The organism is Novosphingobium kaempferiae, assembly GCF_021227995.1.
GTDB lineage: Bacteria > Pseudomonadota > Alphaproteobacteria > Sphingomonadales > Sphingomonadaceae > Novosphingobium > Novosphingobium kaempferiae.
The window spans coordinates 1258977-1313999 of the sequence record NZ_CP089301.1 but is presented as its reverse complement, the minus strand read 5'-3'; the positions used below and the strand labels follow the sequence as shown (position 1 = coordinate 1313999).

The 55023-nt window shown below is 65.9% G+C and carries 63 protein-coding genes, 2 tRNA genes and 1 pseudogene (1 of these 66 cut by a window edge); 40 read left to right on the top strand and 26 right to left on the bottom strand.

Annotated elements, in window-relative coordinates; translation table 11 throughout:
- The 3 genes from LO787_RS06150 to LO787_RS06140 form a co-directional block, all read right to left on the bottom strand.
- Positions 1 to 598, bottom strand: the beginning of a protein-coding gene (locus tag LO787_RS06150) for a PQQ-dependent dehydrogenase, methanol/ethanol family (protein WP_232494967.1). It extends 1835 nt beyond the left edge of the window; 598 of the gene's 2433 nt are visible here — the first part of the coding sequence; its start codon is at positions 596 to 598; its stop codon lies beyond the left edge, outside the window.
- A 255-nt stretch (positions 599 to 853) separates the two neighbouring features.
- Positions 854 to 1081, bottom strand: coding sequence for a DUF2171 domain-containing protein (locus tag LO787_RS06145; RefSeq protein WP_232494966.1), 228 nt, complete (start codon positions 1079 to 1081; stop codon positions 854 to 856).
- Between the two features lie 106 nt (positions 1082 to 1187).
- Positions 1188 to 1448, bottom strand: coding sequence for a DUF2171 domain-containing protein (locus tag LO787_RS06140; RefSeq protein WP_232494965.1), 261 nt, complete (start codon positions 1446 to 1448; stop codon positions 1188 to 1190).
- A gap of 99 nt (positions 1449 to 1547) precedes the next feature.
- On the opposite strand from LO787_RS06140, the gene LO787_RS06135 reads away from it, so the two are divergent.
- Positions 1548 to 2009, top strand: coding sequence for a cupin domain-containing protein (locus LO787_RS06135; protein WP_232494964.1), 462 nt, complete (start codon positions 1548 to 1550; stop codon positions 2007 to 2009).
- Between the two features lie 3 nt (positions 2010 to 2012).
- Here LO787_RS06135 and LO787_RS06130 read toward each other — a convergent pair whose 3' ends face one another.
- The gene (locus LO787_RS06130; protein WP_232494963.1) at positions 2013 to 2966 is read right to left on the bottom strand and encodes a complex I NDUFA9 subunit family protein; all 954 of its coding nucleotides are present in this window, start codon (positions 2964 to 2966) and stop codon (positions 2013 to 2015) included.
- Positions 2967 to 3204: 238 nt separating this feature from the next.
- On the opposite strand from LO787_RS06130, the gene LO787_RS06125 reads away from it, so the two are divergent.
- Positions 3205 to 3291: transfer RNA gene (locus tag LO787_RS06125), tRNA-Leu, on the top strand.
- Between the two features lie 95 nt (positions 3292 to 3386).
- Here the strand turns inward: LO787_RS06125 and LO787_RS06120 are convergent.
- From LO787_RS06120 to LO787_RS06105, 4 genes are all read right to left on the bottom strand, one after another.
- Positions 3387 to 4250 carry a CorA family divalent cation transporter gene (locus LO787_RS06120; RefSeq protein ID WP_255700865.1) on the bottom strand — a complete coding sequence of 288 codons (864 nt, stop codon included), beginning with the start codon at positions 4248 to 4250 and terminating at the stop codon, positions 3387 to 3389.
- A gap of 181 nt (positions 4251 to 4431) precedes the next feature.
- Complete coding sequence (locus LO787_RS06115) at positions 4432 to 6033, bottom strand: inorganic phosphate transporter (protein ID WP_232494962.1); 1602 nt, start codon at positions 6031 to 6033, stop codon at positions 4432 to 4434.
- A gap of 77 nt (positions 6034 to 6110) precedes the next feature.
- On the bottom strand, positions 6111 to 7250 hold the full coding sequence (locus LO787_RS06110; RefSeq protein WP_232494961.1) for a glycerophosphodiester phosphodiesterase: 1140 nt from the start codon (positions 7248 to 7250) through the stop codon (positions 6111 to 6113).
- The gene (locus LO787_RS06105) at positions 7250 to 9703 is read right to left on the bottom strand and encodes a TonB-dependent receptor (RefSeq protein WP_232494960.1); all 2454 of its coding nucleotides are present in this window, start codon (positions 9701 to 9703) and stop codon (positions 7250 to 7252) included. The genes LO787_RS06110 and LO787_RS06105 overlap by 1 nt, the downstream gene beginning before the upstream one ends.
- 318 nt (positions 9704 to 10021) lie before the next feature.
- Between LO787_RS06105 and LO787_RS06100 the strand changes: the two genes are divergently transcribed.
- The 4 genes from LO787_RS06100 to LO787_RS06085 are packed head-to-tail and all read left to right on the top strand — an operon-like array spanning position 10022 to position 13831.
- Positions 10022 to 10480 (top strand): DUF4126 family protein, encoded by a 459-nt coding sequence (locus LO787_RS06100; RefSeq protein WP_232494959.1) that lies wholly within the window; start codon positions 10022 to 10024, stop codon positions 10478 to 10480.
- Positions 10477 to 11844: an FAD-containing oxidoreductase gene (locus LO787_RS06095; RefSeq protein ID WP_232494958.1), complete on the top strand. Its 1368-nt coding sequence runs from the start codon at positions 10477 to 10479 to the stop codon at positions 11842 to 11844. The genes LO787_RS06100 and LO787_RS06095 overlap by 4 nt, the downstream gene beginning before the upstream one ends.
- A gap of 44 nt (positions 11845 to 11888) precedes the next feature.
- Positions 11889 to 13559 carry an FAD-dependent oxidoreductase gene (locus tag LO787_RS06090; protein WP_232494957.1) on the top strand — a complete coding sequence of 557 codons (1671 nt, stop codon included), beginning with the start codon at positions 11889 to 11891 and terminating at the stop codon, positions 13557 to 13559.
- Positions 13529 to 13831, top strand: a complete 303-nt coding sequence (locus tag LO787_RS06085) for a UBP-type zinc finger domain-containing protein (protein ID WP_232494956.1) — start codon at positions 13529 to 13531, stop codon at positions 13829 to 13831. The genes LO787_RS06090 and LO787_RS06085 overlap by 31 nt, the downstream gene beginning before the upstream one ends.
- 6 nt (positions 13832 to 13837) lie before the next feature.
- On the opposite strand, the gene LO787_RS06080 is transcribed toward LO787_RS06085, so the two are convergent.
- Positions 13838 to 15520 carry a cation:proton antiporter domain-containing protein gene (locus LO787_RS06080; protein ID WP_232494955.1) on the bottom strand — a complete coding sequence of 561 codons (1683 nt, stop codon included), beginning with the start codon at positions 15518 to 15520 and terminating at the stop codon, positions 13838 to 13840.
- Positions 15521 to 16064: 544 nt separating this feature from the next.
- Here LO787_RS06080 and LO787_RS06075 point away from each other — a divergent pair.
- Entirely contained in the window at positions 16065 to 17441 is a 1377-nt protein-coding gene (locus tag LO787_RS06075; protein ID WP_232494954.1) for an aldehyde dehydrogenase family protein, read from the top strand.
- 25 nt (positions 17442 to 17466) lie between these two features.
- Here the strand turns inward: LO787_RS06075 and LO787_RS06070 are convergent.
- From LO787_RS06070 to LO787_RS05990, 17 genes are all read right to left on the bottom strand, one after another.
- Positions 17467 to 17540: transfer RNA gene (locus LO787_RS06070), tRNA-Gly, on the bottom strand.
- Positions 17541 to 17561: 21 nt separating this feature from the next.
- Positions 17562 to 18701 carry a tyrosine-type recombinase/integrase gene (locus LO787_RS06065; RefSeq protein WP_232494953.1) on the bottom strand — a complete coding sequence of 380 codons (1140 nt, stop codon included), beginning with the start codon at positions 18699 to 18701 and terminating at the stop codon, positions 17562 to 17564.
- A gap of 5 nt (positions 18702 to 18706) precedes the next feature.
- On the bottom strand, positions 18707 to 18910 hold the full coding sequence (locus LO787_RS06060) for a hypothetical protein (RefSeq protein ID WP_232494952.1): 204 nt from the start codon (positions 18908 to 18910) through the stop codon (positions 18707 to 18709).
- Between the two features lie 241 nt (positions 18911 to 19151).
- The gene (locus LO787_RS06055) at positions 19152 to 20117 is read right to left on the bottom strand and encodes a hypothetical protein (RefSeq protein ID WP_232494951.1); all 966 of its coding nucleotides are present in this window, start codon (positions 20115 to 20117) and stop codon (positions 19152 to 19154) included.
- Positions 20110 to 20415, bottom strand: coding sequence for a hypothetical protein (locus LO787_RS06050; protein ID WP_232494950.1), 306 nt, complete (start codon positions 20413 to 20415; stop codon positions 20110 to 20112). Before LO787_RS06050 ends, LO787_RS06055 begins: the two co-directional genes overlap by 8 nt.
- Positions 20412 to 21086: a hypothetical protein gene (locus tag LO787_RS06045; RefSeq protein ID WP_232494949.1), complete on the bottom strand. Its 675-nt coding sequence runs from the start codon at positions 21084 to 21086 to the stop codon at positions 20412 to 20414. Before LO787_RS06045 ends, LO787_RS06050 begins: the two co-directional genes overlap by 4 nt.
- A complete protein-coding gene (locus tag LO787_RS06040; protein WP_232494948.1) occupies positions 21083 to 21301 on the bottom strand; it encodes a hypothetical protein in 219 nt (72 codons plus the stop codon). The genes LO787_RS06045 and LO787_RS06040 overlap by 4 nt, the downstream gene beginning before the upstream one ends.
- On the bottom strand, positions 21298 to 23190 hold the full coding sequence (locus tag LO787_RS06035; protein WP_232494947.1) for a DNA cytosine methyltransferase: 1893 nt from the start codon (positions 23188 to 23190) through the stop codon (positions 21298 to 21300). Before LO787_RS06035 ends, LO787_RS06040 begins: the two co-directional genes overlap by 4 nt.
- Positions 23187 to 23606 (bottom strand): hypothetical protein, encoded by a 420-nt coding sequence (locus LO787_RS06030; protein WP_232494946.1) that lies wholly within the window; start codon positions 23604 to 23606, stop codon positions 23187 to 23189. The genes LO787_RS06035 and LO787_RS06030 overlap by 4 nt, the downstream gene beginning before the upstream one ends.
- Positions 23599 to 23796 carry a hypothetical protein gene (locus LO787_RS06025; protein ID WP_232494945.1) on the bottom strand — a complete coding sequence of 66 codons (198 nt, stop codon included), beginning with the start codon at positions 23794 to 23796 and terminating at the stop codon, positions 23599 to 23601. Before LO787_RS06025 ends, LO787_RS06030 begins: the two co-directional genes overlap by 8 nt.
- Positions 23796 to 24008, bottom strand: coding sequence for a hypothetical protein (locus LO787_RS06020; RefSeq protein ID WP_232494944.1), 213 nt, complete (start codon positions 24006 to 24008; stop codon positions 23796 to 23798). Before LO787_RS06020 ends, LO787_RS06025 begins: the two co-directional genes overlap by 1 nt.
- Positions 24005 to 25330, bottom strand: a complete 1326-nt coding sequence (locus LO787_RS06015) for a DUF5131 family protein (RefSeq protein WP_232494943.1) — start codon at positions 25328 to 25330, stop codon at positions 24005 to 24007. Before LO787_RS06015 ends, LO787_RS06020 begins: the two co-directional genes overlap by 4 nt.
- Positions 25323 to 25676, bottom strand: a complete 354-nt coding sequence (locus LO787_RS06010) for a hypothetical protein (protein WP_232494942.1) — start codon at positions 25674 to 25676, stop codon at positions 25323 to 25325. The genes LO787_RS06015 and LO787_RS06010 overlap by 8 nt, the downstream gene beginning before the upstream one ends.
- 124 nt (positions 25677 to 25800) lie before the next feature.
- A complete protein-coding gene (locus tag LO787_RS06005) occupies positions 25801 to 26019 on the bottom strand; it encodes a hypothetical protein (protein ID WP_232494941.1) in 219 nt (72 codons plus the stop codon).
- Complete coding sequence (locus tag LO787_RS06000) at positions 26016 to 26489, bottom strand: hypothetical protein (protein ID WP_232494940.1); 474 nt, start codon at positions 26487 to 26489, stop codon at positions 26016 to 26018. Before LO787_RS06000 ends, LO787_RS06005 begins: the two co-directional genes overlap by 4 nt.
- Positions 26486 to 26761 carry a hypothetical protein gene (locus LO787_RS05995; protein WP_232494939.1) on the bottom strand — a complete coding sequence of 92 codons (276 nt, stop codon included), beginning with the start codon at positions 26759 to 26761 and terminating at the stop codon, positions 26486 to 26488. Before LO787_RS05995 ends, LO787_RS06000 begins: the two co-directional genes overlap by 4 nt.
- Before the next feature lie 344 nt (positions 26762 to 27105).
- Complete coding sequence (locus LO787_RS05990; protein ID WP_232494938.1) at positions 27106 to 28047, bottom strand: LexA family protein; 942 nt, start codon at positions 28045 to 28047, stop codon at positions 27106 to 27108.
- Positions 28048 to 28061: 14 nt separating this feature from the next.
- Between LO787_RS05990 and LO787_RS05985 the strand changes: the two genes are divergently transcribed.
- The 33 genes and pseudogenes from LO787_RS05985 to LO787_RS05830 all read left to right on the top strand — a co-directional run bounded on the left by LO787_RS05985 (position 28062) and on the right by LO787_RS05830 (position 54966).
- Positions 28062 to 28526, top strand: a complete 465-nt coding sequence (locus tag LO787_RS05985; protein ID WP_232494937.1) for a phage regulatory CII family protein — start codon at positions 28062 to 28064, stop codon at positions 28524 to 28526.
- Positions 28527 to 28530: 4 nt separating this feature from the next.
- Complete coding sequence (locus tag LO787_RS05980) at positions 28531 to 29049, top strand: hypothetical protein (RefSeq protein ID WP_232494936.1); 519 nt, start codon at positions 28531 to 28533, stop codon at positions 29047 to 29049.
- Positions 29046 to 29171: a hypothetical protein gene (locus LO787_RS26080; protein WP_255700842.1), complete on the top strand. Its 126-nt coding sequence runs from the start codon at positions 29046 to 29048 to the stop codon at positions 29169 to 29171. The genes LO787_RS05980 and LO787_RS26080 overlap by 4 nt, the downstream gene beginning before the upstream one ends.
- Before the next feature lie 79 nt (positions 29172 to 29250).
- Positions 29251 to 29697 carry a hypothetical protein gene (locus LO787_RS05975; protein ID WP_232494935.1) on the top strand — a complete coding sequence of 149 codons (447 nt, stop codon included), beginning with the start codon at positions 29251 to 29253 and terminating at the stop codon, positions 29695 to 29697.
- Between the two features lie 14 nt (positions 29698 to 29711).
- Positions 29712 to 29897, top strand: coding sequence for a hypothetical protein (locus tag LO787_RS05970; RefSeq protein ID WP_232494934.1), 186 nt, complete (start codon positions 29712 to 29714; stop codon positions 29895 to 29897).
- A 17-nt stretch (positions 29898 to 29914) separates the two neighbouring features.
- The gene (locus LO787_RS05965) at positions 29915 to 31135 is read left to right on the top strand and encodes a CHC2 zinc finger domain-containing protein (protein ID WP_232494933.1); all 1221 of its coding nucleotides are present in this window, start codon (positions 29915 to 29917) and stop codon (positions 31133 to 31135) included.
- Positions 31132 to 31350, top strand: a pseudogene (locus LO787_RS05960) (DUF2312 domain-containing protein); the annotation flags it as partial. The gene LO787_RS05965 and the pseudogene LO787_RS05960, both read left to right, overlap by 4 nt.
- A gap of 489 nt (positions 31351 to 31839) precedes the next feature.
- The gene (locus tag LO787_RS05955; protein ID WP_232494932.1) at positions 31840 to 33354 is read left to right on the top strand and encodes a DNA primase family protein; all 1515 of its coding nucleotides are present in this window, start codon (positions 31840 to 31842) and stop codon (positions 33352 to 33354) included.
- Between the two features lie 319 nt (positions 33355 to 33673).
- The gene (locus LO787_RS05950) at positions 33674 to 34192 is read left to right on the top strand and encodes a hypothetical protein (RefSeq protein WP_232494931.1); all 519 of its coding nucleotides are present in this window, start codon (positions 33674 to 33676) and stop codon (positions 34190 to 34192) included.
- Between the two features lie 226 nt (positions 34193 to 34418).
- Entirely contained in the window at positions 34419 to 34700 is a 282-nt protein-coding gene (locus LO787_RS05945; protein ID WP_232494930.1) for an HNH endonuclease signature motif containing protein, read from the top strand.
- 54 nt (positions 34701 to 34754) lie between these two features.
- Positions 34755 to 35333 (top strand): hypothetical protein, encoded by a 579-nt coding sequence (locus LO787_RS05940; RefSeq protein WP_232494929.1) that lies wholly within the window; start codon positions 34755 to 34757, stop codon positions 35331 to 35333.
- A gap of 3 nt (positions 35334 to 35336) precedes the next feature.
- Complete coding sequence (locus tag LO787_RS05935) at positions 35337 to 37034, top strand: terminase large subunit (RefSeq protein WP_232494928.1); 1698 nt, start codon at positions 35337 to 35339, stop codon at positions 37032 to 37034.
- Positions 37031 to 38320: a phage portal protein gene (locus LO787_RS05930; RefSeq protein ID WP_232494927.1), complete on the top strand. Its 1290-nt coding sequence runs from the start codon at positions 37031 to 37033 to the stop codon at positions 38318 to 38320. Before LO787_RS05935 ends, LO787_RS05930 begins: the two co-directional genes overlap by 4 nt.
- Complete coding sequence (locus LO787_RS05925) at positions 38317 to 39189, top strand: S49 family peptidase (RefSeq protein WP_232494926.1); 873 nt, start codon at positions 38317 to 38319, stop codon at positions 39187 to 39189. The genes LO787_RS05930 and LO787_RS05925 overlap by 4 nt, the downstream gene beginning before the upstream one ends.
- Before the next feature lie 90 nt (positions 39190 to 39279).
- Complete coding sequence (locus LO787_RS05920) at positions 39280 to 40563, top strand: phage major capsid protein (protein WP_232494925.1); 1284 nt, start codon at positions 39280 to 39282, stop codon at positions 40561 to 40563.
- 65 nt (positions 40564 to 40628) lie between these two features.
- A complete protein-coding gene (locus tag LO787_RS05915; protein WP_232494924.1) occupies positions 40629 to 41081 on the top strand; it encodes a hypothetical protein in 453 nt (150 codons plus the stop codon).
- Positions 41082 to 41109: 28 nt separating this feature from the next.
- Positions 41110 to 41691 carry a head-tail connector protein gene (locus LO787_RS05910; protein ID WP_232494923.1) on the top strand — a complete coding sequence of 194 codons (582 nt, stop codon included), beginning with the start codon at positions 41110 to 41112 and terminating at the stop codon, positions 41689 to 41691.
- Complete coding sequence (locus LO787_RS05905) at positions 41661 to 42038, top strand: phage head closure protein (RefSeq protein ID WP_232494922.1); 378 nt, start codon at positions 41661 to 41663, stop codon at positions 42036 to 42038. Before LO787_RS05910 ends, LO787_RS05905 begins: the two co-directional genes overlap by 31 nt.
- Positions 42035 to 42598 carry an HK97-gp10 family putative phage morphogenesis protein gene (locus LO787_RS05900; RefSeq protein ID WP_232494921.1) on the top strand — a complete coding sequence of 188 codons (564 nt, stop codon included), beginning with the start codon at positions 42035 to 42037 and terminating at the stop codon, positions 42596 to 42598. Before LO787_RS05905 ends, LO787_RS05900 begins: the two co-directional genes overlap by 4 nt.
- Entirely contained in the window at positions 42598 to 43044 is a 447-nt protein-coding gene (locus LO787_RS05895; protein ID WP_232494920.1) for a hypothetical protein, read from the top strand. The genes LO787_RS05900 and LO787_RS05895 overlap by 1 nt, the downstream gene beginning before the upstream one ends.
- 1 nt (position 43045) lies before the next feature.
- A complete protein-coding gene (locus tag LO787_RS05890) occupies positions 43046 to 43276 on the top strand; it encodes a hypothetical protein (RefSeq protein WP_232494919.1) in 231 nt (76 codons plus the stop codon).
- Positions 43277 to 43340: 64 nt separating this feature from the next.
- Positions 43341 to 43805: a hypothetical protein gene (locus LO787_RS05885; RefSeq protein WP_232494918.1), complete on the top strand. Its 465-nt coding sequence runs from the start codon at positions 43341 to 43343 to the stop codon at positions 43803 to 43805.
- 105 nt (positions 43806 to 43910) lie between these two features.
- Positions 43911 to 44333 carry a hypothetical protein gene (locus tag LO787_RS05880; RefSeq protein ID WP_232494917.1) on the top strand — a complete coding sequence of 141 codons (423 nt, stop codon included), beginning with the start codon at positions 43911 to 43913 and terminating at the stop codon, positions 44331 to 44333.
- A gap of 257 nt (positions 44334 to 44590) precedes the next feature.
- On the top strand, positions 44591 to 44740 hold the full coding sequence (locus LO787_RS05875; protein ID WP_232494916.1) for a hypothetical protein: 150 nt from the start codon (positions 44591 to 44593) through the stop codon (positions 44738 to 44740).
- A gap of 18 nt (positions 44741 to 44758) precedes the next feature.
- Complete coding sequence (locus LO787_RS05870; RefSeq protein ID WP_232494915.1) at positions 44759 to 47725, top strand: hypothetical protein; 2967 nt, start codon at positions 44759 to 44761, stop codon at positions 47723 to 47725.
- Positions 47722 to 48774, top strand: coding sequence for a hypothetical protein (locus tag LO787_RS05865; protein WP_232494914.1), 1053 nt, complete (start codon positions 47722 to 47724; stop codon positions 48772 to 48774). The genes LO787_RS05870 and LO787_RS05865 overlap by 4 nt, the downstream gene beginning before the upstream one ends.
- Positions 48774 to 49502: a hypothetical protein gene (locus LO787_RS05860; protein ID WP_232494913.1), complete on the top strand. Its 729-nt coding sequence runs from the start codon at positions 48774 to 48776 to the stop codon at positions 49500 to 49502. Before LO787_RS05865 ends, LO787_RS05860 begins: the two co-directional genes overlap by 1 nt.
- Positions 49499 to 49915, top strand: a complete 417-nt coding sequence (locus LO787_RS05855) for a hypothetical protein (RefSeq protein WP_232494912.1) — start codon at positions 49499 to 49501, stop codon at positions 49913 to 49915. The genes LO787_RS05860 and LO787_RS05855 overlap by 4 nt, the downstream gene beginning before the upstream one ends.
- Before the next feature lie 15 nt (positions 49916 to 49930).
- A complete protein-coding gene (locus tag LO787_RS05850; RefSeq protein ID WP_232494911.1) occupies positions 49931 to 53164 on the top strand; it encodes an SGNH/GDSL hydrolase family protein in 3234 nt (1077 codons plus the stop codon).
- A 37-nt stretch (positions 53165 to 53201) separates the two neighbouring features.
- Positions 53202 to 53690: a hypothetical protein gene (locus LO787_RS05845; RefSeq protein ID WP_232494910.1), complete on the top strand. Its 489-nt coding sequence runs from the start codon at positions 53202 to 53204 to the stop codon at positions 53688 to 53690.
- Between the two features lie 55 nt (positions 53691 to 53745).
- Positions 53746 to 53970 (top strand): DUF7940 domain-containing protein, encoded by a 225-nt coding sequence (locus LO787_RS05840; RefSeq protein ID WP_232494909.1) that lies wholly within the window; start codon positions 53746 to 53748, stop codon positions 53968 to 53970.
- Positions 53960 to 54601: a glycoside hydrolase family protein gene (locus LO787_RS05835; RefSeq protein WP_232494908.1), complete on the top strand. Its 642-nt coding sequence runs from the start codon at positions 53960 to 53962 to the stop codon at positions 54599 to 54601. The genes LO787_RS05840 and LO787_RS05835 overlap by 11 nt, the downstream gene beginning before the upstream one ends.
- 74 nt (positions 54602 to 54675) lie before the next feature.
- Positions 54676 to 54966 (top strand): BAR domain-containing protein, encoded by a 291-nt coding sequence (locus LO787_RS05830; protein WP_232494907.1) that lies wholly within the window; start codon positions 54676 to 54678, stop codon positions 54964 to 54966.
- Positions 54967 to 55023: the final 57 nt, after the last annotated feature.

Here is a 55023-nt window from a genome sequence, read left to right as displayed (position 1 = left end):
CGCCGCCGCCGAAGCCGGTGATGACCTTGCCCCCGAACACGCGCGGCGCGCCGTTGGCGTTGCGCGGGGCGTCGTCAGGGAAGTCCATCGTCTTCCACGCTTCCTTGCCGGTCTTCGCATCAAGCGAGACGACGTAGCCGTCCGTGGTGACGAGGAAGACGTGCCCGGCGTCATAGGCGATGCCCTTGCTGCCCCACGACATCTGCAGCGCCGTCTTCGCCCGCTCGCGCGTGCCGCCGTCGTACTCCCACAGCTGCCGGCCGGTCACGGCATCGAGCGCGCGGATATGCGAATGGCCGGTGGTGATGAACACCTTGCCCTCGGCCATCAGCGGCGTCGTCGGCGAATAGCCCGGCTCCAGATCGAAATGCCACGCGAGCTTGAGGCCGGAGACATTGCCGGTGTCGATCTCGTCGAGCGGCGAATAGTGCGTCTCGGTCCCGGTGCGACCCCAGCTCGGCCACTCGTCCGGATCGGCGACGGTCAGTTCCTCGATCGGCTGGGCGGGACGGTTGCACGAAGAGAGCGAAAGCGGCGCCAGCATCAACGCCAGCACGGGCATCAGTCTGATTGTGAACCTGCCGAAGCCGGAAACCATGCCCTCGTCCTCTCATCCCGTCCGTTCTTGCCTGCCGGACTATCAGCGGGGTCGAACCTTGGGAAGAGATGCTGTTCATGGTGTATCATAACTGACGATGCATCGCCTCGGGGATGGCATCGGCTACGCACGCAAAAACCCCGGCCCTGCACGCAGCAAGGCCGGGGTCTCGCGAAGGACAGTGCGCGAGGGGGACGCTCTGTCCTGCTTCGGTGGGCTTCAGGTCACTCTAGGTGCAGTTCAGTGCCGCTGTTTTCAGTTCGCGCCGACGCCCATCGGGATGGGCGTTCCCTGCTTCAGGTACACGCGGTTGTCCTCGATCTTGTCGACGTTCTCGAACGCGATGTAGTGATGGGCGCCGTCGGAACTGTCCGAACGGGTGAGCTTGATCTGGTCGTCCTTCACATCGTCGACGGTGCCGACATGCTGGCCGGTGCTGGTCGTGACTTCCATGTGCTCACGGATGCGCAGCTTCTCGAACATAAGGTCTCTCCAGTGTTTCGGGGGCTTCTGACACTGAAACGGAGAGCCTCGGGAGGACGTTCCGGCGTTCGTCCCGGCCCGGAAACGCCTCGCCGGTTCGGCTCCTTCAGGGCGTCGCGCCGAGCCCGAACGTCGCATCGCCACGGTCGGACAGGAGCACCGAGTCGCCGCTGATCCCGCCGACCTGGGTGATCGCCACGAAGTCATGACTGCCGCCTTCCAGCATCAGTTCCTCGCCATCCAGCGCCGCTACCGTGCCGATGCAGGTGCCGTCGGCGGTGATGACCTTCATGCCCTTGCGGATCGTGCCCTGCTGCGACGTCCAGGCGTTTTCGCCGCTGCTCCATTGCGTCGATGGGGTGGTCACGCGAATACTCCCTCTGCTGCGGGGCATATTGCCTCCGGAGAAGAACAAATCCCGCCGGTGCGGCCGGTTCCGTGGGAGCAGGAACGAGAGGAGAAACACATGGCATCGCGCCAATACCGCCGCGTGATCGCGGGTCTGGGCGAAGACGGTCGCAGCCGCGTCGTCGCTGACGAGAGGGCGGAGGGCCTGTCGCTCGGCCACATCACGATAGCGCAGATGTGGAACGGCGGCATCGAGGCCCGGGCCGACAACGCCGCGCCCGTGGCGGCCTCGACCGCGCCTTTCCGCTTCGAACAGCTGGCCGAGCCGGTCTACGGCTTCATGGTCGCGGAATATGCGCCGGGCCTCGGTCGCGAGGATCCGGGGATGCACTTCACCGACACCGTCGATCACTTCCATGTGATCGAAGGCGAAGTCGTGCTGGTGCTGGAAGAGGAAGAAGTGGTCCTGCGCGCAGGCGATTCAGGCCTGTGTCGCGGCGTCATGCACGGCTGGCGCAACCTGTCGGAAGCGCCCGCGCGGCTGGTCACTTTCGTGCTACCGGCCACGCGGGCGAAATAGGGATCAGGCGCTGGCGGTCTTGGCGCCGAAGCGGCCATGCTTGCGGAAACGCACCATCCAGCGGTCGAGGAACAGGCCGAGCGGGCGCGGCGTCACGCCAAGGTCGGCGATGCCCGGAAGCGCGCCGCCGGCGACGCTGCCTGCCTGGAGCAGCTTGAACTGGTCGCTGGTGATCGGCGCACCCGGCAGCCAGCCGGTCGCCGACGCGATCAGGCCGGACACCGCATCGGGAAGCTCGGCAAATGCGCGCGAGCGGCCCTGCGCATTGGCGATGCGCTCGTTGAGTTCGAGCATGGTCACGACTTCCGGCCCTGCCAGTTCGAAGGTCTTGCCCTGCGCGGAAGCGTCGGAAAGGGCGTTGGCAATCGCCTCCGCCACGTCGTCGACGAAGACCGGCTGCAGCTTTGCCTGCGGTGCGAAGACCGGCATGGCGGGCATGCGGGCGATCAGGTTGGCGAACATGTTCACCAGATTGTCGTCCGGCCCGAACATCAACGAAGGACGCACGATCGTCGCTTCGGGGAAGGCGGCGAGCACGGCCTGCTCGCCCTCGGCCTTGGTGCGCGCATAGGCGACGTCCGAACTGGCGTCCGCGCCGATGGCCGAGACGTGGACGAACGCCGTTGCACCGGCAGCCCTGGCCGCAGCGGCGACTTCGCCTACACCCTTGCCCTGCAGCGCATCGAGATTGCCGGAGAATGCGCCGACGAGGTTCACCACCGCGTCCGACCCGGCCAGCACCGCCGCGAGCGAATCGCTCTTCGTCACGTCCACGCCCGCAAACTGAACCTGCCCCAGATTGCCGAGCGGCTTGATCACGAAGGCCTTCTTCGGATGACGGCTGGCGATCCGCAGGCGGGCGCCGCGCGCCAGAAGCTCCTGCGCGAGATGACGGCCGACGAAGCCGCTGCCGCCCAGGATGGTGACGATCTTGCCGGAGATGGGGTCGGTGGTCATGGTGAATTTCGGTCCTTCGGTCGCTCCGCGCGCGACGTGTCCCGCGCTGCAGCACATGCAGTTTGCCCCTGCCACAAGGCCGGGAATGGGGCAACCGGCCAGTTGCTCCCACCGCCCCAGAGGGCTCAAACGCGCAGAATGAAAATTGTTGCCCTCGATGGTGTTGACAACCCCGCGGCGGCCCCTTAGAGGCGCCCTCCTACCCAGCGGGGACGGCACTTCGCCCCCTCGCTAAAGTGCCCAGATGGCGGAATTGGTAGACGCACCGTCTTCAGGTGGCGGCGCTCGCAAGGGCGTGGAGGTTCGAGTCCTCTTCTGGGCACCATTCACCTCTTTGGAGGTAATCGCAGTAGAAAAAGCCCGGCTTGGTCCGGGCTTTTTGCTGTCCTGCTTCCGCAAATGTGCGCTTTTGGTGCCGACTCAACCCTGCCTGAAGAAACCCTTGCTGCGCAGGAATAGATAAGTTGCGAGCGCCGTGCCTGCGGCGAGGCCGGTGGCGATGAGGGTGCCGTGGGGGCCATTGAAGGGCAGTCCACCGGTGTTCATACCGAAAAGGCCGGTCACCAGCGTGGCGGGCAGCATCAGCGCCGTCATCACTGACAGCAGGTAGAGGTTCTGGTTGGTCCGCTGGTCCTGCTGGAGGTCGAGTTCGTCGCGCAGGAGACGAAGCTGGCCTTGGACCGCCAGCGCGTCTGCGTCGAGGCCTTGCAGGCGCTGGGAGAGCTTCTCCACGGTGGGTTGCAGCGCTTCGGGCAGGTCGTCGTCCTGTTCGAGGCGGCGGAACACGCGCTGGGCGCCGTCGAGCATCCGGTGAATCTGGGCGAGGCGGCGGCGGATGTCGAGGAGTTGGCGGCTGGTGGGTGGATGACGGCCTTCGAGGAAGGCGTCCTCTGCCGCCTGCATGTCGGCGGAAAGGTTGCGGATCACCGTGTCGATGTTCTGCGTCAGGGCGCCGACCAGCAGGTCCAGCGCTCCCGCAGGCCCTTCGACGCGGGCGCCATTGGCGACGCGCTGCATGACGATGTCGGCAGCACCAAGGGGATGGCGGCGGGCGGTGACGATCAGGCTGCCGAGCATCGCCACCCGCAGCGCGCCGACGCGGGCGGTGTCGCGCACGTCGAAATCACGCTCGAAGTCATGGAGGATGCAGCAGACCGCACCCCCCTCGACCAGCGCGCGCTGGTGGGAATCCGAGGATAGTAGCAGTTCGCGCGCCGCCGCCGGAAACAGCGCCGACTGCTCGATCCAAAGACGCGTGCCGTGGTCAGCGAGGTTGAGGTGCAGCCAGCGGAAGCAGCCCTCGGGCGCTGGGCCGCAGGGTGCGCTCTCGTGCGAGCCATCGGGCGTGAAGTCGAGCCCCCAGATCAGGCCGGGTGCAGTCCCGCCGCTCGCCGCGCCGGTCTTGCCGAGCGCGGCGCTGAAATCCAGGGCGGGTGTGGTCGTGCGCTTGTCCGTATGCCGCTCGTCAGAAGATCATCGCGAACAGGGCATATAGCACACCTGACAGCAGGATCGACACAGGCAGCGTCAGAACCCACGCCATCAGCAGGTTGCGCACGGTGCTCATCTGCAGGCCGGAGCGGTTGGCCGCCATCGTCCCCGCCACGCCCGAGGACAGCACGTGCGTCGTCGAGACCGGCAGGCCGAGGCTGTCGGCGGCGAAGATCGTGCCCATTGCCACCAGTTCGGCGGAAGCGCCCTGCGCGTAGGTGAGGTGCGACTTGCCGATCTTCTCGCCCACGGTGACGACGATGCGCTTCCAGCCCACCATCGTGCCGAGGCCGAGTGCGAAGGCAACCGCCACCTTCACCCAGGTGGGGATGAAGCGCGTGCCCGCGTCGAGGGACTTCTTGAAGTCACCGAGAGCCGCCTTCTGGCCGTCGTCGAGGTTCGCAGCCTCGTCCTTCGAGATGCGCTTGATGGCTTCGGAGGCGAGATACATGTCGTTGCGCACGTTCTCGGTCGCGGCGGCGGGCACTTTGGCGAGCGAGCCGTATTCGCCGACCTGACGGTCGATGTCGCCGATCAACGCAGCGAGAGCGGGGACGGTGGCGGGCTGGAAAGTCTTGTCGGCGATGTAAGACGTCACCGCGATCCGGGCGGCGGCGGGCTGCAGGAGGGGCGCGGGCCCGCCGTCGAGCGCGGCATAGGCGGCGTCCGCGCGCTGGTTGAATTCCTGCGTGTAGCTGGCGGGAACGGCGCGGTTGAGCGCGTAAGCGGTAGGCACGGTGCCGATCAGGATCAGCATGATGAGGCCCATGCCCTTCTGGCCGTCATTGGAACCGTGGGCGAAGCTGACGCCCGTGCAGGTGAAGATCAGAAGTGCGCGGATCCAAAGCGGGGGCGGCGTGTTGCCCTTGGGCTCCTGATAGAGCGCCTTGTTGCGGATCAGTACCTTCATCGCGAGGAAGAGCAGCGCGGCCACGCCGAAACCGATCAGCGGCGAGACGAGCAGCGCCTGCCCGATCTCGGTCGCCTTGGTCCAGTCGACCCCGGCGGTGCCGCTCTTGCCATGCATCAGGGCATTGGCGACGCCGACGCCGATGATCGAGCCGATCAGCGTGTGGGAGGATGAGGAGGGGATGCCCAGCCACCAGGTCGCAAGATTCCAGACGATCGCCGCGATCAGCAGCGCGAAGACCATCGCGAAACCGGCGTTCGATCCGACCTGCAGGATCAGTTCCACCGGCAGCAGCGAGACGATGCCGAACGCGACTGCGCCGGTCGAGAGCAGCACGCCGAGGAAGTTGAAGAATCCGGACCACACGACAGCCACGTTGGCGGGCATCGCATTGGTGTAGATCACCGTGGCGACGGCGTTGGCGGTATCGTGGAAGCCGTTCACGAACTCGAAGCCGAGCGCGATCAGCAGGGCCACGAAGAGCAGGATGAAGGGCAGTATCGCCAGAGCCGGAACGCCCGCTGCGCTGGCGTCCGCGTTCACGCTGTAAGCCACGTAGGCGATGGCGGCCAGAATCGCCGCGCCGAAGCCGATCTTGCCTGCGAGGCCCAGCCCCTTGTCGAGCTGCGGACGCTCGAACTGACCGGCGGCGATACTGGCACTCATGAAAAACCTCGGGCAACTTGCGGATGCCCGAGGTTAGGTCGGTTAAGTGACAGTGGTGTGGCGCGGAACGTTTGGCCTTAGCGCGCCATGAAGGCGTCTATGGCCTGCTTGCCGAGGCCTGGATCGTCGGTGAAGAAGCCGTCGAGACCGGCCTCCAGATAGCGCTGCATCTCGGCCACGCTGCCCGCCGCGTTGCGGGCGGCATCGCCCTTGCCGTCGCGGAAATCGGCGGCGAGGAAATGGTTCTCCGGGCGGAAGGTCCAGACGCCGACCTTGAGGCCCGCCTTGTGCGCCGCCTCGACGATGCCAGAGGGCGGCGCGAGCCTGCCGTCCTTGCCGAGCGGAATGACCATGCGCGTTGGCGGGGCCAGCCAGTCGGCGTACGTCGCCATGTCCTTGAGTCCGGCAGGGGTGAGCAGGCTGCCGTAAGTACGCTTGATGCCCTCTGCCGCGAAGTCCGGCGGCGGCTGGGTAGGATCGCCGACCAGCTGCATCAGCTGGACGTTTGTCATGCCTGAAACCTTGGGTTTCAACGCCTTGAGGTTACCCACTTCGAACGACTGGATGACCAGCGGTGCATGGGAAAGCTGGTGGCTGCGGCCGATGAGGTCGAGCAGGCGATCTTCCTGCGGTAGGCCGATGCCCGCGAAGTAGGTCGAGTGCTTGATCTCGGGGATGAGGCCGATGGTCCGGCCGCGCGCGGCGGATTCGGCGGCCACGAAGTCCGCGATCTCCTCCAGCGAGACGAGCTGGAACTGGCCGTCGAAGCTCTGGCTCTCGGGCCGCATCGCGCCGAGGCGTTCCTTCGCGCGCAGGGTCTTGAGTTCGGCGAAAGTGAAATCCTCGGTGAACCAGCCGGTCAGCTTCTCGCCGTCGATGGTCTTGGTCGCCTTGCGGGCCGCGAATTCCGGGCGGGAGGCGACGTCGGTGGTCTCGGTGATGTCGTTCTCGTGCCGGGCGACGAGGACGCCGTCTTTCGTGGAGCAGAGGTCAGGCTCGACGAAATCCGCGCCGTCCTGGATCGCCTTGGCATAGGCGGCCAGCGTGTGTTCCGGGCGCAGCGCGGAGCTGCCGCGATGCGCGACGAGCACCGGGCGTTTGCGCGGTTCCGGGGTGGCGGGAGCGGCGATGGCCGCTCCTGCTCCGGTGGTCGCCAGGCTCGCCAGCAGGGCTGCGTCCGCGCCCGAACGCAACAGGCCGCGTCGCGAAAGGCGCATCAGAACTGCACCGAAAAGGTACCGAACCACTGCCGAGGCGGGATCGGGTAGACGTTGTAGTTGTTCGTGTTGGCGCTCGCCTGAACGGTTGAGGCGCCCTTCTCGTCGAACAGGTTGGTCACGTTGAGGCTGATCCGGGCGTTCTGCAGACCGATGATTTCGGCAGGCAGACGATAGCCGATCTGGGCGCTCGCCTGGAAGTAGGACTTGACCCAGGCGTCGTTGGTGAAGGTGGCGTAGCGGCGGCCGACATAGTCGCCGACGAACTGCGCGTCGAAGTCACCCACCGTCAGCGTGGCGACGGTCTTGTTCATCCACTTGGGGCTGACCGGGATCTGCTTGCCGCCGGTGGGGACGACGCCGTCGACGGTGGCGATGCCGCCGATGCGGGTGCCGGTCGCCTGGCCGGTGCGGGTGCTGTAGTCGCTGTCGTAGATCGAGTTGTTGTACGACACCGCGTTGTAGAGCGAGAAGACGCGGCCGAAGCGCAGCGTCAGTGCGGCGTCGACGCCGTCGGTCTTCACGTCGCCGACGTTGAACACCGCAGGCGTGCCGCCCGAGATGCCGCCGCCGCCGATGCCGCCGATCGCCGCCGCCGGGGTGATGCCGATCAGGCGGTCACGGAAGTCGACGTGGTAGTAGTTGATCTGAGCGTCGATGCCGGTGAGGAACGCGGTGTCGATGGTGCGGCTGGTGCGGAAGCCGACCTCGTAGGTCCACGCCGTTTCCGGGCGGCCGTTGTTCTTGAGGTTGTCGAACGCCGACTGGCTGCCGCTGCTCCACGGGGTGACGCCGCCCGCGCCGTAGGGCTGGAACTGGCGCAGGTTCTTCTGGACGTTGACGTAGAGCTGCTCGTGGCCGGTCACGTCCCATTTGGCGCCGAGCGCGGGCAGGAACCAGCGTTTGGTGTTGATCTCGCCCTCGGGCAGCGCGCTGGACGAGCCGGGCAGCGAGCCGATGATCGGCTGGACCGGGAAGGTGCCGCTGGCGAACTGGAGGCTCGACTTGAAGCCGCCCTGGATCAGCAGGCTCGGCATCAGCTGCCAGGCGTCCTGAACGTGGAACTGGAGCACGCTGGTGCGCATCTCGCTGCCGTACTGCGTGAACATCGGGTCTTCGGAGGGCAGCTTGTAGGGGCTGTAGTCACGCGGCCGGTTGACGTCGAGCGCGTACCAGCGGCGATAGGCGGCCGAGGAGTTGTACTCGTACCATGCGCCCGCCTGCAGGGTGTGGTTGCCCAGCGTCGCGTCGACGGTGGAGAGCACGCCGCCGCGATCGATGCGGTATTCGGTGGTGCGGATCGCGTAGCCCGAGCCGCCGGTCGCCTGCTTGAGATTCTGGCCGGGGAAGTAGAGCGCGAAGAGCGTCGGCAGCGAGGCCACGGTGATCGGACCGGCCACCATGCCCGCGCCGTCGTTGTGGTGGTAGTAGGCCTGCGTCGACCAGTCGATGTTGTCGGTCAGGTGGGCCTGGTACTTGACGTAGCCGAGGTAGTCGGTGCGCAGTGCCGCGCTGTAGTAGTTGCGATAGTTCTGCGCCTCGGCGGCGGGCACGTTGCCCTTGGCGTCGAGGTAGGCGACCGCCGCGTCGAAGTCGGGATAGAGGAACGGGCGCACGTAGGGCTGGTAGGCCTGCGCGGCGTTGGCCGGGGTCTTGAAGACGGTGGTCGCGTCCTCGTTCGGTTCCTGCTTGTCCGAGTACGAGAAGTAGGCGGTCAGCTTGCCGACGGCGTCGTCGTGGACGAACTTGGCGTTGACCTGCCAGCCCTTCTGGATGCCGTCGAAATCCCAGGCGCGGGCGCGCTGGCGCAGCACCGAGACGTAGCCCGAGTTGCCGTTGCCGAATTCACCGGTGTCGAGGCGGAGGTACGAGCGGGCGGTGCCGTAGCTGCCGACGGTGTGGTTTACTTGCGCGCCCATTTTCGCGCGCGGGTCGCTGGTGAAGTTCTCGATGCCGCCGCCGAGGTTGCTGGTGGACGCCATGCCGAGTTCGGCCGCGCCGGTCGCCACGACCACGCGGCCGAGGTTCTCCGAGATCACCGCGCGCTGCGGCGACAGGCCGTTGAAGTTGCCGTAGCTCTGGTCGCCGAGCGGCACGCCGTCAAGCGTGTGGCCGAGCTGCTGCGCGCTGAAGCCGTGGATGAAAAGCGAGGCGTTCTGCTCGTTGTTGCCCCAGGGGTCGGCGGTCACGTACATGACGCCGGGCAGGGTCTGGATCGCCTTGAACGACGAGACGCCGGGGAGGATCTTCTGGATTTCCGTCTCGGTGATGGCGGTGGCCGAACGGGTCGCCTTTACGCCGGTCACGACGACTTCGGAACCATCGACGCTGCTGTCATCGGCGAGGGCGGCGTCTGCCGCAGGAGCGGCCTCTGCAAAGGCCGGAGCCGCGGCGAGGAACGACAGCGAGGCGACACCGCAGAGCAGCAGCTTGCGCGACGAATGAGCGGACATTGGAGATCTTCCCTGAGGCGTGGGTGCCGGATGGCACCGATGCGGCGGGCCTATGGCGGGGAAGAATGACGCCATTCTGGCACTACGATGACGCAAAGATTTCATATTGTTGGTTGTTGCCCGATGGCCACTCACGCGGTTCGGGCATGCCGATTTCACCTGGTGAAGGGGAAGGTCCAGCCATCCCCGGTAAAAGATGGTCAATTTCGGTAGTGACGCTCGCGTCCACTGCGATCCCGCTCGACCGGAGCATGGTGCGGCGCTACCATCGCCGCGACGTTTCGTACCCCCGGTAGCCCGTTGCGGAGGATTGAGCGAATGATCGTCCTGTTGTCTTTCCTGATCGGTATCGTTGCAGGCCTGCGCGCCATGATGGCGCCCGTGCTGGTGAGCTGGGCCGCCTATGGTGGCCTGATCGAGCTCAAGAGCGGCTGGTTGGCCTGGCTCGGCTATCGCTTCACGCCGTGGATCCTGACCATCGCGGCGCTGGCCGAGCTGGTAAGTGACAAGCTGCCCAACACGCCCAGCCGCAAGGTGCCACAGCAGTTCGGCACGCGCATCTTCACCGGTGCGCTCTCGGGCGCGGCGGTGGGTGCGGCGGGCGGAGCCTGGGTGCTCGGCCTCGTCGCGGGCGCCATCGGTGCCGTGGTCGGCACGTTCGGCGGCGCCGCTGCGCGCGGCGCGCTGGCGCGGGTGTTCGGGCGCGACATGCCCGCTGCTCTGGTGGAGGATCTGGTGGCGCTCGTCCTCGGCGTCGCCGTCGTGCTGCACGCATGAGGCGATCCTTCGACGCCATCGTCATCGGTGCGGGGCAGGCCGGTCCCTCGCTGGCGGCGCGGCTCGCCGCGTCGGGGCGGACGGTCGCCATCGTCGAGCGGCACCTCGTCGGCGGTACTTGCGTCAATACCGGTTGCATGCCGACCAAGACCCTCGTCGCCTCCGCCCATGCGGCGCACATCGCGCGGCGGGGGGCGGACTTCGGCGTTCATACCGGACCCATCTTCATCGACATGGCGCGCGTCCACGCCCGCACGCAGGCGATCGCGACCAATGCGCGGACACGCAACGAGAAGTGGCTGCAGGGCCTCAAGGGCTGCACGCTCCTCTACGGCCATGCGCGTTTCGAGGACGCGAAGACCGTGCGCGTGGGCGACGAGGTGCTGGAAGCGGGCGAGGTCTTCATCAACGTCGGCGGCCGCGCCCTGATCCCGGACATGCCGGGCGCGCGCGACGTGCCGCTGCTCACGAACAGCTCGATGCTGGAGATGGCGAGCATTCCCGAGCATCTCGTGGTCGTCGGCGGCAGCTACATCGGGCTGGAGTTCGGCCAGGCCTTCGCCCGCCTCGGCGCCCGCGTGACCATCGTGGAAAAGGGCGAGCGGCTCGTCTCGCGCGAGGACGAGAAGGTCTCGCAGGCGATCCGCGCGATGCTGGAGGCGGAAGGGCTGACGATCCGCACGAAAGCCGAATGCATCCGTTTTCACCGCGATAGCGACGGGATAGCAGTGGGTCTGGACTGCACGGAGGATGCCGACAGCGTGCTCGCCAGCCATGTCCTCATGGCAGTGGGTCGCGTGCCCAACACCGACGACCTCGGGCTCGACAAGGCCGGGGTCGGGATGGACGCACGGGGCTACATCACCGTGAACGACCGGCTCGAAACCTCGGTGCCCGGCATCTGGGCGCTCGGCGACTGCAACGGGCGGGGCGCCTTCACCCACACCAGCTACAACGACTTCGAGATCGTCGCCGAGAACCTGCTCGACGGCGCGGACCGCAAGGTGAGCGATCGCATCCCCTGCTACGCGCTGTTCACCGATCCCCCCCTCGGCCGGGTGGGGATGAGCGTGGGACAGGCCCATGCGGCGGGGCGCAAGGTGAGGGTCGGCCATCGCCCGATGACGCGGGTCGGCCGCGCGGTGGAGAAGGACGAGACGACCGGCTTCATGGAAATCGTCGTCGATGCCGAGAGCGACCTGATCCTCGGCGGCACCATCCTCGGCACCGGTGGCGACGAGGCGATCCACACCATCCTCGACATGATGGCGAACGGGGCGACGGCGGACCGGCTGCGGCGGACCGTGCATATTCACCCGACGGTCGCCGAACTCATTCCCACCATCGCGGGAGAACTGGTGTAGGTTCCGGGGAGCGGGCCGACATCGTGCAGGACGAAAGGCGGAACATGACGACGCGGGCGACGCGACAGCACCAGATGTTTCCCGTGCTCGACCCGATGCAGGTCGAGACCGCCCGGCGCTTCGCGAGCGGCCCCGAACGGCGCTTCGAGCCGGGCGAGGTCGTCTACGGCATCGGCGAGCAGGGCGTGCCGACGTGGCTGGTGCTCGAAGGCGGCATCGACGTCTCGCGCCGCCACGGTCTCAGCGAGGACACGGCCTACACGACCTACCACACCGGCCAGTTCAGCGGCGAGATCAACCAGCTTGCCGGGCGGCCTACGATAGCCAGGGCCAGCGCCTCGGCGGAGGGCTGCACTGCGCTGCCGTTCGATCCGGCGCATCTGCGTGCGCTGATGATCGGCTCGGCCGAACTCGGCGAGATCGTCATGCGCGCGCTGATCCTGCGCCGGGTCGAACTGCTGGAGGATTCCGGCGCGGGAACGATCCTGATCGGCAGGACGGGCAGCCCCGAACTCGTCAGGCTGCAGGGCTTCCTTGCCCGCAGCGCTTACCCCAACCTCGTTCTCGATGCGCAGAACGACCCCGAAGGCCGCGCGTTCGTCGAGCGGATGGGCGTGCTTCCCGAGGAACTGCCGCTGGTCGTCTGCCCGGACGGCGACATGCTGCGCAACCCCGGCGAGCTGGAACTTGCGACCTGCCTCGGCATGATGCCAGAGTTCAGGACCGATGCCCCCTATGACGTGGCGATCGTGGGCGCCGGGCCTGCTGGCCTTGCGGCGGCGGTCTATGCAGCATCCGAGGGCCTGTCGGTGGTCGTGCTCGACGAGCGTTCGACCGGCGGACAGGCCGGGGCCTCGGCGCGGATCGAGAACTACCTCGGCTTCCCGACCGGCATCTCGGGCCGCGCACTCGCCGGGCGCGCGTTCAACCAGGCGCTCAAGTTCGGGGCCGAGATCGCCTCGCCGCTCAAGGTAGAGAGCCTCGACTGTTCCGAGGGCAACCTCGCGCTCGAACTCGTCGATGGGCAGCGCATCGGTGCGCGCGCCATCGTCATCGCCTCGGGCGCGCGCTACCGGCGGCCCGCGGTGGAGGGGCTGGCGACGTTCGAGGGCAATGGCGTCTCCTACTGGGCCTCGCCCATCGAGGCGCGCCTCTGCGCGGGTGAGGAGATCGCGCTCGTCGGCGGGGGCAATTCGGCGGGGCAGGCCATCGCCTTCCTCGCCCCGCAGGTGAAGCGGCTACACCTCTTCGTGCGGCGGCCGCTGGCCGAGACGATGTCGCAATACCTGATCGAGCGGATCGCCGCGCTCAAGAACGTCGACATCCATGTCGGTTGCGAGGTGGTCGGGCTGGAGGGCGATGCGCAGTCCGGCCTGCAGGCCGCGACCTTCCGCAAGATCGTGGCGGGCACTACGCATCGCTGCGAACTGCGCCACGTCTTCCTGTTCATCGGCGCGGACCCCAACGGCGACTGGCTGAAGAATTGCGTCGAGACCGATGACAGGGGCTTCGTCGTGACCGGCGGCGGCACCCGGGCGCTGGAGACCAGCCGCCGCGGCGTCTTCGCCATCGGCGACGTGCGCGCGGGTTCCACCAAGCGCGTCGCCGCCGCCGTCGGCGAAGGCGCGGCGGTGGTTGCCCAGATCCATGCCATGCTCGCCGAGCACGCAGGAAAGGAAATGCAATGCCCCGATGCGCCCATAGCTACGAGGTGATCTCGGTCGATCCCGGCACGCCCGGCTGCGAGGAATGCCTGGCGACCGGCGGGCGCTGGGTCCACCTGCGCCTGTGCCGCAGTTGCGGCCACGTCGGCTGCTGCGACCAGTCGCCCGGTCGCCATGCACGCGCGCACTTCAACGAGACGGGCCACCCGATCATCGAGGGTTACGACCCGCCCGAAGGCTGGGGCTGGTGCTACATCGACGACATCATGGTCGACCTGCCCGACCAGACGCCGCAGGTCGGCCCGATCCCAAGGTTCTTTTGACCGCGCCTAGATCGCTGCGAGGCTTGGCGCGGGCGCCATGCTTTCCAGTCGTCGCCGCCTGAGTGCCCATTGATCCGCATCCGACGGCTCGATGCCGAGCCTCGTCAGCACCTCCACCGCCACGTCGAGCCCGGGCATGTCGGCGCTGTCGACAACCGGCGTGACGCCGATGGTCGCGAAGCGCGCCGCCTGTGCGGGATCATCGACCACAGCGATGCGGGTGAGGTTCGGGTAATAGCTGCGCACGACCGGCGAAAGCCCGCTCGACGTCTCGAACGACGGACGCGTCAGAACGCTGATCCGGCGGTCCTGCATCGCGGCAGGCTCCCAGATGCGCGGGTCGGCAAGGTCGCCGAAGACGACGTGATAACCGTCCGCGATCGCCTGCCGCAGCTGCCTGGGGTCGGATTCGATGGCGGCATAGCGGATGTCGAACTCGTTCATCGCATCGGCCACCGCTCGCCCGCGTGGACCCATGCCGACGATGAACACCGGCCCTATCAGGTCGCGCGACTCCAGTTCGGCGTCGGTGTTGCGCTTCCAGTTCCGGCGCAGCCGTCCCGCCAGCGAGCGCCCCCGGTCCGCCAGTTGGGGCGTCGCGCCGAGGCTCAGCACCACCGCCGCGATCAGGATGTCGCACTGAGGTGCGCCGACCATCGTGCGCACCGAAGGTAGCGTGAAGATGACGAGAGCGAACTCCGAACCTTGCGCCAGCAGGAAGCCGAGTTGCACCGATCCGGGCACCGACCAGCGGAATGCAAGGCTCGCCGCTCCGTTCAGCAGCACCTTGGCTGCGGCGATGAGGATGGCGACGCCAATCACCACCAGCCACCACTGGCGCAGCAGGTCGACCTGCAGCGTCAGGCCGACGTGGACGAAGAAGAAACCCAGCAGCAGGCCCCGGAACGGCTTCACTTCGGACTGGATGATCGTGCGGTAGGGCGTGTCGGCCAGCATGATGCCGCCAAGGAACGCGCCCAGCGTCATCGACAGGCCCAGCGTGCCGGTTACCCAGCTTGCCGCCAGCGCGATGAGCAGCGCCATGGCGGTGAAGACTTCCTCGTTGCGGCTGCGGGCGACGAGGTCGAACAGCGGCTGGACGAGAAACCGCGCGCAGAGCATGGCGGCCGCGAGCGAGGCGACCGCGTTGCCGGTCGCCATGCCGAGCGCGGGGAGAAGCGGCGTACCCGTTCCCAGAGCCGTCGCGATCACCAGCAGGAAGATCGCCGCGATATCCTGGAAGACGAGGATGCCGGTCGCGGCCTGCCCCACCGGGCAGCTCTGTTGGTGCCGCTCGGCGATGAGACGGGCGACGACCGCCGTGGACGACAGTGCCAGCGTCGCGCCGACGAAGAACGCCGCGCCCGGCTTCAACCCGAACGCCATCGCGATCACGCCGAGGCCGAGCGTGCCGCACAGGACCTGCAATGGCCCGAGGCCCACGACGTCGACGAGTTGCTGGCGGACGTGCCGCAAGGAGAAGTGCAGTCCGACATCGAAGAGCAGGAAGATGACGCCAAGCTCGGCCAGTAACGCCACCGGCTCGCTCGAACGGGCGAGCCCGGTGGCGCCCAGCACGATGCCAAGCACCAGATAGCCGACGATCGGCCCGAGCCGTACCGCGCGGAAGGCAACCGCCGTGGCGACGCCAAACGCCAGGAGCAGGATGACCGGGGAAAGCGCGGCCAACAGCGAGGCTTCCATTGCTAGATGCCGCCCTCCTTCATGTCCGCCTCATCCGCAGGCGCCTGCGCGCGAAATCCGGCTGGCTCCGAACTCTATCATCCTTGAAATCCCACGTCATCGAGACAGGCTTCGCGGAACCTGCCGCGGCGGCAACGGGCGATAATGCAGCCTGCTTGTGCGGACTGGCACAGACGGCCAAAAGCCGCTTGCCGGAGGCACTCCCACCGTAAATCCGCCCTTTATGCGACTTAACCTGAATTGACGGGCACGGCCGGATTCCGGGGTTATTCTGATGCTCGACGGACGTTCGAGTCGAGGATTTCGGAGCGATCATGCGATGGAGTGAGACCCGTTCCCTGCCGCCGTTCGCATGCAGCAATGCCCTGCGGCCGCGCCTTTCCCCTCCTGCCCCGCCATGCAATACGATTGGCCTGTTCCCAGCCGATCGTTGGTCGGGACGCCGGCGTTTCCTCTCCCCCCGCCTGCCGGCGTCCCGATCACCCCATGGTCAGTCCGGGGCAAGCAAGACGCGCGAATGGAGGATGACATGATCGAAGTCGTGCAGGCCTACGACCGGGCCAGGATCACCGAATTGCCCGCCGACGATGCAGCCGCGCTGGAGGCCAAGATCGAGGCCGCCCGCAAGCTCCACCTCGATCGCGGCGCATGGCTGAAGCCGCATGAACGGATCGAGATCCTCACCCGCCTCGCCGGGCTGATAGCGGGCAAGCGCGAGATGTTCGGCACTCTCATCGCGCGCGAGGGCGGTAAGCCCTATACCGACGCCCTGATCGAGACCGACCGCGCGATCGACGGCGTCCACTGCGCCATCGACGTCATCCGCGGCCATGCGGGTGTCGAGATTCCGATGGGCCTGACGGCGGCGAGCGACCATCGCCGCGCCTGGACCATCAAGGAGCCGATCGGCGTCGTCGCCGCGATCTCCGCCTTCAACCATCCGCTCAACCTTGCGGTCCACCAGGTCGCGCCCGCCATTGCGACCGGCTGCCCGGTCATCATCAAGCCTGCGGGCTCGACGCCGCTGTGCACCATGGAATTGGCGAAGCTGGTGCTTGAGGCCGGGATGCCGGAAGGTTGGGTCCAGACCTTCCTCCCCGAAGAGCGTGGCCTTTCCGAAAAGTTCGCGACCGATCCGCGCATCGCCTTCCTCAGCTTCATCGGCTCTGCCAAGGTCGGCTGGTCGCTGCGCTCCAAGATCGCGCCCGGCACCCGCTGCGCGCTGGAGCATGGCGGCGTCGCTCCGGTGATCGTCGATCGCACGGCAGACCTCGACGCGATCATCGAGCCCATCGCCAAGGGCGGGTACTACCATGCCGGGCAGGTCTGCGTGTCGGTGCAGCGGATCTACGTCCACGCCGACATCGTGGACGAGTTCACCGACCGCTTCGCCGCGCGCGTCGCCGCCCTGCGCAACGGTGATCCGGTGTCCCCCGAAACCGATGTCGGCCCGCTCATCAACCCCGGCGAGGCGGACCGCGTCGAAAGCTGGGTGGCGGAGGCCGTCGCCGCCGGAGCGCGCCAGATCGGTGGCGGGCGTTTCAACGAAACCACGCTGCTGCCCACGATCTTGGTGAACCCGCCCGTGGACTCCAAGGTCGCCAGCCACGAGGTCTTCGGACCGGTGACGTGCATCTTCCCCTACACCGATCTCGACGAGGCCATCGCGGCAGCCAATTCCCTGCCGGTTGCCTTCCAGTCGAGCATATTCACCCGCGACCTCGGCGTCGCGCTCGATGCCGCGGAGCGGCTCGATGCATCGGCGGTGATGATAAACGACCACAGCGCCTTTCGCACCGACTGGATGCCCTTCGCGGGCCGTCGCACCTCGGGCCATGGCACTGGCGGCATCCCGTACACCGCGCACGAGATGACGGCCGAGAAGATGATCGTGTTCAAGAGCTGAGAAGGCTCGCCGGGTCGGCAGGTGGTGGAGCGGGTGAAGGGAATCGAACCCTCGTATTCAGCTTGGGAAGCTGCTGCTCTACCATTGAGCTACACCCGCATATCAACGACTTACGTTGAATTATGCTCGCCGTTTTCCAGTGCGTTTTCCACTGAGGCGACGGCCTAGTGCCACGACGATGGCCGCATCGTCAACATAGCGCTTGCGAATTTCACCCACCTGCTCCTCGCTCCAGCCCATAAGATCGGCGATCTCGCGGTCTGTCAGGCGCGCAGTGGGGTGGGTCATCAGGCGGGTGGCGAAGGTGCCGCGCAAATCGTGCAGGCGCTTCGCCAGCTTCGTCTCCTCGCCCGTCACCGGGTCGCGCTCGACATGGTAGATGCCCTTGCCACCGTTCGCCTTGGCGCGGGCATCATCGAAGCTGCTGTTGAGGCCATCGCCCGTCTTCGACCAGCTCTTGCCGTGCATGTTGACCAGGACCGTCTCCACGCCCTCCTTACGGGGGCGGGACTTCAGTTCGATCAGCAGGGCGTCCAATTCCGGAAGGCGCGGCAGGCTGACGCGATAGCGCTTCCCGCGCGACTTTTTCGCCGTCATGCGGGTGATGGCCAGATCGCCGACCTCGCTCCACCGCAAGGTGACGAGGTCGGTGCGGCGCAGTCCGGTTAGTTCGGCCAGCGCGATCGCGTCGCGGAGCGGTTGCTGGCATTCCTTGCCGATCGCCTCGATGTCTTCCGGGAGCCAGACGACGGGTGATCGGTCGGTACGGCGGTAGACGGTGGGGATGCCCTTGGCCGGGTTGCCCAGGCACCAGCCTTTCAGGGCGCACCATTCGAGGAACGTCGAGAGGACCATCACCGCGATGTCGGCACCTCGCTCTGTCGATTCGGCAATGCCGTCGCGCCAGGTGACAACCTTCGGCTTCATCCGGACGTCACCGAGGACGCGGACCGGCACCTGTTCCCACTTCGCCTCGATGCGATCGAGGGCAGTGCCCCACGTCCGCTTCGTGCTGTCGGCCAGATCGGCCCAATACTTGGACTTGCGGAAGGCTGCGACTGCGCCGGCGCAGGTCGAGGTCGGCAAGGTGCGGTCGGCCTGCTGCAATTCCGCGATCTTCGCGATATCGGCAGGCGTGAGGCGGGGCTTGCCGGGCTGTTCCGCCACGCGCACGAGCGGGCCGCCGCGCCAGGCGTAGACGTACCATCGCAGGTTCTTGCCTTTGCGTGCGACTTTCAGGATGCGGGGGCCGCCACTCATTCTTCTTACAGCTTTCCTGCCTGATCCCAGGCTTCAAATTCATCCTTCGGCTTCGACGGAAAGGCGGCGGAGCTGAGGATTCGGATCGTGCCGTCAGGGGAAACCTCGAAGGCAGCTACGTCAAGGCCGAGCTGGCGGGCCTGCTCGACGTAGGCCTGCAGCTTCGCCTTGCTCGGATAGTGCGGTTTGAGCGTCGAGTGAGCGTTCACCCCTTCCCTCCCTCTGCGTCGGCGGGGTTGGGTATGGTGTAGACGGGAACCCATCGGCGCCCGTCAAATGCCCAAACCTTGCTGTAGGGGATACGCCACATCACCTGCCAGCGGCCCAAGTAGAACCCGTCAGCATTGCCGCAGCGGCAGCGGATACATCCGCGACCGTATCGCAAGGGGCGGCGTACACTCAGAATCGGAGCGCGGTTCGCGATGAAGTAGCGGCGAAACATGTCCAGCATCACTCTTCCCCCGCGCGCAGGCCGGGGCGGAGGGTCGCTGCAATCTCCGCCAACTCATCCCAGCCACCTTCGTTCAGGAAGTCCGAGGCGTCGTCGGTCATCGGCGAGGCGCGTTCGGCCCATAAAATGAGCCGCCCAACCGCATCGGCCCACTGGCCATGCAGTTGCGGGTCAGTCCCCGGTGCCGGGTCAAGCGGACGCCAGTGGGTGGGTTCCCACCCATCGTGAGGGCGTTGGCAAGGGGTCCAGCAATCGCCGTGCTCATTCCAGTACGCGGCTTCTGGCGGTTCCGCATATCCGCCAACAGGCTCATTACCGAACCAGTCGGGAGCGTCGCCCATTCGGCATGTAAGGATAGGCGATCCCCAGCCATCTTTCGGCGCGAATTCGATGGACATCCATGCCGCCGCCTCGCTCGCCGCCGGGGCGAACACGGGCACGCGCATGTTCCAAGCGGCATCAATTGCCGCATCGGACTGAAGATCCCGAAAGCCGAGAAAGCACCCCGGCTGATGATCTACTACCAGTCCGAATGGCACGTCCGGCACGCCGGGATCGTCTCTGCGGATCGCTTTGCCGCCGCAGAACGGGCAGTCCCGGAGCGCTCCCTGAAACAGGTCGCCCACCGCTGCCTGCGCAGTCTCCAGCGTTCCCTCGATGTAATCGAAGAGCGTTTCGTGCTGAGAGAACCAGGCGACATCATCGCAGATACGCCCGTCCTCGGCCGCGTATTTGATCTGCAACAGGGCTCCACGGAAGCGATTGCATTCGCTCTGCAAACGCTCGATCGCCTCCGCATCCTCTCCGGCTTCCGGCGCATGACGTTCACTCGGGTGAGGCATCGCCGACATTGCCGAACGTGCGTCCCGATAGGCCGTGTCCTGGCTTGCTGATGCTTCCCATGGAATATCCGAGCGGCCCTTATGGATGGCCTTGGCGATGATAGTCGTGATGCTGTCAGCCATTGTCGGCGTCCTCGGTTTGGGATTGGGGTAGTGGTGCGCGCAGAAGGCCGTTCCACGTCGCGTAAAGTCGGTCCTGCCCGCCATCGGTGACCATGAGGCCGCAGCCGCCGCAAGCGACGTACTGGCCGCCCTTCGCGCTCGCCCGGTAGCGGGGATCGCTCCGCTCGCAGTTCGGGTTGGGACAGGGCAGCAAGTCGGGCAGCGATGGCAGCTGGACGTGGTTGCACGGATCGAGGCGCAGACCAGCGTGGTCCTTGAAGCCGGTGTCATCGCACATGAAGCAATTGGGCAGGGTCATAGCGGGTAGTCGCCCTCCCGCTCTAGGCGCAGGCGGCATTTCTCGATCCGGCGCAGGCGTGTGTCCTCTTCACCCTTGATCCAGATGATCCAGCAGTAGGAGGTGGCGCTGGATGCCTTGCGGGGCTCTCCAGTCCTCGGGTCGAGGTTTGCCGGGTCGGGCGCGTTGGCGCGCACCAGGCGGCCCCTGAGCATGACGACGCGCTCCGCGAAGATCAGCGTGTAGGCCGGGCGCATCGTGGTCGAGAGCCATTCCCGGCCGTCGCTCTCCCAGAACGACAGGCGGGTGAGCATGGCCACGCCGACGCGGCTGAGGCGCAGAGCGCGCTCTATGAACTCCTCGGCCAGCTTGAAAGGCGGGTTTGTGATCGTCCAGTCGGTCATGTCCAGCCACTCGGCCGGGCCGAACAGGTAGTCCGCGATGCGGAAGCCCGCGCCATAGTCGAAGATGTCCGACGCCATGACGTGGCCGAACTCCTCGCGCAGGGCCTTCACCATATACCCGCGATTGGCGGCGGGCTCGCGCACGCTCGACATCGCGAGGTCGAAGCCCTGCGCGCGCAGCCATTCCATCAGGGCGCGCACGGCCCATGGCGGCGTCGGGAAATCGTCCAGGCTATCGTGCGGTTCGGCCCGCTGCTGCATGACGGCGCTGCTGGTGTTCTGGCTCATTGCAATTCCCCCGCAACGGGGAGCACGCCGGTACGGCGATCGAAAGGGGTAAAGCAGCCCCACGCGATCTCCTGACGCAGGTTGACAAGGAACCCCGCCGCCAGCTCGGCCGCTGCAATCGCCCAACACTCTTCGGGCCTCGGGAGATAACGGGCGACGTGATCGAGCGACTGAGGTCCGCCCCACACGTCGAGGACGATGCGAGCTTCAGTCATGCTGCCTGCGCCTCCCGCTGGGCGATCTCGTTGGCCATGTTCGCACGAACGAGCGCTTCGGAAAGCGGCGGGCAGACGCTGTTGCCGCACTTGGCGACCTGCGCCGTCTTGGTGATCGCCTTGCCGTCGGCGTCCGCCTCGATCTGATAGTCAGCCGGGAAGCCCTGCGCGTTGAACAGTTCGCGCGGGCTGAGCATGCGCATGCCGATGTCGACGATGACGTATTCCTCGTCCTCGATCATCACCGTGACCAGCCCGAAGCGGTCCTGAACGGTGACGGTGCCGAGCGGGTTGCCGATGCCGTGGCCGTCTTCCTCGTTGCCGTAGTACTTGATGAGGAAGGCGCGGATCTCGCCCATGTGCGTGCCGCCCGCGCTGATGGTGTCGACAGGGTCGTCAACGCCGCTCGCGCTGCTCTCGATATGGGCGTCGCTGGTGCCGCGCAGCTTCACGAGGTTGGACGTCACGAGGCGCTGCTGGCTCCCGCTGGTGGCCACCGTCGACAGCGGCGCATCGGCGTTGCGGCCCGCGAGCTTGTCGTTGTTCGGGCCACCGTTCGCCTGCTCCAGATGCGCGCAGACGACGGCGTGACGCGGCGCGCCCGCCATGACGGTGTGCAGCGGCTCGGTCGGATCGACGCCCTGCCCGTTCTGCGCGAACTTCTGCATGAAGGCCGCGACCACGCACGCATCGGCCTTCGCCGTCGTGGTGGGATAGGGCTGCTCTGGCCCGGTCGGGCCGCTCTGCCCGCGCCTGCCGCCGCAACCGACGATCACCGGGGAGACGACCGCCTCCACCACGCCCAGCGGCGCGCTGCCGCCAGGGCGCTTCACGTAGCTGTTGGCGGTGACGGTATGGAGTGGCTCAGCGACCTCGTGCCCGATCGCGCCGGAGCGGAACTTGGTGATGTGCGGAATGATCAGTGCGCTGTCGCCGCTCTGCGTCACGGTGGGGAACGGCTCTTCCGGACCGTGGCAGGGCTGACCGCGTCGCTTGCCGTTCTTGTCCACGTCGCCGTGTGCGGTGCGCGCGAAGAATGGCGAGGCACCCGGCACGATGAACGGTGACGGGTTGTTGACCACGAATTTCATGATGCCGTGCGCGATGCGGCGCAGCGTCTTGTCTGCCAGCGGCTTCTTGCGGTCGAAGATCGACGGGCACGGGATCGACCAGTCGATGATCTCCGCCGCCGTGCGCCACGGCTTGCGCTTGCCGCTCAGAACCTCGGGCGAGCCAGGCTTGCCGTGCGTCGGCTGTGGCCAGACGATGGGCTTGCCGTCTCGGCGGGCGATCATGAAGAAGCGCTTGCGGATCGTCGGCGCGCCATAGTCGCAGGCGCGCAGTTCGTTCCACTGGATCTTGTACCCGGCCTTGCGCAACTCGCGCTGCCACTTGTCGAACGTCTCGCCCGCACGCTCCTTGATCGGGAAGCCGTCATCGTCGAGCGGGCCCCAAGTGCGGAATTCCTCGACGTTTTCGAGCAGGATCACTTCGGGCTGCACGCGCTTGGCCCACAGCACAACGACCCACGCCAGATCGCGGATCGACTTCTCTCGGGGCCTGCCGCCCTTCGCCTTGCTGAAGTGCTTGCAGTCCGGCGAGAACCAGGCGAGCGACACCAGTGGCAGGCGCGTGATCGGGTTGATCGGTACGCGGCGCGCAGGGTTGTCGTTGCCGACCTTGGCCATCACGTCGCGGACCACCTGCTCGGGGTCGATCTGCCAGATGTTGTTGCGGATGTGCATGGTGCCCGGGTGATTGACCTCGTGCATCCGGATCGCTTCTTCGTCGTGGTTGATGGCGATGTCCACGGCGCGGCCCAGCGCAGCCTCGATGCCGGTGGAAGCGCCGCCGCCGCCAGCGAAGTTGTCGACGATCAGGCCGGTCATGCAGCGCCTCCCGCCAGCATGGCCCGGCGCAGTTCGGCCTTGCGGGCGATGATGCGCTGGAAGGTGTCTTCGTCTAGCAGCTCTTCCACGGCCTGGCGGAAGGCGCTGAACTCGACATCGTGGCGCACCTGCTTGGCGCGGGCGTTCAGTCGGCTGAGGCGGTTGCAGTAGCCTTGGATGCGCAGGCCGAGGATGGCGATGCCGCCTGCGTCCTGCTGGCGCTTGGCGGCGACCAGTTCCTGTTCCGCGCGGGTCTTTTCCAGCAGCAGGCGACGGCGCTCTGCCTCGCATTCGGACAGCGGCATACTCTCGATGTCGAGCAGCAGCGCGTCCTGCGTCAGGCGCGCGACCGGCTGCGTGTCGATCTCGTGGACCTTGTGATAGCGCTGCATGGAGCGGGTGCGGTGCTTATGCACGGGCCCCTCCGATCCTGACCAGTTCGTCGATCGCGGCCATCGCCTTCGTGGCGCCGTGGTGCCAGAAGCGGGCGCGCTTGGTGTTCCCGCTGTAGGGGCAGCGGGGGGCGAGGTCGCCGCGCGCGAAGGCGGCCATCGCGGCGTCGCGGCCCTCGCGAACGAGAGGTTCCGTAGGAATCGGTACAGGCATTAGCCGGGGTTTCCGTTTCTGGTGGGGTTGCCCGGCACGCGGGCGTTGTAGGCGACGATCTCGCTCTGGATCGGCACGCCGCTGGAATAGGTGAACAGCTGCTGCGCCGCGTCCCATCGGCCGCTGTGCAGCATGCCGCGATCGTCCCGCAGGCAATGGTGCCGCCCATTGTAGGCGCCCTGATCGAGCGGGATTTCGCGGAAGTGGGTCACGCGGGCATGCCGTCGTGTTCGGCACCGTCGCGCTCCAGCAGACGGCCAGCGCGCTTCTTGCCGATCTTCATCATCAGCATGTGACCGGACCGGGCGGCATGGGCGAAAACGCCGTTGGCCGGATCCTCACCGTAGACCCGGTGCCAGCGGTCCATGTCGAACCGCCGACCGTCGGCCCACAAGATGCACTGGTCGACCTTACAGCGACGACGGCCCTCGATCACCTTCGGCTTGTGGAAGAGGAACTCGTCCATCTCGTCAGTGTCGGGGATGACGCAGACGGGGGCCCATTCACCCCACTGCTTGAAGAAGAACGGAACCCCGGCCTCCGCGCACTGATCGCGCAGGCTCCATGCCCACTGGGGGTGCATCGGGCGGGCATCGTGGCCGCTCTCACCCCCGACGACGACCCAGTCGATATGCGGGTCGGGATCGCCGTAGATGCCGGTGATCGTCTCTTCGGCATCCCAGTGCATGCCGGTCAGGGCGTCGACGACAGCAAGGCCATCGGGCTCCTCGCCGGGCCGAACGCGGATAGTGATGTCGGTGAGATCGACCGGGCCAAGCAGCGGCTCGCAGGACAGCCAGCGGACGGCGGCGGGGGTGGCGAGAAGATCGGGGATGCGCTCCTCGGCGCGCGGCTGATCCTCGACCGACACGCCCAGCCAGACATTGGGGAGCGGCCAGGCGATTCGAGAAGGATATTCGGCGTCCGGTTCATCCCGGCGCCAGCATACGTGAGCGCATCCCCCGTCTACCGTCCAGGCAGTCAGAGCCCCAACGTGACGCCACCACTCCTTCATCTTCGCATTGAATCGGCGAGAGTTGCCGCGCGAAAACTCAGGGCCGTCATCCGACGTCCGGCGGGCCTGCCAAATGGCGTGTGCGGCCTCGCATATACGGCGAACCAAACCCATTGCCGACAGGTAAGGCCGCATCCGGTCGGCCCGCTTCGTCAGCACCTGGAAGGTGTGCTGCGGGCACAGCGCCATGACAGCAAACACCTGGTCTATCCATTCGTCCGGAACGTTCTCGTGGAACAGGTCGGACGTGGAGCACACGAAGATGCGGCGCGGCTTGCGCCATGCCAGCGGTTTCAGCAGCTCGGCCGCGTCGAAGCGGACGGCGCCGGTCCAGCGGTGATCCTTGCCCTGCGGAGTGGTGACGATCGTCGCCAGACCCTCGCCCCATTGGCCGGGGTCGGAGAAGCGCGCGGCCATGATCTCCGCGTAGCAGTTGCGGCATCCCTCGCTCGCGCGGGTGCAGCCCTTGACCGGCGTCCATGTGGCATCGGTCCACTCGATGGCGGTGCGCTCAGCCATTGGCGGCGGCCTCCGCATCGTCGCCCTCATCGTCGATCTCGACGGTGGGGCACTGATCCGCAAGGAAGTTCGCGCAGGCTGCGGCAAGCTGGCCGACGGCGCTGACGTATGCAGCGTTGAGCGTGTCCGTCTGCGGGAAGCTGGCGGCCTCGATCCGTGCCGTGTGCAACAGCGCTTCGGCCAGCAGTGCCACAGGCTCGGGATCTCCGAAGGCCGAAAAACCCTCCGGCCCTTCGCGGTGGAAGCGCAGCAGCTCGGAAGCTGCGTTGGCTGCAAGTTCTCCGGCGATCAGTGCCCGGCGCTGGTGGAGCGGCTTCAACAGAAATTCTTCCGAGATATCGGACATGGCGCAGTGCCTCTCAGGAGAGTTGAGGACCGCCGCCGCCCGGAGGGGCAATTCAGAGCGGCGGCGATCCTCGTGCAGGTCCGGGTGGGTCGGGACAGAGAGCCCGGACCTGCGGGGGTGGGGTTCAGGCCAGAAGGCGGGTAAGGCCGAGGCCGATGATGCTGGGCAGCGCGATCGCGAGCAGGATAAGCAGCGCGGTCAGGCCGTAATGGGTGCGGATCAACCAGCCCTCGAAACGGTCGAGGTCATCTTCCTTGAGCAGGCTGTGCTGCAGGACCGAATGAGGGGTCAGGCCGCCGTGGGACGGGCTGTAGATTATCGGTTCGAGCGGAAATGTGTTCACGCGGCGATCCTTTCGGGTTCGGCGGCAACCTCGACCGCGCGCCACGTCACCGCGACGCCGAGCGCGCGGGACAGGGCGATCAGGTCGCGGGCCTGCTGGAGGTTGATGGCGCTGGGTTCCTGCGCCTGTCGGTCGATGGCGCGCTGTGTGGCGGCGCCCAGTTCCGGCTCCCACTCGTGCCGCTCGGCATAGTCGTCCGCCAGCATCACGCGGCGGTCCGAGTCCGTCAGCTTGCCGACGATGACGACCATCGTGTGCAGCTGCATCGCCACGTCAGCGGGGAGGTCCGCCAGATCAGCGTCGGTCCGCAGGGCGATGGAGAGCCAGCGCCACCACGCGCCCTCGGCCTGCTCGCGCGTCCATTGCCCCCGGGCGTGGAGCGCGCGAACGAGTGCGTCGCGACGTCGCCATTCGCGGGTGGCAATGGTGGAGAGCGGCTCAAGGCCGCCAGTGGCGCGTTGTGCGCTCACCGGCGGCCAGCCTTCGGCTTGCGACCCGAGGGCTTGGAAATGGTGTGCTGTTCCGGCTGTTCCGTCTCGCGGAGCGAGGAGAGCGGGACGGTGCGGTTGCCACTGGCCGCCTCACGCGGGGCGAGCCGGTCGCGGATGGCGATCAGCACCAGGTCTTCAGGCTTGTGCGAGATGATCCGCACCTTGCGGACGACCGGCTTATCCAAGCAGTCGATGTCGTCGATGTAGGCGGTGGACCCGGCGTGCGGGTACGGGGCGCTGACGTTCAGCATGTTCGACTCCATCAGGCGGGGTGCCTGTTGAAGCTGTACATGCGATAATCGCACTTCTTGCGTCAAGCCATAAAAGTGCGATTATCGCATTATGCGTTTTCACGCCTTCATTTTGTTCACTTTCCGTTCCTATAAGGGGGCAGCGCCTAGGGGCGAATCGAGGACGGAGGTGACGATGTTGCTTTATCGAGTGCGGATGTTTGGTGAGCCCAAGGCGCCTTGGCGGCGCGTGAAAAAGCAGGCGCAGCAAGACGCACTCGAACTCGGGTTAGGCTCGTTCGACGAGTGGGGCAAATTCTTCGTGTCAGTCCCTGGTGAGATCGAAGAACTTCATGAGCGGTTTGTCACCGAGGGCGGCGCGGTAAATCCACGTCGCGCATCGTGTACGAGTACACCCGCCCAACAATGACTATTGGCTCACTGCCCAAAAGCATTTCTTCGTGAGTGTCGTCGGTCGATAAGGGCACCAAGCGAGCAGGGTCAGCCTGAAATTCCTTATATGTCGTCCGACCATCCTCCGTCTGAATGACGTACCGCTTTCCGGGCCACAGCGCCTTGTCATCGGGGTCAATTATCAGTGTTGTTCCGCTAGGGACGACCAGATCCATAGAGTTGCCGTCAACAGTCAAGGCGAATGCGTTGGGCGGGGTTTCCGGGTCCGATACCGCGACGCGCCGACCGCCTTGTTGCTCGGAAGGTCTAAATTTCCCAGCGGGAACCGATCCCAGATGCGGAATGGTTCGGATGCGGTGAGCCAAATCTTCCGGTGCTAACACGTTCTGGATCGCGATCAGCTCATCAGCGGATAGCTTGCGGCCACCCCTTAGCGCCTTCCCCAGATAGTTGCTGTTCATCCCGATCGCGTCGGCAAGGTCGACGATCGACATGTTGCGAGCGTCTAGCTCGGCTTTGATGTCTTCTGGGCGCATTCGCCCTTCGTGAATTTCGCTACGATTATCGCAACGTCTTAAATCGCACTTCTGGCCCTTGACCTGAAAGTGCGAATATCGCATTTCAACGACATGAACTTGCTCGCGAACATCGTGATTGATCATTTGGGCGGCACCGCAGCGGTCGCAAAGATGATCGAGGCGCCCATGTCGACCGTCCATAGTTGGCGAAAGAATGGCATCCCGCATTCGCGGATGGCGCACCTCCGCCTCGCTGCGCACGTGGGTGGTAGGGCATTGCCTGATGATCTCAGCGATCTCGAACATGCCCATGTTGATGGCGCACCGCAGCAAGCCCAGTCCACCGGACAGAGCGGAGAAACGTCCGGTGCCCAACTGCGGGGCGTGGCATGATCGCGGCCCTCGGCCGCATCAAGCGCGCGGTGCGCGAAGCCATCGGCGCGTGTGGCGGCGTCGACGGCGCGGGCATGACGGCTGGGCGCAGCCGTTCGGTCGCTGGCGACTGGAACAACCTGAACCACAGCGCCTTCCCGCCGCTGGACTGCGCGCTGGCGCTGGACGAAGTGGCGATATCGCGCGGGGACGGCACTCCGATCCTGTCAGCCCTGGCGGCCGAGCTGGGCCACGTCCTGTATCGCCTGCCGGAAGTGCAGGCGGGGCCGAGCGACCTGAGTACCGCACTGATCGATGCTTGCGCGGAGTTCGGGGACATATCCGACGCCATCCGCGCGGCACTGACCGATGCCAAGGTCTGCGCCAGCGACAGCACACAGATCACGAAGCAGATCGACGAAGCGATGCAGTCGCTGGTGCGGCTGCGCGTGGTCGTCAACGTCCTGCCGAGCGGGGAATAGCGCCATGCGTGGGGGCATCGCCAGAGAGGACGTCCATTACCGCATCGGGCCGCTGACGACCTATGCCGACGCGGCCGAGCTGGAGCGCAAGTTCCGCAAGGCAGACGCGGGGGAGCGCATCGTCTATGCTATCGGGCCCAGCCTGACACCGGGCGTTCCCGCCGCCGCGTTGGCGCGCAACTGGCATCAGCAGGGCCTGTGCCACCTTTCGCGACAGCGCGATCCGGGCGGCGCGGGCTGGCAATACTTCATCGAGAAGCGGCCCAATGCGGCGGCTTCGGCGAATGCGGTTTCGCAGAGCTGTTCCATCGCCGGGCGGCCCGAAGAGCAGCTGCTCGCAGTGCTCGCCCGCGTGGCGGGGCCCTTGCCCAGCCTTGACCTGCTGGCCGAGCGGGCGCGCCTGCCGCACCGACAGGCCGCCGATTACCGCCTTCGCCTGCTGGTGGAGGGCGGCTTCATCAAGATCAGGCGCGTGGGCGTGAACCGCTTCGTCGAAATCCTGAGAACGGGAGACAGCCTGTGACCGAAGACGAGAACCCGAACGGGTCGATGTGGGCTCTGTACGCCGGTGCCCTGGCGCTGATCGCTGGCGGCGTGGCGCTTGGCCTGGCGTGGGTGCTGGCCCGCCTCGTCGACATTCCCTGACGCGCGGCCCCGGCGCCGCCTCGTCATCAGCATTTCGCCTGCCGGCGGGCCGTCACCGGTATCAGCATCGAGGTGTATCATGGCCTTCGAGATCATCGAGTGCGTCAATCCGCCGAAGGCGGGTGTCCCCAAAGTCCCGCCGATGGGTGTGCAGGTGTCCGCCCGCAAGCTGGGCAGTCGTTCGGGTAAGGATGTACGTTACATCCGCGTCCAGATCGGCGCGAAGCTGGCCAAGCAGGTGAGCCTGGCATCCGATAAGCAGAAGGTGATCCTGCTGTTCGGAAAGGCCGAAGATGCAGGCAAGATCCGCGTTGCCGTTCCGGCCAACGGTGGCAATTTCACAGCCAGTCGGGACAAGGCGGGCAATTACGCCGTCACGCTGAACGCGGCGACGGCGGACGGGCTGTTCGCACTAGATTTTCCCACCTTCGCCATCGAGAAGTGCGAAGCCCTGCGGCCGACCAACGGGCAATCGCCGCATTTCGTGTTCAAGGCGAGCGGCGCCATGCTGGCGGCTGCGGACTGAGCCGGTAACCCAGCATGTCCGTGCAATCCGACCTTGGGCCCAGCCTGCCGCCGCGCATGGCGGTCTACCAGATCGCCTATGACGTGGAGCGCCTGGCGCATCTGGCGCGCGAACTGGCGTCCGGCGGACCGGGAACGGACGTGCGCCGCGCCCTCGCGAAGCTGGAACAGGCGCGCGGCATGCTGGCGGACTTCCTGTGAACGGGATCTCGCCCGAGTTGCGCCAGCGCATCGACCAGGCGCTGCTGCGCGCCGATCTGGTAGCGATCGTCGGTCGCACCGTGAAGCTGCGAAAGACCGGTCGCGAATATGTGGGTCTGTGCCCGTTCCATCAGGAAACCACGCCCAGCTTCACGGTCGTCCCCGAAAAGGGGTTCTGGCACTGTTTCGGCTGTTCCGCCCACGGCGATGCCTTGCGCTTTCTGCAAGAGGCCCAGGGGCATTCGTTTATGGATGCGCTGGCCGCGCTGGATGGCGAGACGGTGCAGGCGGGTTCGCGCCCGATCAAGCAGCGGGCTTCCGTGCGCGAGGGCCGGGATGACGGCGGGCTTGTGACATCGCTGGAAGCCGGGATCGCAGTTTCGCGCGTGGCGCGTCCGGCGCGGGGCACGATCGTGGAAACATACCTGCGGCACCGGGGCATCGATCCGCGCAGCAGCGGGCTGATCGGCGTGGTGCAGTTCCTTTCCCGCTGTCCTGTGTCGTTGTGGCGGCGCGGGGATGCACCCCGGCTGACCGCGCCCGCGATGCTGGCGCCGATCTGCCATGTCAGCGGAGAGCCGGGCGCGCGCGTGTTCGTGCAGCAAGGCGTCCACGTCACCTATCTTGCCCCCGACGGGCGCGGCAAGGCGCGATTGCCCAGCTGGTTTGATCGCGAGGGCAAGGAACACAAGCGCGCGAGCCGGAAGATATGGGGCGAAGCCGGGATGGGCTGCGTTCCGATCCCTCCACCCCTTTGGGGGGACTGGCACGATGCGGAGTGGCTCGGCGCGCCGGGTGAACTGGTGGTCGGCGAGGGCATCGAATCCACCCATTCGCTGCTGGAGCGCGAGGCGCGGCGGCACGTCTTGCGCGGCGCGCTGGCCACGCTTTCGCTGGGCAACCTGCAGGGCGGTTGGCTGGAGAACGGGCCGCGCGTTGATGGCGCGCCCTCTCTCCAGCTGTGGAATGTCCAGAGCGATCCGGAGAACCCGCCCTTCACCGTCCCCGCTCCCGGTGCAGTGGCCATCGGGGTGGACGCGGACATGAAAGGGCTGACGAACCGGCGGGTGCAGGAACGGCCGCGCGCCCGCGCCATCCGCCGCGACCTGACCGGGGATGAGCGGACGACGCTGTGCGGGCAGCTGGCGGCGGCCGCGTGGCGACGCGCCGGGGCCAGCCATGTGCGGGTGCTGCGGCCCCGTGCGGGACACGATTTCAACGATGAGGCGCTGACATGAGCGACGATCGACTTCGACTGTACGTCGAGCGCATCGAACGACTGCTGGAAGAGCGCAGCGGCATCACGCAGGACATCGCCGACGTCTACACCGAGGCCAAGGCCGTAGGGTACGACGCCGCGACGATCCGCAAGCTGATCGCGCGCCGGGCCATGAAGCCCGAGGACCGCGCGGAAGGCGACATGCTGCTGGAGACGTACGAGGCGGCGCTGGGCGGCTTGGCAGAACCGGAGGTGCGCACCGTCGACGAGCGCGTGCAGGCGCTGGCGATCGCCATGCTGGCCGAGCAGATCGCGGGGATCGAGGATCCGGAACAGGCGCAGGCCCTGATCGGGCATGTGCTGTGGCTGCTGGACCTGCGCGAGGAAATCCGGGCGATGCGGGCCGAGGAAGCGGCGCGCAAGAAGGTAGCGGCGGGACAGGGCTTCGACGCCAAGCAGCTGGGCCTGACTGTTCGCTGGTACGAGAAGGTCGAGAAGTATGGCGAGGACGCCATGCGGGCCGGTGAAGCGACCTTCCAACTCTACCGATCCACCGTCGATGCCCGGCCCGATATGGCCGAGCCGACGCAGGACGAGACACTGGCGCGGCTTTTCGCGCCGAAACCGACGAAAGCACCGCCCAAGCGCGTGAAGACCCTGACCGCGCATCGTGCCGCGGCCGAGGCTGCGCGCCGGGCTCTGCGGGGGGAACTGTAAGCCGTCATGAGAGAATCAATCGAAATTCCCGTCGTCAGTGCCGAGGCGATGGCGTGGTACGAGTTGAACGACATCGGCAATGCCCGGCGTATCTTCGACCTGGCGCTGGGCCGGTTGCTGTGGTGCGAAGATCACTGGCGTGCCTATGACGGCAAGCGATGGTCCGGGAAGGATGGCGCGCGCATCGCCAAGCAGCTGGCGCACGATATGGCCCGGCATATCCCGATCGAGGCCGACGCCCTGGAGGCGGCAAAGGACAAGTCGGGCGCGGACGTTCCGGCGATTGAGGAGCGGCAGGTCGCGCTATACAAGCACGGCGTCACGTCCGGGAACCTGAACAAGACGACGGCTGCGCTGGGCCAGTTGCAGAGCGAAGTACCGATCACGCGCGACGATTTCGACCGGGAGACGCTGGCGGTCAACGTGGGAAACGGGACGCTGCGGTTCGTGGAGAAGGACGGGGCATGGTCGGTCCGGCTCGACCGGCACGATCTGGCCGACCGCATCAGCCGCCTTGCGGCGGTGGACTGGATCGACGATCCGGACGCGCCGGAGGCCAAGTGCCCGGAATGGGAGAAGCACATCGCCACCGTGCTGCCCGATCCCGGTGTGCGACGGTTCTTCCAGGCCTGCATGGGCTATGCGATCACAGGCGAGATCACCGAGCAGTGCATCTTCCTGCTGCAGGGCAAGGGTGGTGACGGCAAGTCCACCACCATCGACGTGATCCGCGAGGTGATCGGCGAGTATGGCGCGACGGCAGCGGTCGAAAGCTTCCTTCACGGTGCCGCGCGGTCCGGAGCCGAGGCCAGCCCGGACATGGCGCGCCTGGCGGGCGACGTGCGGATCTGCTGCATCAGCGAGCCGCGCATCGGCTCTGCGCTGGACGAAGGCCGCATCAAGCAGGTCACGGGCGGGCAGCCTATTCAGGCGCGCGAGCTGCATGGCGCGCCTTTCGAGTATCGCCCCCGCTTCGCGCTGATCGCGGAGTGCAACCGCAAGCCGCGTATCAGCGGCGACGATGACGGCATCTGGCGGCGCATCGTGGTCATCCAGTTCCCGCACCAGTTCAAGGGCGCGGCGGACAAGACCATAGGGCGACGGCTTCTGGCTGAGGGCGCAGGCGTGCTGCGCTGGCTTGTGGAAGGCACGCTGATCTGGCTGAGCGAGGGTTTACAGCCGCCGCAAAGCGTGCAGGAGGCGATCGACGAATATCGAAAATCGTCGAACCCTTTTGGCGAGTGGTTCTCGGATCGGATTGACCTGCGCGATCCGGAGCACCGCGAGAAGGCCGCAGACCTGTATGCCAGCTACAAGACGTTCTGCGAGGAGAACGCCGTCAGCGACCGCGAGATCATGTCCAGCACGGCCTTCGGGCGGGCGCTGGGCGACAAGCAGCTGGCGAAGATGAAGGGCGCGGACGGCAAGGTGCTGCGACGTGGCTGCCGCCTGCGGGCCGACAGCGAACTGGCCAGTGCGGCGGCGGTTGCGGCTGCGGATGACCTTGGCGGTGCGTGGTGATGACCCACAAGATGTGGGAACAGACAGTTACAGACAGTTCGGACAACTGTCTGTCGAAACCCCGGGCGGCGGCGCGAAAAACGGTGTCGGGGAGGCGAAGGCGGGAAGACAAGGGCAAGGCGCGGTCCTCACCCGGGCGGCGAAACCGTCTGTTCGTCTGTAACTGTCTGTCGATTTTGGGCGCGGATTTCTGCGGCTTACAGACAGTTGGCAGACAGACAGACAGTTTCTGCGGAGTTCACTCCATGTGTGTGCGGGCGCGCATGTGCGTTACCCCGTCAACTGTCTGTCTGTCTGTCTGTAAAGAGAGATACTAAATATGGGAAATCCATCCTCTTCGCTCTCGGTCGCGGTCGTCTCCTGGCAGGACGCGGAAGACACGCTGACGGCGGCGGTCGAGTATCTTGGCGCGATGCCGGATCGGGAGCGCTCGTTCTTGGCAGCAGGCCAGCGCACGGGATGGCCTGCCATCGTGAAGGATGTGCAGGCCGACTATGCCGATGAGTACGTGCCGTCCCCTCGCCTGACGCGCCGCTGCGCTAATCTCGTGGAGCGCATGCTGACCGGGGAACGTCCGCTGGCGAACGCCATCCCGGAAGGCCATCGGCACCTCGTGGGTCGCGTGATCGTGATGAAGCGCTGGCCCGGGCCTGACGGGTTCGGGTGGGACCGGGTCTATCGTGCGATGGGAGGTGAGTTGCACAACCTCGCTCGGGGCTGCGTGTTGGCGACCACCAGCGACGGGATGCGCAAGGCCTATGAGCGGGCGATAGGGCGGCTTGCGCTGGCTCTGGAGCGTGCGGCGCGCGCATCCTCGCCCGGTTTGGACAAGCTCTAGGCTCTGAAAGCCGCAGAAATCCTCTGTCCAACCGGTCAAGCCCCTAAGATTTTGGACAAAGAAATAAAGGGTGTCCGTTTGGACAAGGTTTCGGGGTAGCCAGTGGGCACGCTGATCGTGGTGTGCCCCGCGACGGTTGGCTCTCTCCCCTGTGATGACGGGCGGTAGCGGCTTCGGCCTCTGCCGCCCGTTGTCGTTTGGAGCCGTGATGGGTCGCCTCAAGTCCATGCCTTCGCGCCTTGGCGCTCTGCCCTCGCGGGTGAAGGCGATGCCGAAGGTGGCTGATCGGTTCTACAACTCGGCGGAGTGGGCAGAGGCGCGCAAGCGCCAGCCCAACAAGTGGTGCGCGATCTGCGGATCGACCACGCGGCTGATCCTCGATCACAAGCAGGAGCGGAAGGACGGCGGCGCCGACCTCGATCCGGCGAACCTCGAATGGCTCTGCCTGCCGCACCACAACACGAAGACGGCCGAGGCGCGGGCGCGGCGAGCGCGCGGCGGTCGGTGACCGCGACCTGCCCGGTCGGTTCAGGCAACCGCCCGCGAGGGTGAACGGAGGGGGGTGGTCGAAAGTTCGGAGGCCTGGTGGCCCCATGACCGCCACCCGTCCCATTCGGAGGTTTTTTTTGTGACGGATGAAGTTTCGGGCAAGCGCGGTGGGCCGGGATGGCTGCCGTTTGACCTGCTCGGCCATCCGGTGCCGCCGAACAAAGGCGAGCGGGGGCGCGACCAGCATGTGCCAACCGCAGAAAACCTAGAGAAACTCGTTCTGCTGTTTGGCATGGGTCGGACCGAAGTGGACTGTGCTGCAGCCATCGGCGTGTCGGTTCCGACCATGAGGAAGCATTATTTTTCGAGCCCTGAGCTCAAGCGCGCGAAGCGCCATGCGGGATTGCTTCTCGAAGCCGAGCTGCTGCAGCGGCTCAACCAGCAGTCGATCGACGGCAAGACGTCCGCGACTGAGAAGCTGCTGAAGCGCTTGGACAAGTCGCGCCTCGGTCCGACTCCGATCGCAGCTCCGAAGTCGAAGACGCGCAAGGGCGTGAAGGAAGAGCGCCGCGACGCGGCATGGGATGCGGGGCGGGAGGACAGTGGCTGGGGGCCATTGCTCCATGGCCCCGGAAGCATCCTGCCGAACTGACGCATGGAAAGCTGGAACTTCGCCTGTCCCGATTGGAAGGAACGGCTGCGCGATGGACGAAGCCTTATCCCGGACCTTCCGCTGGACCGGGCGATGGCGAGCCGGGCAGTGCAGATCTTCAACAAGCTGCGCCTGCCTGACGTAGGGGACCGCCCAGAAATGCGCGTTGCTGCGGGCGACTGGCAACGTGACACCGTCGCCGCGCTCTTCGGATCGATGATGCCGGACGGGCGTCGCCGGGTGCGCAAGATATTCGAGTTGGTGCCCAAGAAGAATTCGAAGACGACGAAAGCGGGCGCGATCGGCGTGACGGCGCTGCTGATGGACCCGGAGCCACGCCAGCCATACTACCTGTTCGGCCCGACGCAGGAGATCGCGCAGCGCGGTTTCAACCAGGCCGAAGGCATGATCATGGCGGACCCGGTCCTGCGGGATCGGTTCCACGTGAAGACGCACCTGAAGACGATCGTCGATCGGGTGACCGAATCGACGCTGAAGGTGCAGACCTTCGACGAGAAGGTTTCGACCGGCGGCATCCCCAAAGGTGCGATCGTCGACGAATTGCACATATTGGGCAAGGTCCACTACGCGAGCCGCGTGCTCGGCCAGATCTACGGCGGCATGATCTCCCGCCCAGGCGCGTTCCTGTACATGATCACGACGCAGTCGGACGAACCGCCGGCGGGTGTCTTCAAGGAGGAGCTGCAGCTGGCCCGGTCGATCCGGGACGGAAAGCTGACAGGTGAAGGCGCGACGACGCTGCCCATTCTGTACGAGTTTGCCGAAGAGTTTCAGACCGACCCGCAGCAACCGTGGATGGACCCTGCGTGCTGGCCGATGGTCCTGCCGAACCTCGGACGGTCGGTGCAGATCGACCTGCTGCGGCCCCAGTTCTTCGAAGCCAGGGAAAAGGGCGCGGCTGAGCTTGCGCGCTGGGCATCGCAGCACCTGAACATTGAGATCGGGCTTGGCCTTCATGCCCAGCGCTGGCGCGGAGCCGATTACTGGCTGGACGCAACTGAGCCCGGCTTGACGCTGGAGTCGCTGCTAGCGCGGTGTGAGGTCGCGGTGTGCGGCATTGACGGCGGCGGTCTGGACGACCTGTTCGGCTTGGCTGTGGTCGGCCGCGAGCGCGGCACCGGTTGCTGGCTCGTGTGGGCCCGTGCGTGGGCGATGCGAGATGTGCTGGAACTGCGCAAGGACGTGGCACCGCGCCTGCTCGATTTCGAGCAGGCGGGCACGCTGAAGCTTTGCGAAAGTGCAACACAGGACATTGAAGAGGTGGCGGCGATCGTCGCCCAGGTAAACGCCAGCGGCCTGCTGCCCGAAAAGGGTGCGGTCGGGCTGGACCCGCTGGCCGTCGGCGCTCTCGTCGACGAGCTGGCGGGCATGGGGCTGACGGACGACCAACTGGTCGCGGTCGGTCAGGGTTTCAAGCTTTCGTCGGCGGTGTGGAGTTCGGAGCGCAAGCTGCGCGACGGGACGATGCGTCACGACGGTACGGACATGATGGCCTGGTGCGTGGGTAATGCGAAGGCCGAACAGCGAGGTAACGCGGTGTACATCACCAAGGAAGCGGCAGGAAAGGCGAAGATCGACCCCCTGTGCGCCCTGTTCAACGCGGTGAAGCTGATGGAGCGCAACCCGGAAGCAGGCGACGCGGGCAGCGTGTACGACAAGCGCGCAATGGTGGTGTTGTGAGCAGCGTCAGCGGATATCGGCTTTCTGCGCAGGCGGCGGAGCGGGAGCGCAGATGGAGCCAGAGCGCAGACCACAGCAGCGCGACGCCGCTTTCCGCCGACCGTCCCGCGCCAACCGACGTGGTGGACGGGCGTTTCTGGGGCGACGATCAATGGTCGATCCTGTCTTCCCTCCCCAGCGCGGCGACGACGCCGGAGACCGCGGCGCGGGTTTCGGCAGTGTACTTCTGTGTCTCGCTGATCGCGGAAGCATTCGGCAGCCTGCAGGGCAGTCTGGTCGACGAGAACCTGAAGCCAATCAGCGTGCCGCTGTCCGACGTCCTCTGGCTGGAGCCCAACCCGCTGCAGGTCAGTTCGGAGTTCTGGGCATGCATGGCGTTCTGCGCGAGCCTGCGCGGCGTGGCGTTTGCCGAGCCCACCGTGGGTATCGAGCAGGCGGAGATCTGGCCGCTGGATCCGCGCAAGCAGTCGGTCGATTGGGGCGAGCGCCATTTCACCGTCGATTATCACATGGACGGGAAGACCCGTCGTCTGGTGCCGCAGCAGCTGTTCTGGATCTCCGGCATCTCGGATGCCGCGCTGAAACCGCTAGTTCCGTGGCAGATGGCCAAGGGTGCTATCGACTTCCAGCTTGCACTTGAGGCGGGCGCGCGTTCCTTCTTCCGCAACCAGCAGCGCTTCGCGGGCATCCTTTCGACCGAACAGAAGCTGACCGACGAGGGGCTGGCGCACATCAAGGAGGGTGTCGCACGCTGGAAGAACGGCGGCATCCCGGTGCTCGAACAGGGGCTGTCCTTCAAGGAAACCCAGAGCACCAACACCGACAGCCAACTGGTGGAGCTAATCAAGCAGCGCACGCTGGAGATGGGGCGGTACTGGCGCATCCCCCGTTCCATGGTGGGCGAGGAAGGCGGCCCGGCGGCCAACCAGGAGCAGGAAGCCGGCCAGTTCGTGAAGTACACGATGCGGCCACTGGCGCGCAGGGCGGAGCAGGCCATCACGGTACGGCTGCTGCCGCCCGACATGCGAGCCAAGGGCATCCGTGCCCGGTTCAACCTGAACAGCCTTCTGCGCGGAGATAGCGGCACGCAGTTCCGCAATGCGGTGCTGGCGCGCACCGCTGGCACGCATTCGGTCGACGAACTGCGGACCGACTGGTTCGACATGCCCGCATTCAACGAGGACTGGTCTCGGGATCCGCGTGCGCCCCTGAACAGCAACCGCGCGGCGGACACAATGACGGGAGGCGAGACGTCTCCCCAGGACAAGGTAGGCACTGACCAATGACTGGACTGATCGCTGCCGGCGCGCTGTGGGCGATGCACCCGGCCTATCTGGACGCCTGGCTGAAGCGCGGCGCGATCGAAGCCATTCTGCCGGAGGGCCTGGCAAAGCTTGCTAGCTTCGCCGCGCCCGAGGCGAAGGCGAACCCCGATCCCATCCGCGAAGGCGCGACGGTGATCGTGCCGATCCGAGGTATGATCGGGCCGACCGGGCTCGGTTATCCCCGAACGGCGAGCGATGTTCTGGCCGAGCGTATCCGCACGTTCGCGGCGGATCCAAAGATCGGCGCCATCGTCCTCGACGTGCAAAGCCCCGGTGGATACGTGTTCGGCACGGCCGAGGCTGGTGACGCAATCTACGAGGCGCGGCAGTCGAAGCCGATTGCCGCCGTCGCCAACACCTTCGCCTATTCAGCGGCCTACTGGCTGGCGGCGCAGGCATCGCAGTTCTTCGTGACGCCCAGCGGCGACGTCGGCTCCGTCGGTGTGCGATCGGGACATGTCGACCAGTCCGGCTTCGAAGAGAAGATCGGGATGCGCACCACGCTGATCGCTTCGCACCCCGACAAGATCGCCGGCCATCCGTTTGCGGCGCTGACGGATGCCGATCGCGAGGAAATTCAGGCGTCGGTCGACGAAAGTAACGAAGCATTCGTGGCCGCCATCGCGCGCGGGCGCGGTATGGCCGCCAAGGATGTCCCCGGCGTTCATGGTTCCGGCAAGACGTTCTCCGCCCAGCGCGCGCTGGCGAACGGCGCCGTGGACGGCATCGCCACCCTGCGCGACGTTGTCGCCAAGATGTCTTCCAGCAGATCGCGCCTGGCCCTGATGCGGCGACAGGCCGCAGTCGCCGAGGCCGCAACCGCCATCTGATCGAGCATTCCCGAAAGGGTTCACCGGGCGGCTTCGGCCGCCTTTTTTCGTGGGCGAGCGCGCCCGAACAGGCAAGCACAGGAGCAACCAATGAACCTTGCCATTCTGAAGAGCGAGGCGCGCGCGGTAGCGAAGCGCCAGAGCGATCGACTGCAGGCCGCCATCGACGGCAACCGCGACCTGACGGCTGAAGAGGAAGCCGAAGACGCTAAGGATACCGCCGAACTGGCGCGTATGACCAAGCAGATCCAGCGAGCCGAAACGCTGTTGGCTTCCACTTCCGCCCTGGGCCTTGAGCCCCCGGTCGCCACCCCGACCGGGACCGTTCCGGCCACCGCCAAGCCCGGGCTGGACAATGGCGGTTTCTCCAACGTGGCCGAGTTTGCGCAGGCCGTCCGCTTTGCCAATCCTGCGGCAGGCCAGAACTTCAAGATGGACGACCGCCTTGCGGCGCCCACGAACGTGGTGACCGAGGGCGGCGATTCGGCAGGGTCTTTCCTTGTCCCTGCCGAGTTCCGTCAGGAAATCGTCGATCTGGTGTTCGCCGACGAAACGGATCCGCTCCTGACGCTGATCGATCCCGATCCGACCGCATCGAACCGCGTCGTCGGCCTGGGCGACGAAACCACGCCGTGGGGCACGAGCGGCATCCAGGCGCGCTGGCGCGTGGAAGCGCAGCAGATGACGCCGAGCGAGACCGGCCTGACGCCGCGCGAGACGAAGCTCAACGAACTGTACGCCTTCGTGCTCGCTACCGAAGAGCTTCTGCAGGACGCCCCGCGTATCGCCGACCTGCTGACCCGCAAGGCCGCTGCCGCGATCCGCTGGAAAGCGGCCGACGCCTTCATGTGGGGCGACGGCATCGAGAAGCCGCTGGGCTTCATGGCGTCGGACGCGCTGGTATCGGTTGCCAAGGAAGGCAGCCAGACGGCGGATACGATCGTGCCGAAAAACGTCGCCAAGATGTACTCCCGCCTGATCAACCCAGGCCAGGGCGTTTGGCTGGCCAACAGCGACATCATGCCGACGCTGATGGATTTCACCAGCGCCAATGGACAGCTGATCTGGCATTCGGACTACACCGAAGCGCCCGGCGGCCGTCTGCTGGGCCGGCCGGTGTACTGGACCGAGCACAGCAAGACCGTGGGTGATCGCGGCGACCTCGTCTTCTTCAACCCCAAGGGTTACGAGGCCTTCAAGAAGCAGAACGGCATCACGTTCGCGGACTCCATCCACCTCTACTTCGACTACAACATCCGCGCGTTCCGCTGGATCTTCCGCATCGGTGGGCAGCCTGTGCTGTCGGCTCCCGTCAACCCTGCCAGCGGCGCTGCCACGAAGTCCCACTTCGTCGCCCTCGCCGATCGCGCGTAACGCCGGGCTTCCGGCTTCGATGAGGGCTGAGCGCCGGTCGCTCAGCCCCTTTCAGGAGACACGCAATGTTCACCAACTTCCAGATTTCCGCTCGCGCGGGCATCGCCGGCGTCATCGATCCCGACGCCTATGCCGCTGGCACCTACACCACCGACTGGATCGACATGCGCACCTGGTTCTGGCTGATGGCCGTGATCATGGCCGGCGACATGAGCGCGAACGGCACGATCGATGCCAAGATCGAACAGGCCACCACCAACACGGGCACTGGCGCCAAGGACATTGTCGGCCTGGCCATCGCCCAGCTGACGAAGGCGGGTTCCGACGACAACAAGCAGGCGCTGATCAACATCGGCACCGAGGATCTCGACTTCAACAACGGCTATCGCTTCGTGCGCCTGTCGCTCACCGTAGCAACCGCCGCTTCCGATGCGGGCGCGATCGTGATCGGCATGGACCCGCGGTACGGCATGCCGGGCGGCAACGACGTCGCTAGCGTCGACGAGACCGTGAGCTGATCGGCAAGGGCGGCGCGAGTAGCGAACGATGATCTTCGAGCTGCTGCACGCGCCGTTCCCCGATGGGTATGGCGAGGCGATCCTGTCCCTCGACGACTGCAAGTTGCACCTGAGGGTCGACTTAGACGAGGATGACGATCTGATCGCCGCCCTTCGCGATGCGTCGATCGACTTCGTCGAACGGTATTGCGCGGTCAAGCTGATGGCGACCCAGGGCAACATATGGACTGCTTCCCGCTTCCCGGGTCACATTACCCGCGCTTTGAAGCTCGGCATCTCTCCGGTTCGGGAAATTGCATCGGTGTCCTGGAGATCGCTGACTGGCGACGTCGTCTCCGGCACCCCAAACCGCTTTTCCTTCACGTCCCGGGGTGACGTGTTACCTGCGATCGGTGCTGACTGGCCTAACATGGTGGCGGGAGGAATAGAGATTGAGTTTTCGGCGGGTTACGATGCCGGAAAGGCCCCGCCTGCTTTACTGTCAGCCGTACGGATGTTCCTTGGGCACCTTTACAAAAATCGCGAGGCAGTGACCGACCGCGGGATAGAGGCGGAAGTGCCCTTCGGGGTCCGTCAGTTGTGTTCGACTTTTCGTCGGGCCGTCATCTGATGCCGCCGGCCGGGAAGTACAATCGCCGGATCACGTTCGAGCGGCGCGTTGAGGCGCGCTCCAGCGCTTATAATCGACCGTCGGTCTCCTTCGAGCCCATCATGCCGAAAGCCTGGGCGCAGGTGCAGGACATTTTGCCTTCCCGCGAGAACGTGACGGAGGGCGTGGTCATGGCGAACCGGCCTTGCAAGATCCGCTGCCGGTATCGCGAGGACATCACCGGCGACATGCGCATCGACTACCGGGGGCGCAAGCTGCGGATCGTGGCTGGCCCGGTCGAAGTGGGCCAGCGCGAGGAGATCGAGCTGCTTGCGGAAAACTGGTCCACCGAAGGCATCGACCCATGAGCAAAAACTACCCCGTCACCGGCGTCGCCGACCTCGACCGGTATCTCTCCGCCTTACCGAAGAACCTGCAGAAGGGCGCTTACCGCGCAGGCCTTACTGCTGCCGCGCGGCCCGTTCGCGACGATGCTCGCCAGCGAGCGACGAAGCAGTCGGGCAAGATGGCCCGCGCGGTCAAGTCGGGCTCCCCCCGCCAGAATCAGGATGGCACGTTCTCTATCCAGGTGCGCCTTGATCCGAAGTCGCCACACGCATTCCTTGGCGTCTTCGCGGAATACGGCGTCAGCGCCCACCTCATCGCCCGGACCGGCGCCGGTGAAGGTCGCGTCGCGATCCGAAAGGCATCAGAGGGGCGCGGAAAGGTGAAGGCCCGAGCCTTGAAGATCGGCGAGAACTTCCGCTCCGGCATCGTGCATCACCCGGGCCATGCCGCGCACCCGTTCATGCGCCCGGCATTGGACGCGCAGGCCGACAATGCGGTGAAGGCCTTCGCGGACCGCATCCGCGACTATATCGAAGGCCGCACCGGCTTTTCGGCGCCGGTTCCGGACGGCGACGACTGATGGACGGCGTCGCGCTGCTCGTCACGCTCCTGATCGAGACCGATGGCGTGACAGATCTCGTCCCGGCACCGCAGATCATGGCGGGCGTGCTTCCGCAAAATACGCCGCTCGACGCGATTTCGATAACCAGTGTTTCGCGCGTTGATCACCACCCGCTGGCCAAGGGGCCGACGGCGCTGGTGCGCGAGAGGGTACAGGTCTCCATCCTGGCGCAGACGTACGAGAGGCAGAAAGCGATACATCGCGCCGTGCTGCGCGCAGTGACTGCGATCCAGCGTCCCGAGTTCTGGGCACAGGTGCCCGACTGGTACGCCTACCTGTTCGGGCCGACGATCCGGCAGGTGACGGTGCTGACCGACGCCGCCGGGCCCGACTTCATGCTGGACGAGGCGAACATCTACATGGGCACGCAGGACTATCGCGTGACCTACAACGAGGAGCGCTGAGATGACCAAGATCGCAGCTGTCGCGACCCGCAACTTCACCTGGAACGACAGGCAGTATGCCAAGGATCAGCCGTTGCAGCTGACCGGAGGCGAACTGACCGAGCTGGAGCACATCGGCTTTGCCGAGCGCGCCAAGCCCAAAGCGCGGACGAAGCGCCGGGCTTCAACGACGGCCAAGGTCACTGCGCCTGTAGCACCCACCACCGAACCCGAGGCCGATCCGGCCGACTGACCAGATTGCCGCCCGGCAATGACCCCGCCCGTGCCGTGACCGGGCAATCCCAACGGAGACCATCATGACCGCACGCACTTCGGCGGGGACGACGCTTGCCATCTCGTCGGCCTCCCCGGCCAGCTTCGACGCCACCGGCTTCGCAGCGCTTACCTACAGCAATATTGGCGAGATCACGGAGATCGGCGGCGACCTGGGCCGCGTGTACAACGTCGTCACGCACAACCCGCTCGCCACGCGCGCAACCGTCAAGAAGAAGGGCAGCTTCAACAGCGGCTCCGCCCAGATCACGCTGGCCATCGACTCTGCCGACGCCGGCCAGACGATGGCGCAGGCCGCGCTGGATTCGGATGCTACCTATGCGTTCAAGCTGACCGAGCAGAGCGGCCGCGTTCGCTACTTCCAGGGCATCGTCGTCGGCTTCCCGGTGAACTACAACAACGTCGACGCCATCACGACCGGTGTCCTGACGGTCGAGGTGACCGCCAACGCCGCCGGCCTCGACTACGTGACCGTCCCCGCGCCCTGATCCCAACCTTTGCCCGTGAGCATTACAGCCTGTCCGCAGGCTCCCTTCGTCCCCGCCGGTGTCACGGAGCCGGCGGGGGCACCCTTCCCGTGAAAGGATAACCCCATGCCCGTCAACCTGCTGGAAAGACAGGTTCCGACCGTCGGCCCGATCTACCTGAAGAACCCGGACGGATCGCCCCTGCTCGACGAGAACAAGCAGCGCTGCTTCGCGCGCGTCCACTCCCCCGCATCCAAGGTATGGGAAGTCGCCCATGCCGCGCTCCGCCGCAAGACTGCGAAGCGGGTCCGCGAAGCCAACGGCCGCATCGAGGCCGCGGTGGACGATGCCGACGACAAGGTGGACTACCTCGTGACGATCACGGAGGAATTCGTGGGCGTCGTGGTGCCGCTGCCGGAAGGCGAGACTGGAACCAAGGCGATGGTTCGCGCGATCCTGGGTAACCCGGCTCTCGGTTACATCCGTGACCAGATCGAGGCGGCTTCGACCGACTGGGGTTCTTTTATCGAGGGCTCAGCGACAGCCTGAGCCTCTACGTCCGGCAGCTGGCCTGGCTGACCGCCAAGCCGGACGTCAAGCGCGGGAAGAAGAGCGAGCGGGGCGAGAAATCCCGCTTCGATACTCTGGGGGACGTTGCAAAGCTTCCCCCCAACCCCGCCGACTACCTGACCGACTGGCTGCTTGAGATCGGCCCCCTGTCCAACGACGGCGGGGCGCTGGGATGGCGCGACCTGACCGCATGGCAGGAAATCACAGGCATTATCCTGGAGCCATGGGAGGCGCGGTTGATCCGCCGCCTGTCCAGCGACTTCGGCGGCACCCGCCACGATGCGCAGAAGCCGGATTGCCCGCCCCCCTACACCGGCGGGGACGATGACGTTCTCTCCAACCGCGATCGCGTGGCGAAGCAGGTCGCCGCGATGTTCGGCGACTGAAACCGAAAGGACTTTTCAATGGCAGGTGTGCAGGCCGGGCGGCTGAACATCGAGATCGTCGCCGAGGTCGCGCGCCTGCAGCAGGACATGGATCGCATCAAGCGCCTAGTGAAATCCGGGTCCGACGACATCGCCAAGTCCGCCAAGGCCGCGAACGACAATCTGGAGGGCATGGGACGGCAGATCACCAGCACGGGCAATAGCAGCCGCCTTGCGGGCCATCACGTACAGAATCTGGTCTATCAGTTCCAGGATCTTGGCGTGCAGCTGACAGCGGCTGCGGGCAGCTCCGCGCCGGTCAAAATGGCCTTCATGGCGCTCATCCAGCAAGGTTCACAGATCCAGGGCGTGATGTCGCAGGCCGGGATCGGGGTGAAAGGCCTGATCGTCGAACTCATGGCGCTGCTCGCACCGTTCGCGCCGATCATCGCCGCCGCAGGCGCATTCGCAGCGGTCATGGCCCTGGTGACCAGCGACATCAACGAGAACTCCAAGGTCCATGTGACTTGGATGGACACCGTGCTTGGCGCCTACGATGCCGTGAAGGCGTACCTGACGGGTCAGCTCACCAGCGCGTTCCAGGCGTTCGGCATCAGCACCGGCGACGTCTGGGGTAAGGTCGTCGAATGGACCAAGTGGGCGGTCAACCGGATCATCGGCTTCATTTCCATCGTGCCCCGCGCCATTCTGGACACCTGGCAGCTGATCCCGGCGGGCGTGGCCGACATCTTCCTGTCGGCCGCGAACGCCGCGATCGAGGGCCTCAACGGTCTGATCCGCAAGTCGGTGGACGGGGTCAACAGCTTCATCCGGGAGGCCAATGTCGTGCTCGACCGGTTCGGCCTTGGCGTCGGTGCGCTGAGCGCACCGCAGGTCGCCAAGCTAGAGAACAACTATGCCGGCGCGGGCGCAAAGCTGGGTCGCGCCCTGGCGGTCAGCATCGCCGACACCGTGAACCGGGACTTCCTGGGCGACCTTGCCGACAAGATCAGCCCGTTCGCGCAGGCTCGGGCGGTCGAGCGCATGAAGAAGGATGCGAAGAAGGCCGGAAAGGACGCAGGCTCGGCCGCGTCGAAGGCGGCCAAGGATGCCTTCGACTGGGACAAGCTCGTTTCCCACGCGCTTTTCGAGCAGGCGGCCGATGCCGCCAAGCAGGCCGCACAGAGCATGGACGCCGACTGGAAGGCGATGCTGGACGACCTGCGCAACGCCGACAGGCTGTGGACCAGCGAGTTCATGGAGAACCGCAGAAAGCAGGCCGAGGAGCAGGCGGCGCTCAACGATCAGCTGCTGGAAATGATCGGCATCCTTGGCAACATGGGGGGCGTCGGCAGCGTGCTGGGTTCGGTGATGGGCGTGCTCACGGGCAACACGCGCTCGATCGGCGGCCCCATCGGCGATCTTCTAAACCTTGGCGTCGGCGGCACCACGACCGACCGGGACGGCCGTGTCATCGCCAAGACCATCGGCACGGAACTGAGCGAGATCTTCAAGCTGAACGGCGAATTCGGAAAGACCATGCAGTCGATCCTGCAGGGCGCCGGCACCGGTGCGACGGCGGCCTCGGCCCTGTTCGGCAAGCAGTCGGGCACGCAGCAGATCGGCTCCGCCATCGGCGGCGTGCTGGGGCAGGAGGCGGGCAAGGCGCTGGGGAACGCCATCGGCGGCCTTGCCGGCAAGATCGGCGGGCCACTGGGCGCGATCGCCGGTGGCGTGCTGGGCAGCGTGCTGGGCGGGATGCTGACGAAGGCGAAATGGGGCCGCGTCGATCTGTCGTCTTCCGGCGTCTCCGGCACCGTTGGCAACAGCGGCACGTCCGAACGGGCGGCGCTGACCGCAGGCAACAGCATCTTCGGCGCGCTGGGCGACATCGCGTCCGCATTCGGCGGATCGGTAGGCGACTTCGGAAGGATCAGTGTCGGCGTTCGCCACGGCGACTATCGCGTCAATGCGGGCGGCACGAGCCTGAAGGTGAAGAAGGGCGCGGTCGACTTCAACGACGATGCGGAAGCAGCCATCGCCTATGCCATCCAGCTGGCTATCGATCGCGGCGCGATCCAGGGCATCCGCGCTTCGACCAACAACCTGCTGAAGGCGGGCGACGACCTCCAATCCAGCATCCAGAACGCGCTGAAGTTCGAGGGCGTCTTCACCGAACTGAGGTCGATCACCGATCCGATGGCCTATGCTGTCGAGGCCGTGACGAAGGAATTCGACCAGCTGCGCGCCATCTTCAAGGAAGCCGGGGCGTCAGCGGAGGAATACGCTTCGCTCGAACAGTTGCTTGCCATCAAGCGGCAGGAGGCGATCGACGGCGCCATGCAGGATCTGGTCGACAAGTATGCCGACCAGAATGCGCTGGACGTGCGGATCCTTGAGCTGATGGGCCGTTCCGAGGAAGCACTTGCCGCGCAGCGGATGGAGGAACTGGCCGCGACGTCCAAGGCGCTGCAGCCGCTACAGGCGATGGTCTACCAGCTGGAAGACCTGACGGGCGTGGTGGACAAGTTCGGGCCGTTGGCCGACGACTTGCGCGCGTTCAAGAAGGAACTGCTGGGCGGCGACACCCTGACGAGCTTCGCCAGCCTTGCAGCGACCTTCCGCTCTACCGCGGCCGGGGCGGCGGCGGGCGATGCGACGGCCCTCGGCAATCTGCGCGGCGTGTCGCAGGAGTACCTCGACGCGGCAATGGCCAACGCGGGCAGCGCGGTGGATTACCAGCGTGCGATGAGCGAGGTGCTTAACGCGGTCGACAAGGGCATCTTCGCTGCCGATACCCAGGTGGACTACGCTCAGGCGCAGATCGACGCGCTGGAGAAGCTGTACGACCAGCAGGCGGCGCTGTCCGACAAGATGGAGGTCTACCACAAGGCCACGGCCGAGAACTCGGCGCAGATCACGCGGCTTTGGACCCGATTCGAGGCTGATGGCATGCCCACCCGCTCGGTCGATGGCGAACCGCTTCAGGTTGAGATCGTATCGTGAAACTGGTCCGCCCTACAAGCATCGGGGCCGGCCTGACGCTGGTCACCACCAATGCGCCGGAAGCTCCTCCGGCGGCCTATTCCTCTGGCACGACGTACGCGGAAGGCGCGCAGGTTTCCGTGCTGCAGGGCGATGGCTTCACCCTTCGCGTCTACCGCAGTCTCGGCAACGCCAATGCGGGCAATCCGGTAACCGACGGCAACTGGTGGCAATATCTGGCCGACACCTACGCTGCTTACGACGCCGGAGCGACATACGGCGCTGGCTACCGGGTCGTCTCGACCATCACGCACCGGCAATATGAGAGCGTAGCAGCAGGCAACCTCGGTCACGGGCTGGACGAACCCGCATGGTGGATCGACCTGGGCCCGACCAATCCCTACGCCATGTTCGACCAGGCGAACTCCACGCAGACCGGCGTCGCCGGCGCGGTGGAATTCGAAGTGTCGGTAGCGGGCCGCGCCGACGCCATAGCCCTGTTAAACCTCGTTGCGGCGAACGTTGATATCGAGATGAGCACGGCGGCCGACGGTGTGGTCTTCAGCCAGTCCATCAACCTCGTCTCCGATAGCGGCGTCACGGACTGGTATCAGTACTACTTTGAGCCGATCGTGCGCAAAGGTGACCTCGTCGTCTACGGCCTGCCGAACTATGCCAACCCGACCTTCAAAGTAGTCGTTCACGAGCCTGCATCGACGGCAAAGGTGGGTGTGACGATCGTGGGCCAGTCTCGCGAACTGGGTGAGCTTCTGCCCGGCGCGAAGACGGGGATCATGGATTTCAGCCGCAAGGAAACCGACGACTTCGGCAACTTCACCATCGTGCAGCGGGCCTATGCGAAGCGCGGATCGTACAAGGTGCTGATGGACAATGCGCGCATCGATTCGGTGTCCGCGCTGCTCGCGACATACCGGGCCGAGGCAATCCTCTGGCTTGGGCTGGATCGCTACACGTCCACCTGGGTCTACGGTTTCTATCGCGACTACAACGTCGAGATCTTCGATTACAGCCAGTCCTATCTGACCCTCGAACTGGAGGGCCTGACCTGATGCCTTTCATCGATCTCCCCATGCCGCCGCCAGCCCCTCAGCGGACGGACGAGCCGGAAGTGTTCATTGAGCGGGCCGATGCCTTCGTTGCGTGGCAGGCTGCCTTCGCAGCGGCTGTCGGCACATTCGTCAGCCAGCTTGAGGCTGCAGCAGCACTGATCGCTGCAGCCCCGGCATACGCCGATCCGGGACTGGTTGCCCTGACCGGCAATTCTCCGGCCGCAGACACATTCCCGTACTACACCGGCTCCAACACTTCGGAGCTGGCAGAGCTTTCCGTCCTGGCACGCGATCTGATGGCATCAGCGACGCCCGAGATCTGGCGCGATCTGCTGGACGCGGCAAAAAGTGGGGACAACCGGGATATTGAACTGCTGCGTCAATCGGTGGCGCTGAGCAACGACGGCAGTCCAAGTCCGGTGACGATCGGACTGCGGGGTATTCCGGTCAACCCGAAGACGGCGGCTTACGAGATTACCCTTGCCGACATGGGCCAAGTGATCGCGATCACTGGCGGCGGAGTGACGATCCCGAACGGACTGCCGCAGGGCTTCACCTGCTCGATCTACAACGACAGCGGCGGCGCGCAGTCGATCACATGTCCAGGCGAGACCCTGCGTCTGGCGGGGACGGAGAGCGCCGGAACTCGCACGTTGTTCGCTCGCGGAATGGCGACGGTCGTCAAGGTCAAGCCGTCCGAGTGGGTGCTTGGCGGTACTGCGGCGTGAGCGGGATCCTGTGTGCGCTGGCTGCCGGAGCCGGGATCGTTGATCTGCGCGACGGGTCGGTGGAAATCTTGGGGGCCGACCCGGAGGCGCGAGCCACTTACATCATTGATCCTGACCGCACGGTCTACCACCGCACCGCCACGAATATCGGAACGGTCACCGCGCCACAGTATCAATGGTGCCCGCTCTGGGCTCCGCCGGGGAATTACGAGGTCATGGCTCACGCAGTGTCCGGCGCGCCGTTTGGCACGCTGGATACCTGGATAAGCCTCTCCACCGCGCGCAGCTGGTTCGTGTTCGACAACAACGACATGGACGGTCCGATCTCGGCAACGCTGGCAATCAGCATCCGTGACGCCGCGTCACACACCGTGCTGCGTAGCGCGACGATCAGTCTTTTCGCTCAAATCTAGGAACAGGAGACGGGCATGCCCGCACCCGAGATCACGCCCCTTCCCGATCCGCCGCTTCGCTCTCAGGATGGTCCGACGTTCGCCACGGCTGCGGAGACATTCGTTGCTGCGCTCCCTGCGATGGTCGAGGAAACGAATGCTGCGCTGGCCTTCGTTGCGGAAACGACCGAGGGGCTGGGTAGTATCGTGCCCGAGATTGGAGGAGCCGGCCAAGCTGCGCTCGTTGAAATCGCAAATGCTCGATCGAGTGCGCTTGCCGCTATAGCCCCGCAAGTTACCGCAGCCAGCGGTTACGCTGCGACCGTCACCGAGCAGATCAAGCGCCGCGACCTGTTCCCCGATACCTTCTTCCGCGAGCTCGACCCGGCCAACCCCTTCTACCCCAAGGTGACCGGCAAGGCGCGTCGCCGCCTCTCCGGCACTTGGCCCGACAAGATCAAGAGCTCGCAGTCGCCGTTCGAAAGCGGGTTCAGCCTCGTTCGCCCTGCCGCCGTGTCGAGCGCCACCATTCGCGTGCCCGTGACCGACCCGGGCCGCGTGGTCCCGGTCGGGGCCAACATCAACGTTGCGCTGTCCATGAGCGGCGCCGGGGCCGTCGCCATCACCGCGAACTGGATCGGTGCGGGCGGCAACATCGGCGGAGTCATCACGTTCGCGCCGACCGTTACCCTGAGCGGCACGGCGCAGACGATCGCCAACACCGCGACCCTGACCGTTCCGGCGGGCGCCACCGATCTCAACATCAACATCAATCACAGCGGCACGGCGCAGGACAAGTATGTCCACGCGATCTGGGCCCAGCCTGCCGCGACGGCTTTGCTCAGCGATCCGGCTTACCGAGAGGCGCTCCCCGCCGATATCATCTGGCGCATCCGCGACCTGGAAGGCCGGGCCAACAGCGGCGTGCGGTTGCGTCGGGTAAGCTATTCGGCGCTGGCAACGACAATTCCGGTCGTCGATCCGAACTGGTCGATCCAGCTCAACAACGATGTGGGCTGGGGCGCCCGCTTCACGCCCGCAGGCGTGTCGTTCAACGCGGTCGGCATTGCAGGAGCGCTGCGCAACTCCGGGACGACGAACTGGCGCAAGCTGGCTGTCATCGTTCGGCAGGGCACTACCGGCACGTCGCATCAGACTGGCACCATCGTCGCGGTCGGCTCCATCGATCTTGACCCCGATGTGCTGTCCTACGGGAAAAAGCTGATCGTCCCGCTGCGCGATCCCGAGACGGACGCCTTCGTGACGCTGACCGATGCCAACCTCGGCACGGAGTATTTCATAGGCTACCTCGCGCTCGACGACACCGGTCAGGCGACCTCGATCGGCGTCAGCAGCGGCACGACGTCGAACATGGTGGGATCGACCGGCTATCGTCTCCAGGCGAACGCCCAGAACGATCCTCAGGCGACGTGGGCGACCACGACCAGCAGCGTCGGCATCGAGCACCTGATGCTGACCAACCCGGCCAACGCCTACGAGCCCTCGACGGCGTTCATGGCTCAGGTCATGGCGCTGGTGGCGAGCGATCCCATCTTCGGGTGGACCGCGGCACCGACCATCGCCTACGACAGCCTGACGCGCCAGCTCGCAGCAAGCGACGCCGATGCGACGGCTGTGTATGGCGCTGCCTATTACGGCTTCGGCGGTCGGTATCTGCCCGCAGGCGTGTCGTTCAACGCCATCGGGCTGCGTCGCCTCTCCCGAAATCCGGCTGTCGCGACCGCTTCGAACATTCCCACGTCGATCAACGTCGTGGTGAAGGCAGGCACGACCGGAACCACATGGTCGACGGGAACGATCGTGGCAGTCGGATCGGTGGCCGTCTCGCCTTCGGACTTCGAATATCGCGATCTCGTCATCCCGCTCGTCGATCCCGTCACGGGGGCGAGCAAGACGCTGGCCGATGCCGATCTCGGTGCGCAGTACACGGTGGCGTTCTATGCGCTGACGGCGACCGGCGGCAATGCCCAGATCAACCCGCCTGCCGGCCAGCTGCGCAACGCGGTCGCCATCAACGAGCAGTTCCTGTTTACCGCCGCCAACGGCAACCCGCTGGTCACGGCATGGGGGTACTCGCCATCGGCCTCGAACCAGCCTCTTGAGCACCTGCTCATCACCAACCCGCGCGCGGCGCGCAAGGCGTCCTACAACCTGCTGACGCAGGCCGGGTTCGTCGATGGCGCCCTCACGCTGCCGCCCCGGATCTACGGCGTGCAGGGCCGGGAGATGAACATCTACCTCGACAGCCTGTCCCCTACCGAGCTGCGCGACATCGACTACCGATTCCAGTTCGGCGCCTCGCAGGGGCTGTTCTACGGGCAGCATCAGGACGAGCGCTGGACGTTCACGCCTGGCGGCACCGCGATCAATCAGGCGTTCACCGTCTTCGCCTATGACCGCAAGAGCGGCGAGCTGATCGGTTCGGCATCCTCGACGCTGCAGACGGTGCTTGCCGCCACGACCGCGCGGACCATCGGCTATCTCGCGATCGGCGACAGCGTGACGGCCAACAATCCGTCCTACGTCAACGAGCTGAACACGCTGCAGGCGGCCGACGCCAACCTCAAGCTGACGTTCCTCGGCACGAAATCGACTGGGGGTGTTGCCCACGAAGGCATTTCCGGGTGGACGTCGCAGCAATGGTATGCGCCGACGACCGCAGGTGACCAGTCGAACAACCGGTTCTACAATCCGTCGACCGGAATCTTCGATTACGCCTATTACCGTGCTCAGACGGGCCAGGCGGCAGCGGACGCGGTTTCCTTCCACCTCGGCATCAACGACCTCGGCACGGCCAACAGCGACCAGGCGGCCGCGAGCCGGGGCGCGCGCTGCGCGTGGAACATCGAGCAGATGATCGCCTCGGTGAAGGCCTCCGCAGCGTCGGCACGGTTCTTCGTGTGCCTTACGATCCCGCCGAGCCTGCATCAGGACGGCATGACTTCGGCGTCGAACAATGCCTACGCCGGTCGCCGCCCGGCCCGCCGCCAGCGACGCAACCATATCATCCTGGCGCGCGAGCTGATCCGGCGCTTCGGCGGGCGCGAGGCCGAGAACATCTACATCGTCGCGACCAACCTCGCCATCGATACCGAGCGGGGTTTCCCTTACGCAGCCGCCGCAAACGCCAGCAGCCGCAGCACGCAGCAGGTGGTGCGGGTGAGCGATGCCATCCACTGCAACGGTGGAACCGGCATTCTTCAGCTCGCCGATGCGCTGTGGGCGACGCAGAAGGTTGTGTTCGCGTGATCGCACCATCCAAACGGCTGAGAGCGGCGGTATGTACATGGACCCCATAGACATCACGCCCGCTGCCAAGGCGGTGGTTCAGACCACGAATGGAGGATCGATCCGCGCCGCCGTGTGGACGACGGCAATCGTTTCGGTGATCGGCTGCGTGTCGCTCATCATCAAGCAGTGGGGGCCTTGGCAAATCATAGCGGGAAATCAGCGTCGGGCTGACATCGAGGGTATGGGCAAGCGCATCGCAGAACTGGAAGCCCGTCTCGACAAGCAGGCAACCGACCACGCCGTCAAGCTGGATCAGGAACGAGTCCAGCACTCCGCTGAAATCCAGATCATGCGGCACCGCATGAACAACCTAGACCAGTGCCTAACGATGCTGCTGGCGCTGATCGAGCTTGACCCGTCGAAGGCCAGCGATGCCGCCACGAAAGTGCGCCAGATGCGCGAGCGGCAGGAGATCAACGAAGCCGTCGAGAAAGGCGCGATCGTTGGTGCGCGCTTCGCCGCGCCTGCAATTTCCGAAGACTGACAACCTCGCGCTCATGACGCCACAAGCGTGGGCGCACTGCCGAAAGTAACCCTTCATGAAATTGATTGCTGACTGGCGCCGGTCCTGGCGCTGGGCATCCGTGCGCCTTGCCGTCGTGGCGGGCGCGCTCTCCGGATGGGCCGCGAGCGACCCAGCCGGCTTCATGCGCGTCGTCGACCTGCTGCCGCCCTGGGCGCGGCCGCTTGTCGGCATCGCCGTCACCCTCGCTGCGCTCAGTGCGCGCCTCACCACGAAGGGAAGCAAGTTCGATGGCTACTGACCAGACGCCCCGCCGCCGGATCACGCCCAAGGAAGGGACGCTGGCCGCGATCGTCGGCGCCGGCGCGGCCGCGCTGCTTTTGCAGGTGGTGCCCGAGGAAGAGAGCGGCCGCACCGTCAAAGTCGATATCGCGCAGGACGGTTCGGCGACGGTCATCCATCTGACCGGGCGCCAGTACCTCAGCGCCTACCTCGACATCGCCAGCGTCGCGACGGCTTGCGACGGCCTTACCCGTTACCAGGGCAAGCCGATCCGGGTGGGAATGCGCTTCACCGAGCCGCAGTGCGCGTCGATGCTGGAGGCAGAACTGATCCAGCACGGCAAGATCGTGATGGGCTGCACACGGTTCGACAAGGAGCGCCAGCCCTACCAGATCTTCACGGCCGTCAGCTTCAATTACAACACCGGGGGCTGGTGCGGGTCGACTGCGAACAAGCGGGTGAAGGCCGGCAATATCGCCGGCGGGTGCGACGCCCTGCTCATGTGGGACAAGGCCCGCGTGAAGGGCGTGCTGCGTCCGGTGAAGGGCCTGACGTATCGGCGCAACCGTGAGCGCCAGTACTGCCTGACGAACGTGGTGCCCGGCGCGACGCCGCAGAACCTCGCCAAGCGCCTTGGGCCGTGGCGGTGAACCCTATCCCTATCGGGTGGTGTCTTGCTGGCGCTGCCGTGACGCTTGCAGTGGGCGCTTGGGGCGGATGGACCGTGCGGGACTGGCAGCGCGACAGCGAGGTGCTGGCGAGCCTTAAGACGGCCACGAAGAACCTCGATGCGGCGCGTGACGTCGTCGACCGCGCCGCAGGCGCATACGAACAGGAGAAGCAAAATGCCTCAGTGCAGTCGACAGTGCGCGAGAGCACCATTCGCGAAATCTACAAGGATCGGCCGGTCAGTGTGGATTGCGCTGCTCCCGATGCTCTTGTCGGCGTGCTGGGGGACGCCGTTGCTGCCGCAAACGCCCGAGCTTCAGGCGAACCTGCGGCAGCGGTGCCCTGAACTCCCTATGCCGCCTGTGCCGCTCACCGACCCGGAGCGGGGCGTCTGGGAAAACGC

What these genes read in the sequence shown, in the direction of transcription:
- LO787_RS05980 (WP_232494936.1), top strand. Translation starts at nt 28,531, where the DNA reads ATGCGTGGGGGCATCGCCAGAGAGGACGTCCATTACCGCATCGGGCCG.
- LO787_RS05955 (WP_232494932.1), top strand. Translation starts at nt 31,840, where the DNA reads ATGAGAGAATCAATCGAAATTCCCGTCGTCAGTGCCGAGGCGATGGCG.
- LO787_RS05920 (WP_232494925.1), top strand. Translation starts at nt 39,280, where the DNA reads ATGAACCTTGCCATTCTGAAGAGCGAGGCGCGCGCGGTAGCGAAGCGC.
- LO787_RS06055 (WP_232494951.1), bottom strand. Translation starts at nt 20,117, where the DNA reads ATGGCTGACAGCATCACGACTATCATCGCCAAGGCCATCCATAAGGGC.
- LO787_RS06025 (WP_232494945.1), bottom strand. Translation starts at nt 23,796, where the DNA reads ATGCCTGTACCGATTCCTACGGAACCTCTCGTTCGCGAGGGCCGCGAC.
- LO787_RS05880 (WP_232494917.1), top strand. Translation starts at nt 43,911, where the DNA reads ATGCCCGTCAACCTGCTGGAAAGACAGGTTCCGACCGTCGGCCCGATC.
- LO787_RS06040 (WP_232494948.1), bottom strand. Translation starts at nt 21,301, where the DNA reads ATGACTGAAGCTCGCATCGTCCTCGACGTGTGGGGCGGACCTCAGTCG.
- LO787_RS05970 (WP_232494934.1), top strand. Translation starts at nt 29,712, where the DNA reads ATGTCCGTGCAATCCGACCTTGGGCCCAGCCTGCCGCCGCGCATGGCG.
- LO787_RS05950 (WP_232494931.1), top strand. Translation starts at nt 33,674, where the DNA reads ATGGGAAATCCATCCTCTTCGCTCTCGGTCGCGGTCGTCTCCTGGCAG.
- LO787_RS05915 (WP_232494924.1), top strand. Translation starts at nt 40,629, where the DNA reads ATGTTCACCAACTTCCAGATTTCCGCTCGCGCGGGCATCGCCGGCGTC.
- LO787_RS05985 (WP_232494937.1), top strand. Translation starts at nt 28,062, where the DNA reads ATGATCGCGGCCCTCGGCCGCATCAAGCGCGCGGTGCGCGAAGCCATC.
- LO787_RS05910 (WP_232494923.1), top strand. Translation starts at nt 41,110, where the DNA reads ATGATCTTCGAGCTGCTGCACGCGCCGTTCCCCGATGGGTATGGCGAG.
- LO787_RS05945 (WP_232494930.1), top strand. Translation starts at nt 34,419, where the DNA reads ATGCCTTCGCGCCTTGGCGCTCTGCCCTCGCGGGTGAAGGCGATGCCG.
- LO787_RS05935 (WP_232494928.1), top strand. Translation starts at nt 35,337, where the DNA reads ATGGAAAGCTGGAACTTCGCCTGTCCCGATTGGAAGGAACGGCTGCGC.
- LO787_RS06105 (WP_232494960.1), bottom strand. Translation starts at nt 9,703, where the DNA reads ATGTCCGCTCATTCGTCGCGCAAGCTGCTGCTCTGCGGTGTCGCCTCG.
- LO787_RS06010 (WP_232494942.1), bottom strand. Translation starts at nt 25,676, where the DNA reads ATGTCCGATATCTCGGAAGAATTTCTGTTGAAGCCGCTCCACCAGCGC.
- LO787_RS05835 (WP_232494908.1), top strand. Translation starts at nt 53,960, where the DNA reads ATGGCTACTGACCAGACGCCCCGCCGCCGGATCACGCCCAAGGAAGGG.
- LO787_RS06015 (WP_232494943.1), bottom strand. Translation starts at nt 25,330, where the DNA reads ATGGCTGAGCGCACCGCCATCGAGTGGACCGATGCCACATGGACGCCG.
- LO787_RS06110 (WP_232494961.1), bottom strand. Translation starts at nt 7,250, where the DNA reads ATGCGCCTTTCGCGACGCGGCCTGTTGCGTTCGGGCGCGGACGCAGCC.
- LO787_RS05840 (WP_232494909.1), top strand. Translation starts at nt 53,746, where the DNA reads ATGAAATTGATTGCTGACTGGCGCCGGTCCTGGCGCTGGGCATCCGTG.
- LO787_RS05870 (WP_232494915.1), top strand. Translation starts at nt 44,759, where the DNA reads ATGGCAGGTGTGCAGGCCGGGCGGCTGAACATCGAGATCGTCGCCGAG.
- LO787_RS06090 (WP_232494957.1), top strand. Translation starts at nt 11,889, where the DNA reads ATGACGACGCGGGCGACGCGACAGCACCAGATGTTTCCCGTGCTCGAC.
- LO787_RS06130 (WP_232494963.1), bottom strand. Translation starts at nt 2,966, where the DNA reads ATGACCACCGACCCCATCTCCGGCAAGATCGTCACCATCCTGGGCGGC.
- LO787_RS06115 (WP_232494962.1), bottom strand. Translation starts at nt 6,033, where the DNA reads ATGAGTGCCAGTATCGCCGCCGGTCAGTTCGAGCGTCCGCAGCTCGAC.
- LO787_RS05900 (WP_232494921.1), top strand. Translation starts at nt 42,035, where the DNA reads ATGAGCAAAAACTACCCCGTCACCGGCGTCGCCGACCTCGACCGGTAT.
- LO787_RS06045 (WP_232494949.1), bottom strand. Translation starts at nt 21,086, where the DNA reads ATGAGCCAGAACACCAGCAGCGCCGTCATGCAGCAGCGGGCCGAACCG.
- LO787_RS06095 (WP_232494958.1), top strand. Translation starts at nt 10,477, where the DNA reads ATGAGGCGATCCTTCGACGCCATCGTCATCGGTGCGGGGCAGGCCGGT.
- LO787_RS05860 (WP_232494913.1), top strand. Translation starts at nt 48,774, where the DNA reads ATGCCTTTCATCGATCTCCCCATGCCGCCGCCAGCCCCTCAGCGGACG.
- LO787_RS05845 (WP_232494910.1), top strand. Translation starts at nt 53,202, where the DNA reads ATGGACCCCATAGACATCACGCCCGCTGCCAAGGCGGTGGTTCAGACC.
- LO787_RS05885 (WP_232494918.1), top strand. Translation starts at nt 43,341, where the DNA reads ATGACCGCACGCACTTCGGCGGGGACGACGCTTGCCATCTCGTCGGCC.
- LO787_RS06145 (WP_232494966.1), bottom strand. Translation starts at nt 1,081, where the DNA reads ATGTTCGAGAAGCTGCGCATCCGTGAGCACATGGAAGTCACGACCAGC.
- LO787_RS05995 (WP_232494939.1), bottom strand. Translation starts at nt 26,761, where the DNA reads ATGCTGAACGTCAGCGCCCCGTACCCGCACGCCGGGTCCACCGCCTAC.
- LO787_RS06135 (WP_232494964.1), top strand. Translation starts at nt 1,548, where the DNA reads ATGGCATCGCGCCAATACCGCCGCGTGATCGCGGGTCTGGGCGAAGAC.
- LO787_RS06050 (WP_232494950.1), bottom strand. Translation starts at nt 20,415, where the DNA reads ATGACCCTGCCCAATTGCTTCATGTGCGATGACACCGGCTTCAAGGAC.
- LO787_RS06065 (WP_232494953.1), bottom strand. Translation starts at nt 18,701, where the DNA reads ATGAGTGGCGGCCCCCGCATCCTGAAAGTCGCACGCAAAGGCAAGAAC.
- LO787_RS05975 (WP_232494935.1), top strand. Translation starts at nt 29,251, where the DNA reads ATGGCCTTCGAGATCATCGAGTGCGTCAATCCGCCGAAGGCGGGTGTC.
- LO787_RS05890 (WP_232494919.1), top strand. Translation starts at nt 43,046, where the DNA reads ATGACCAAGATCGCAGCTGTCGCGACCCGCAACTTCACCTGGAACGAC.
- LO787_RS06035 (WP_232494947.1), bottom strand. Translation starts at nt 23,190, where the DNA reads ATGACCGGCCTGATCGTCGACAACTTCGCTGGCGGCGGCGGCGCTTCC.
- LO787_RS06100 (WP_232494959.1), top strand. Translation starts at nt 10,022, where the DNA reads ATGATCGTCCTGTTGTCTTTCCTGATCGGTATCGTTGCAGGCCTGCGC.
- LO787_RS06085 (WP_232494956.1), top strand. Translation starts at nt 13,529, where the DNA reads ATGCCCCGATGCGCCCATAGCTACGAGGTGATCTCGGTCGATCCCGGC.
- LO787_RS05895 (WP_232494920.1), top strand. Translation starts at nt 42,598, where the DNA reads ATGGACGGCGTCGCGCTGCTCGTCACGCTCCTGATCGAGACCGATGGC.
- LO787_RS05850 (WP_232494911.1), top strand. Translation starts at nt 49,931, where the DNA reads ATGCCCGCACCCGAGATCACGCCCCTTCCCGATCCGCCGCTTCGCTCT.
- LO787_RS05925 (WP_232494926.1), top strand. Translation starts at nt 38,317, where the DNA reads ATGACTGGACTGATCGCTGCCGGCGCGCTGTGGGCGATGCACCCGGCC.
- LO787_RS06075 (WP_232494954.1), top strand. Translation starts at nt 16,065, where the DNA reads ATGATCGAAGTCGTGCAGGCCTACGACCGGGCCAGGATCACCGAATTG.